Origin of the sequence: Marinobacter azerbaijanicus (genome assembly GCF_030250645.1) — a bacterium.
Classification (GTDB): Bacteria; Pseudomonadota; Gammaproteobacteria; order Pseudomonadales; family Oleiphilaceae; genus Marinobacter; species Marinobacter azerbaijanicus.
Genome location: NZ_JASSVS010000007.1, coordinates 57,672 through 114,772 on the forward strand (window position 1 = coordinate 57,672; position 57,101 = coordinate 114,772).

At 58.6% G+C, this 57,101-nt stretch carries 52 protein-coding genes and 1 tRNA gene (2 of these 53 cut by a window edge); 26 read left to right on the forward strand and 27 right to left on the reverse strand.

What is annotated here, in order from left to right:
• Positions 1–296 (forward strand): IS3 family transposase gene (locus tag QPM17_RS14440; protein WP_285391521.1); it begins 846 nt to the left of the window's first position. Within the gene, positions 1–296 belong to an annotated coding region that runs on past the window's edge; the region does not span the whole gene.
• Positions 297–527: 231 nt separating this feature from the next.
• On the opposite strand, the gene QPM17_RS14445 is transcribed toward QPM17_RS14440, so the two are convergent.
• From QPM17_RS14445 to QPM17_RS14470, 6 genes are all read right to left on the reverse strand, one after another.
• Positions 528–604: transfer RNA gene (locus tag QPM17_RS14445), tRNA-Arg, on the reverse strand.
• A gap of 208 nt (positions 605–812) precedes the next feature.
• A complete protein-coding gene (locus QPM17_RS14450) occupies positions 813–2,657 on the reverse strand; it encodes a protein kinase domain-containing protein (RefSeq protein WP_285391522.1) in 1,845 nt (614 codons plus the stop codon).
• Between the two features lie 9 nt (positions 2,658–2,666).
• Positions 2,667–4,271 carry a dihydrolipoyllysine-residue acetyltransferase gene (locus QPM17_RS14455; protein ID WP_285391523.1) on the reverse strand — a complete coding sequence of 535 codons (1,605 nt, stop codon included), beginning with the start codon at positions 4,269–4,271 and terminating at the stop codon, positions 2,667–2,669.
• 26 nt (positions 4,272–4,297) lie between these two features.
• Positions 4,298–5,275: an alpha-ketoacid dehydrogenase subunit beta gene (locus QPM17_RS14460; protein ID WP_285391524.1), complete on the reverse strand. Its 978-nt coding sequence runs from the start codon at positions 5,273–5,275 to the stop codon at positions 4,298–4,300.
• On the reverse strand, positions 5,272–6,474 hold the full coding sequence (locus tag QPM17_RS14465; protein WP_285391525.1) for a thiamine pyrophosphate-dependent dehydrogenase E1 component subunit alpha: 1,203 nt from the start codon (positions 6,472–6,474) through the stop codon (positions 5,272–5,274). The genes QPM17_RS14460 and QPM17_RS14465 overlap by 4 nt, the downstream gene beginning before the upstream one ends.
• A gap of 171 nt (positions 6,475–6,645) precedes the next feature.
• Positions 6,646–7,188 (reverse strand): YaeQ family protein, encoded by a 543-nt coding sequence (locus QPM17_RS14470; protein ID WP_285391526.1) that lies wholly within the window; start codon positions 7,186–7,188, stop codon positions 6,646–6,648.
• A 68-nt stretch (positions 7,189–7,256) separates the two neighbouring features.
• Here QPM17_RS14470 and QPM17_RS14475 point away from each other — a divergent pair, with 68 nt between their 5' ends.
• The 5 genes from QPM17_RS14475 to QPM17_RS14495 all read left to right on the forward strand — a co-directional run bounded on the left by QPM17_RS14475 (position 7,257) and on the right by QPM17_RS14495 (position 10,611).
• Entirely contained in the window at positions 7,257–7,616 is a 360-nt protein-coding gene (locus QPM17_RS14475) for a CidA/LrgA family protein (RefSeq protein ID WP_285391527.1), read from the forward strand.
• Positions 7,609–8,340: an LrgB family protein gene (locus QPM17_RS14480; protein ID WP_285391528.1), complete on the forward strand. Its 732-nt coding sequence runs from the start codon at positions 7,609–7,611 to the stop codon at positions 8,338–8,340. Before QPM17_RS14475 ends, QPM17_RS14480 begins: the two co-directional genes overlap by 8 nt.
• A gap of 107 nt (positions 8,341–8,447) precedes the next feature.
• Positions 8,448–8,654 (forward strand): bacterioferritin-associated ferredoxin, encoded by a 207-nt coding sequence (locus tag QPM17_RS14485; RefSeq protein WP_285391530.1) that lies wholly within the window; start codon positions 8,448–8,450, stop codon positions 8,652–8,654.
• A gap of 115 nt (positions 8,655–8,769) precedes the next feature.
• Positions 8,770–9,246: a bacterioferritin gene (gene bfr, locus QPM17_RS14490; RefSeq protein ID WP_285391531.1), complete on the forward strand. Its 477-nt coding sequence runs from the start codon at positions 8,770–8,772 to the stop codon at positions 9,244–9,246.
• Positions 9,247–9,258: 12 nt separating this feature from the next.
• Positions 9,259–10,611: a phosphohexomutase domain-containing protein gene (locus tag QPM17_RS14495; protein WP_285391693.1), complete on the forward strand. Its 1,353-nt coding sequence runs from the start codon at positions 9,259–9,261 to the stop codon at positions 10,609–10,611.
• 148 nt (positions 10,612–10,759) lie between these two features.
• Here QPM17_RS14495 and QPM17_RS14500 read toward each other — a convergent pair whose 3' ends face one another.
• A complete protein-coding gene (locus QPM17_RS14500; RefSeq protein ID WP_285391532.1) occupies positions 10,760–11,905 on the reverse strand; it encodes a phospholipase A in 1,146 nt (381 codons plus the stop codon).
• A 10-nt stretch (positions 11,906–11,915) separates the two neighbouring features.
• On the reverse strand, positions 11,916–12,254 hold the full coding sequence (locus tag QPM17_RS14505; protein WP_285391533.1) for a hypothetical protein: 339 nt from the start codon (positions 12,252–12,254) through the stop codon (positions 11,916–11,918).
• A 194-nt stretch (positions 12,255–12,448) separates the two neighbouring features.
• On the opposite strand from QPM17_RS14505, the gene QPM17_RS14510 reads away from it, so the two are divergent.
• Positions 12,449–12,862, forward strand: a complete 414-nt coding sequence (locus tag QPM17_RS14510) for a c-type cytochrome (protein WP_285391534.1) — start codon at positions 12,449–12,451, stop codon at positions 12,860–12,862.
• Between the two features lie 78 nt (positions 12,863–12,940).
• Here the strand turns inward: QPM17_RS14510 and QPM17_RS14515 are convergent, their stop codons facing one another.
• The 3 genes from QPM17_RS14515 to rep form a co-directional block, all read right to left on the reverse strand.
• Positions 12,941–13,498 carry a hypothetical protein gene (locus tag QPM17_RS14515; protein ID WP_285391535.1) on the reverse strand — a complete coding sequence of 186 codons (558 nt, stop codon included), beginning with the start codon at positions 13,496–13,498 and terminating at the stop codon, positions 12,941–12,943.
• Between the two features lie 21 nt (positions 13,499–13,519).
• Complete coding sequence (locus QPM17_RS14520) at positions 13,520–15,784, reverse strand: galactose oxidase early set domain-containing protein (protein ID WP_285391536.1); 2,265 nt, start codon at positions 15,782–15,784, stop codon at positions 13,520–13,522.
• Positions 15,785–15,889: 105 nt separating this feature from the next.
• Positions 15,890–17,908, reverse strand: coding sequence for a DNA helicase Rep (gene rep, locus QPM17_RS14525; RefSeq protein ID WP_285391537.1), 2,019 nt, complete (start codon positions 17,906–17,908; stop codon positions 15,890–15,892).
• A gap of 143 nt (positions 17,909–18,051) precedes the next feature.
• Between rep and QPM17_RS14530 the strand changes: the two genes are divergently transcribed.
• The 4 genes from QPM17_RS14530 to rmf all read left to right on the forward strand — a co-directional run bounded on the left by QPM17_RS14530 (position 18,052) and on the right by rmf (position 24,168).
• A complete protein-coding gene (locus QPM17_RS14530; protein WP_285391539.1) occupies positions 18,052–19,782 on the forward strand; it encodes a putative bifunctional diguanylate cyclase/phosphodiesterase in 1,731 nt (576 codons plus the stop codon).
• Positions 19,783–19,835: 53 nt separating this feature from the next.
• Positions 19,836–22,178, forward strand: coding sequence for a Tex family protein (locus QPM17_RS14535; RefSeq protein ID WP_285391540.1), 2,343 nt, complete (start codon positions 19,836–19,838; stop codon positions 22,176–22,178).
• A gap of 68 nt (positions 22,179–22,246) precedes the next feature.
• Positions 22,247–23,800 carry a glutamate--cysteine ligase gene (gene gshA / locus QPM17_RS14540; RefSeq protein WP_285391541.1) on the forward strand — a complete coding sequence of 518 codons (1,554 nt, stop codon included), beginning with the start codon at positions 22,247–22,249 and terminating at the stop codon, positions 23,798–23,800.
• A gap of 155 nt (positions 23,801–23,955) precedes the next feature.
• The gene (gene rmf / locus QPM17_RS14545) at positions 23,956–24,168 is read left to right on the forward strand and encodes a ribosome modulation factor (protein ID WP_285391542.1); all 213 of its coding nucleotides are present in this window, start codon (positions 23,956–23,958) and stop codon (positions 24,166–24,168) included.
• A gap of 21 nt (positions 24,169–24,189) precedes the next feature.
• Here the strand turns inward: rmf and QPM17_RS14550 are convergent, their stop codons facing one another.
• The gene (locus tag QPM17_RS14550) at positions 24,190–24,639 is read right to left on the reverse strand and encodes a flagellar basal body-associated FliL family protein (RefSeq protein ID WP_285391543.1); all 450 of its coding nucleotides are present in this window, start codon (positions 24,637–24,639) and stop codon (positions 24,190–24,192) included.
• 162 nt (positions 24,640–24,801) lie between these two features.
• Here QPM17_RS14550 and QPM17_RS14555 point away from each other — a divergent pair, with 162 nt between their 5' ends.
• A complete protein-coding gene (locus QPM17_RS14555) occupies positions 24,802–25,308 on the forward strand; it encodes a disulfide bond formation protein B (RefSeq protein WP_285391544.1) in 507 nt (168 codons plus the stop codon).
• A gap of 88 nt (positions 25,309–25,396) precedes the next feature.
• Entirely contained in the window at positions 25,397–25,879 is a 483-nt protein-coding gene (rsd, locus tag QPM17_RS14560) for a sigma D regulator (RefSeq protein WP_285391545.1), read from the forward strand.
• Between the two features lie 69 nt (positions 25,880–25,948).
• Here the strand turns inward: rsd and QPM17_RS14565 are convergent, their stop codons facing one another.
• The 3 genes from QPM17_RS14565 to QPM17_RS23800 form a co-directional block, all read right to left on the reverse strand.
• Positions 25,949–26,659, reverse strand: a complete 711-nt coding sequence (locus tag QPM17_RS14565) for a BamJ family beta-barrel-assembly machinery protein (RefSeq protein WP_285391546.1) — start codon at positions 26,657–26,659, stop codon at positions 25,949–25,951.
• A gap of 111 nt (positions 26,660–26,770) precedes the next feature.
• Positions 26,771–27,157, reverse strand: a complete 387-nt coding sequence (locus QPM17_RS14570; protein ID WP_285391548.1) for a DUF4124 domain-containing protein — start codon at positions 27,155–27,157, stop codon at positions 26,771–26,773.
• Entirely contained in the window at positions 27,151–27,681 is a 531-nt protein-coding gene (locus tag QPM17_RS23800) for a DUF2390 domain-containing protein (protein ID WP_422732771.1), read from the reverse strand. The genes QPM17_RS14570 and QPM17_RS23800 overlap by 7 nt, the downstream gene beginning before the upstream one ends.
• A 48-nt stretch (positions 27,682–27,729) precedes the next feature.
• On the opposite strand from QPM17_RS23800, the gene QPM17_RS14575 reads away from it, so the two are divergent.
• Complete coding sequence (locus QPM17_RS14575) at positions 27,730–29,694, forward strand: ATP-binding cassette domain-containing protein (RefSeq protein ID WP_285391549.1); 1,965 nt, start codon at positions 27,730–27,732, stop codon at positions 29,692–29,694.
• On the opposite strand, the gene ppx is transcribed toward QPM17_RS14575, so the two are convergent.
• On the reverse strand, positions 29,691–31,202 hold the full coding sequence (gene ppx, locus QPM17_RS14580; RefSeq protein ID WP_285391550.1) for an exopolyphosphatase: 1,512 nt from the start codon (positions 31,200–31,202) through the stop codon (positions 29,691–29,693). The genes QPM17_RS14575 and ppx overlap by 4 nt on opposite strands.
• Before the next feature lie 365 nt (positions 31,203–31,567).
• On the opposite strand from ppx, the gene trxA reads away from it, so the two are divergent.
• On the forward strand, positions 31,568–31,894 hold the full coding sequence (trxA, locus tag QPM17_RS14585; RefSeq protein WP_285391551.1) for a thioredoxin TrxA: 327 nt from the start codon (positions 31,568–31,570) through the stop codon (positions 31,892–31,894).
• A gap of 234 nt (positions 31,895–32,128) precedes the next feature.
• Here the strand turns inward: trxA and QPM17_RS14590 are convergent, their stop codons facing one another.
• The 4 genes from QPM17_RS14590 to moaB are packed head-to-tail and all read right to left on the reverse strand — an operon-like array spanning position 32,129 to position 34,633.
• Complete coding sequence (locus QPM17_RS14590; RefSeq protein WP_285391552.1) at positions 32,129–32,575, reverse strand: molybdenum cofactor biosynthesis protein MoaE; 447 nt, start codon at positions 32,573–32,575, stop codon at positions 32,129–32,131.
• A 1-nt stretch (position 32,576) separates the two neighbouring features.
• On the reverse strand, positions 32,577–32,840 hold the full coding sequence (gene moaD / locus QPM17_RS14595) for a molybdopterin converting factor subunit 1 (protein WP_285391553.1): 264 nt from the start codon (positions 32,838–32,840) through the stop codon (positions 32,577–32,579).
• Positions 32,841–32,842: 2 nt separating this feature from the next.
• Entirely contained in the window at positions 32,843–34,057 is a 1,215-nt protein-coding gene (locus tag QPM17_RS14600; protein ID WP_285391555.1) for a molybdopterin molybdotransferase MoeA, read from the reverse strand.
• 3 nt (positions 34,058–34,060) lie between these two features.
• Positions 34,061–34,633, reverse strand: coding sequence for a molybdenum cofactor biosynthesis protein B (gene moaB / locus QPM17_RS14605; protein WP_285391556.1), 573 nt, complete (start codon positions 34,631–34,633; stop codon positions 34,061–34,063).
• Positions 34,634–35,001: 368 nt separating this feature from the next.
• Here moaB and rho point away from each other — a divergent pair, with 368 nt between their 5' ends.
• The 3 genes from rho to QPM17_RS14620 all read left to right on the forward strand — a co-directional run bounded on the left by rho (position 35,002) and on the right by QPM17_RS14620 (position 39,017).
• Positions 35,002–36,264 carry a transcription termination factor Rho gene (rho, locus tag QPM17_RS14610; protein WP_285391557.1) on the forward strand — a complete coding sequence of 421 codons (1,263 nt, stop codon included), beginning with the start codon at positions 35,002–35,004 and terminating at the stop codon, positions 36,262–36,264.
• Positions 36,265–36,523: 259 nt separating this feature from the next.
• Complete coding sequence (gene ubiD / locus QPM17_RS14615; RefSeq protein WP_285391558.1) at positions 36,524–38,011, forward strand: 4-hydroxy-3-polyprenylbenzoate decarboxylase; 1,488 nt, start codon at positions 36,524–36,526, stop codon at positions 38,009–38,011.
• Position 38,012: 1 nt separating this feature from the next.
• Complete coding sequence (locus QPM17_RS14620; protein ID WP_285391694.1) at positions 38,013–39,017, forward strand: 2Fe-2S iron-sulfur cluster-binding protein; 1,005 nt, start codon at positions 38,013–38,015, stop codon at positions 39,015–39,017.
• A 281-nt stretch (positions 39,018–39,298) separates the two neighbouring features.
• Here the strand turns inward: QPM17_RS14620 and QPM17_RS14625 are convergent, their stop codons facing one another.
• The 6 genes from QPM17_RS14625 to QPM17_RS14650 form a co-directional block, all read right to left on the reverse strand.
• Positions 39,299–40,537: a heme biosynthesis HemY N-terminal domain-containing protein gene (locus QPM17_RS14625; protein ID WP_285391559.1), complete on the reverse strand. Its 1,239-nt coding sequence runs from the start codon at positions 40,535–40,537 to the stop codon at positions 39,299–39,301.
• Positions 40,534–41,658 carry a uroporphyrinogen-III C-methyltransferase gene (locus tag QPM17_RS14630; RefSeq protein ID WP_285391560.1) on the reverse strand — a complete coding sequence of 375 codons (1,125 nt, stop codon included), beginning with the start codon at positions 41,656–41,658 and terminating at the stop codon, positions 40,534–40,536. The genes QPM17_RS14625 and QPM17_RS14630 overlap by 4 nt, the downstream gene beginning before the upstream one ends.
• Before the next feature lie 2 nt (positions 41,659–41,660).
• Positions 41,661–42,473 (reverse strand): uroporphyrinogen-III synthase, encoded by an 813-nt coding sequence (locus tag QPM17_RS14635; RefSeq protein ID WP_285391561.1) that lies wholly within the window; start codon positions 42,471–42,473, stop codon positions 41,661–41,663.
• A complete protein-coding gene (gene hemC, locus QPM17_RS14640) occupies positions 42,454–43,395 on the reverse strand; it encodes a hydroxymethylbilane synthase (RefSeq protein ID WP_285391562.1) in 942 nt (313 codons plus the stop codon). Before hemC ends, QPM17_RS14635 begins: the two co-directional genes overlap by 20 nt.
• 94 nt (positions 43,396–43,489) lie before the next feature.
• On the reverse strand, positions 43,490–44,245 hold the full coding sequence (locus tag QPM17_RS14645; protein WP_285391563.1) for a LytR/AlgR family response regulator transcription factor: 756 nt from the start codon (positions 44,243–44,245) through the stop codon (positions 43,490–43,492).
• Between the two features lie 6 nt (positions 44,246–44,251).
• The gene (locus QPM17_RS14650; RefSeq protein WP_285391565.1) at positions 44,252–45,346 is read right to left on the reverse strand and encodes a sensor histidine kinase; all 1,095 of its coding nucleotides are present in this window, start codon (positions 45,344–45,346) and stop codon (positions 44,252–44,254) included.
• A 148-nt stretch (positions 45,347–45,494) separates the two neighbouring features.
• Here QPM17_RS14650 and argH point away from each other — a divergent pair, with 148 nt between their 5' ends.
• On the forward strand, positions 45,495–46,886 hold the full coding sequence (argH, locus tag QPM17_RS14655) for an argininosuccinate lyase (RefSeq protein WP_285391568.1): 1,392 nt from the start codon (positions 45,495–45,497) through the stop codon (positions 46,884–46,886).
• On the opposite strand, the gene QPM17_RS14660 is transcribed toward argH, so the two are convergent.
• On the reverse strand, positions 46,883–49,327 hold the full coding sequence (locus tag QPM17_RS14660; protein WP_285391570.1) for an EAL domain-containing protein: 2,445 nt from the start codon (positions 49,325–49,327) through the stop codon (positions 46,883–46,885). The two genes, argH and QPM17_RS14660, sit on opposite strands and share 4 nt — an antisense overlap.
• A 132-nt stretch (positions 49,328–49,459) precedes the next feature.
• Between QPM17_RS14660 and QPM17_RS14665 the strand changes: the two genes are divergently transcribed.
• From QPM17_RS14665 to QPM17_RS14695, 7 genes are all read left to right on the forward strand, one after another.
• Positions 49,460–52,312: a class I adenylate cyclase gene (locus QPM17_RS14665; protein ID WP_285391571.1), complete on the forward strand. Its 2,853-nt coding sequence runs from the start codon at positions 49,460–49,462 to the stop codon at positions 52,310–52,312.
• An 87-nt stretch (positions 52,313–52,399) separates the two neighbouring features.
• Entirely contained in the window at positions 52,400–52,567 is a 168-nt protein-coding gene (gene lptM / locus QPM17_RS14670) for an LPS translocon maturation chaperone LptM (RefSeq protein ID WP_285391572.1), read from the forward strand.
• Positions 52,568–52,603: 36 nt separating this feature from the next.
• Positions 52,604–53,854: a diaminopimelate decarboxylase gene (lysA, locus tag QPM17_RS14675; protein WP_285391573.1), complete on the forward strand. Its 1,251-nt coding sequence runs from the start codon at positions 52,604–52,606 to the stop codon at positions 53,852–53,854.
• 14 nt (positions 53,855–53,868) lie between these two features.
• Entirely contained in the window at positions 53,869–54,834 is a 966-nt protein-coding gene (gene dapF, locus QPM17_RS14680) for a diaminopimelate epimerase (RefSeq protein ID WP_285391574.1), read from the forward strand.
• 16 nt (positions 54,835–54,850) lie between these two features.
• Entirely contained in the window at positions 54,851–55,597 is a 747-nt protein-coding gene (locus QPM17_RS14685; protein WP_285391576.1) for a DUF484 family protein, read from the forward strand.
• A gap of 2 nt (positions 55,598–55,599) precedes the next feature.
• Positions 55,600–56,547, forward strand: a complete 948-nt coding sequence (gene xerC, locus QPM17_RS14690) for a tyrosine recombinase XerC (protein ID WP_285391578.1) — start codon at positions 55,600–55,602, stop codon at positions 56,545–56,547.
• Positions 56,548–57,101: the start of a diguanylate cyclase gene (locus QPM17_RS14695; RefSeq protein WP_285391579.1), read on the forward strand. The gene runs 1,126 nt beyond the window's last position; only the first 554 of its 1,680 coding nucleotides appear in the window; its start codon is at positions 56,548–56,550; its stop codon lies off the right edge, out of view.

Sequence of the window (57,101 nt, forward strand, 5' to 3'; positions counted from 1 at the left end):
GGGCCTATGAGAGACAGATAGAAATCGATTTCTCTCGGCCCGGCAAGCCCACGGACAATGCGACGGTGGAGTCATTCAACGGCAGACTCCGCCAGGAATGCCTGAACGAGAATTGGTTCCTGTCACTGGCTGATGCCGAGCAGAAGATTGAGACCTGGAGAACGTTCTATAATCAAGTCAGACCCCACTCCGCATTGGGGTGGTCGACACCCTCTGACTACGCCCGAAAACACGCTGTTTCAGGTCATCTGGAACCGCAATTAGAGCCGGATTTTTCTGACAATGAGCGGTACTGAAACGGGGTCAGGGTCAGTAACGGACATTACTAGGGAGCAGTTGGATTAAAGACTGGGGGCAGGTCACATGGACACAATTTGGACACAGGCTCGAATTCGTGTGCCAAACGGCACAATTTCAGACGCTGGGCAGCGGTCATCGCGTAGTTTGAAATTAGACTGGAAGAAATTTGCGAGAGTGTGGGGCTTTCAAAAGGCTGGAGCATCTAACTTGCTGAAATGCCGATGAAATGGCCCGCCCGAGAGGATTCGAACCTCTGACCTCCGCCTCCGGAGGGCGGCGCTCTATCCAGCTGAGCTACGGGCGGTTTTCAACAAAATTGGCATGTTTGACCGTTGCCTTCGGTTCCGGACTTTTTCAGTGACCCTTGCCTCCGGAGGGCAGCGCTCTATCCAGCTGAGCTACGGGCGGTTGTCGGAATCAATGCGATGACATCAATTTCGAGTGCGCAATCTTACGTGTGATGGGGTGTTCTGTCCAGTCCTCTTGGCGCCCGTTTAGCACAGTTAAAGGGTTCAGGCGGAATCGGCTTCGGCTCTGGGGTTCCGGGGGTAGTACCGTTCTGGCAGACGCTCGATGTGGGGGAAGAAACGGGTGTCCTTGTAGGGCATTTTCATGAAGCCGGAAACGCCCAGCCCGGTGATCTGATCGACCGAGGAGAGAATTTCGTCCAGCAGGCGGGAGAATTCGCCTTCCCGCGCGGGGTCCAGCAGTCGGTAGTGGCTGTGGATCTTGAGGTGGCGGGGCAGGGCTTCGAAGATGATCATGCCGGTGTGGTGGATGTCATTGAGGGACTCCAGTGCATTGATGATGGTCTGAGGCAGTACCAGGAACTCTTCCGGGTCGGGACCGTCTTCGAAGTAGGAATGCACCCGGGATTCGTCTTCCACCTCCGGCGCCGCGCTCACCTCATAACGCAATCGCATGTCGGGGTCCGGCACGAAGGGCTGGTCCGGTTCGTCGCGGTCGATGTGCAGGGTGTTGCGGGCGTTGAACAGGCAGCTCTTGAAGATGCCCTGGCGGTAGATGGCCTGGGCCAGGTAGACCATGTTGTTGACGGCCCTCACGAAGGCGGTCTTCAGGCTGGGATCATGCAGGTTCAGGGAGGTATCGATATAGACGCCGTCGGTCTCCCAGCGCACGGCCAGACCACCCTCGACGGGGTAGCGTCCCAGCCGGCTGACGCTGGCCAGGAAGGCTTTTTCCGTTTCCCCCATGCCCTGCATGAAGTTCTTGTAGTAACGGTCCAGCTGCACGTCGTTGACGTCGTTGAGGGTCTCCGGCGCTCCCTCCTGCCTCAGGAAGGATTTTCGTGAGCTGTATACAACGGTGTCGATCTCGTGGTCCGAGGCTCGTGTCCAGACCGGCACCAGAGGGTTCACCGGTGGCTCTGGCAGATCGATCATCACCGTGCGGGCCATTCTTGGCATTTCACTCAGATAGTAGTCGCCGGCCTTTTGGCGGGTTTCCGGGTCCGGTGCCAGCATGCCATCCAGCATTCGGGCGAACTCCATGGGCAGGCCCAGGGAAGTGGCCGGAATCGCCTGGTGCCCGAAGCGGCACGACTGGCCTGATGCCAGCGCGTAGAGAGTGCCTGCCGCGCCCTGTTCATCAAAGCGGGGAGACGACAGGCCGCCGTTCAGCTGTTCTTCGCCGATGAAGTACACATCGCCCAGTCTGGCGTTGGTCTGCTGAAGGTTGTCGGACATCAGTTCCATGACATTGCTGGTAATGAACTGCTGGTTGGCGTCGAGTTGCGCGAACACCGACGAACCCCAGTCGATCAGGGCAATGTTTTCGGTGCTGGCGTCGAACACCAGGTTGGAGGGTTTGATATCGCCGTGCACGATGGGGCGCCCGGCAGGGCCGTTCTCGCGGCGCAGATTACGCAGGATATCCGCAAGCTGGTCGGCGATTCGCATCACCACTCTTGGCTTCAGGCGGCCCTCACGCAGGGAGACTTCTTCCAGGTTGAGGCCGGCGGCCCGCTCCATCACCAGGATGGGCTGGTTGTGCGCCCGCTGATAGGCGATCAGCCGCGGTACCCTGGGGTGGCGGACCTGCTCGAGGATGTAGGCTTCGTCTTCCAGCCGGTCCTGCAGGTGTTGTGGAAGGTTGATGCGGGTGAACTTGAAGACGTGCTCGGGGCCGGTGTTGTCGGGGTTTGGAAGACGGCCTGCGAACACAAATCCGTAGGCGCCCTTGCCGATCAGTTCGATATCCAGGTAACCCAGTTGGCGGAGCTGGGCGGCGCAGAGCGCCACCCAGTCCTTGAGCTTCTTGGCATCATCATGGCTGAGCAGGTAGATTGACTGCTCTTCAGGAATGTAGAACTGCTGGAGCTGTGTCTTCTCCGCCATGATGCCCCGTCAGCCCAGATGCAGCAGCATCGATTGTGGCGATTCCAGATAGCCTTTCCAGCGATTGCAGAAACGCGCAATGGTACCGCCATCGATGATGCGATGATCTCCCGCCCAGCTTATGGTCATGATGGCCCGCTCCACAACCTGCCCATTGGCGTCAAAGCGCGGCAGTTTCTGGGTGCGGCCGAGGGCCACAATCGCCACTTCCGGTGCATTGATAATGGGTGCGGCATAGGTGCCACCCAGTGCGCCAATGTTGGAGATGGTGATGGTGCCGCCCTTGAGATCCTCCTGGCTTACCCGGCCGGAGCGGGCTGCCTCGGTGAGGCGCGCCACTTCGTCGGCAATGCCCAGCAGGGTCAGGTTCTCAACGCCCTTGACGTTGGGAACCATCAGCCCCGCTTTGCCGTCCACGGCCATGCCGATATTGCAGTTGGGCTGGTAATGAATCTCCGTGACATCGTCGTTGATGCGGCTGTTGAGTATCGGAAATTCCTGAACCGCCAGGGCCATGGCCTTCATGATGAATGGCATCAGTGTCAGCCGTGAGCCCCGTGCCTCCGCCTCTGGCTTGAGCTGCTCACGCAGACGCAGAAGCTCAGTGACGTCAATATCTTCGCTGTAATTGAAGTGAGGTATCGTGGTGGCTGACGTGACCATGCTGCGGGCCATTGCGGCTTTCATACCCCTGATCGGCTCAACCCTTACTTCCTGCTCACGCTCCGGCATTCTGCGTCCGCTGCCCTGACTTGCCTGCGGCGATTCGTCAGCGCGCTCCTGGCTTTGGGCTGACACAGTCGGCTTGTCGAGGTGAGCGAGCACATCGGCCTTCAGTACACGGCCGTCCTTGCCGGAACCGGCGATATCCGCCAGGTTCAGGTTGTGCTCCCGCACCAGGCGGCGCACGGCGGGACTGGCGGGAATCCGCTGCCGCTTTCCGGTTGCAACCGGTTTTGCGGTGGCAGGAGAGGGTTCCGAAGCCGGCTTTGATGTAGCTTTTGCCTCGGTGGGCTCGTCCCGGTCGCGGGGAACAAACGCAAACAGCGGGGAGTGTACCCGGGCCATCTCCTGCTGCTTGTGGTAAAGCTTCGTGACGCGACCAGCCTTGGGCGCGGTAATCTCCACCATGGCCTTGTCCGTCATTACATCGACTACTGGCTGGTCTTCCTCGATCTCGTCACCCTCGGCGACGCGCCATTCCACCACTTCACACTCAACGATGCCTTCGCCGATATCGGGGAGGATAAAGTCTTCGGTCTCATCGTCATTGGCTGTGGTGGTGCCAGAGGTTTCCTGTACAGGGGCTGCTTCCTTGGCGTCAGTCTCGGCTTCAGCGGGCTGAGCCTGCGGCTTCTCGTCTGGTTCGGCGTCGCCACCTTCCTCTACCAGTTCGAACAGCGGAGCGTGAACCTTCGCGATGTCGCCTTCCTTATGATAGAGGCGGGTCACCCGGCCCTTGTAGGGTGCTGGAATTTCCACCAGCGCCTTGTCGGTCATTACCTCGGCGACCGGCTGGTCTTCTTCGATGATGTCCCCTTCGCTGACCAGCCACTTGACCAGTTCGCACTCCACGATACCTTCGCCGATATCGGGCAGTATAAAATCACTCATGATTGCTCTCCTGTCCTGATATCAACCTAGAATTCCACGCTCGACCTGATGGCCTCATAGACCTTCAGGTGATTGGGCAGGTGCTCTTTTTCCAGCACCAGCGGGAAGGGAGTGTCCATCCCGGTCACCCGCGCGATCGGGGACTCCAGGTACAGGAAACAGCGCTCCTGTATCGTCGCCGCAATTTCACCGGCGAATCCGCCGGTCAGCGGGGCTTCGTGGGTAACCACCAGGCGCCCGGTCTTGAACACCGAGTTGGCCACGGTTTCCACATCCCACGGCAGGATGGTTCTCAGGTCGATGACTTCACAGGAAATGCCTTCTTTTTCCGCCATTTCGACGGCGTGTTCAATCACTTCCATTTGCGCACCCCAGCCCAGCACAGTGACATCCGTGCCTTCCTTGAGTACCTCGGCTTCGCCCAGTGGCAGCCGATAGTCTTCGTCCGGCACGTCGCCCACGGAGGCGCGGTACAGCCGTTTGGGCTCGAAGAACAGAGTCGGATTCTGGTCGTGGATGGCGGCCAGAAGCAGGCCCTTGGCCTGGTGCGGGTTACGTGGCACCACGATCTTGAGGCCCGGAGTGTGGGCAAAATAGGCTTCCGGTGACTGCGAGTGATAGAGCCCACCGGCAATGCCGCCACCATAAGGGGCGCGAATGGTGAGCCCGCCCACATTGAACAGGTTGCCGGAGCGGTAACGGAACTTGGCCGACTCGTTCACGATCTGGTCAAAGGCCGGGAAGATGTAATCGGCAAACTGTATCTCGGCGACCGGCACGGAACCCTGGGCCGCGAGGCCGTTGGCGAAGCCGATGATGCCCTGTTCCACCAGTGGCGTGTTGAAACAGCGGGCCTTGCCGTACTTTTGTTGCAGGTTGCTGGTGGCGCGGAATACGCCGCCGAAAACACCCACATCCTCACCGAAACACAGCACCCGCTCGTTGGCAGCCATGGCGGTATCGAGAGCATTGTTGATGGCCTGAAGCATGTTCATATGTGTCATCTCAGGCCTCCCTCTTTGCTTGTTTGCTTAGCATGTTCGGCACTCTTCGGGTACGCGTCCGGGTGCCGCCGGATATGCGCCTTGAGCTTGTCGAACTGCTCGGCCAGAGCCGGCGGCACTTCGTCATAGACGTCGCTCACCAGGGTATCAAGCGCAGGTGGTGGCCGTTTCTGCGCTCGTTTCATGGTCTCGAGAACCTCGCGGCGCATGTTTTCCTGCAACTGTTTCTCATCGTCTTCGGTCCACCACTTCTTGCGCTCGAGCCAGAGCCGCATCCGCAGGATCGGATCTTTCTCACGCCAAACGGCTTCCTCGTCCTTGCTGCGATAGCCGGACGGGTCGTCGGAGGAGGAGTGGGCTGCCAGGCGATAGCTCATGGCTTCAATCAATACCGGGCGATTGTGCTCCACTGCCAGGCTACGGGCCGCTTTGGTGGCCTCGTGCATGGCTAGGATGTCGTTACCATCGACACGGATCACGTCCATCTTGTAGCCGTAGGCCCGGGGCGCCACACCATCAGCGGCGAACTGCTCGGCGGCCGGCGTGGAAATGGCGTAGCCGTTGTTGCGGCATAGGAAAATGACCGGCACACGGTGGACGGCGGCCATGTTCAGGGCCGCGTGGAAGTCACCTTCCGAGGCAGCGCCTTCGCCGAAATAGGTGACGGTGCAGTGACCCTCGCCTGCCATTTTCTGGCCGTAGGCGTAGCCTGTGGCCTGGGGAATCTGCGTGGCCAGGGGCGATGAGATGGTCATGTAGTTCAGCTTGCTGGAACCATAGTGAACGGGCATCTGGCGCCCTTTGCCATAGTCCAGTTCGTTGCCGAACAGCTGGTTCATGAACTCATCGATGGTGAAGCCGCGGTAGACCAGGGAGCCCTGTTCCCGATACTGCGCCATGATCATGTCGCCGTCATCCAGTGCGGCGGTACTGCCGATAACGGCGGCTTCCTCACCGGTGCACTGCATGTAGAAGCTCAGGCGTCCCTGACGCTGGGCGGCGAGCATGCGTTCATCAAGAATCCGGGTGGTTACCATTGCCCGATAGATGCGCAGGGCTTTTTCTTTATCGAGCTCGGGGGCCTTGGCGCCCTTATAGAGCGAGCCGTCCTGCTTCAGTAACTTGAAGGTGGGAATACGGAATTCCGCACCGTCGGTAAAAACCGGAGAATAAACAACTTTGGCTTTTGTTGTTGTCATAATCCTCTTCCTGGGGTAGTGGCCTGAGGAACAAAACACCCCTTGTGAGGGTGTCGATGTTTTTTTGAGTATAGCCAATCTCACAGAACCTGGTGCGGCCCCGTTCAATATCGGCTAAAGTTTACCTTAACGTAAACTGTATCATTCTGGTAGACCTGAAAAGGTGATTTTTTATTCAGGGTAGAGCGGTTCCGGCGTCAGGGTGACGAGCGTTTGGTCGTTACCAATATTCACTGTCCCGTCCTGGATAGTGCATTGCAGGTTCATGCTGCGTTCTGCCAGGTTGGCAAGCGGCTCGGTGGCCTCCGGCGGCAGGTTAATGATGGTGAGGTTATTGAAGCGGGTCAGTTTGCCCTGGTGTTTTTCCCACCACAGCGGCACGGCGCGGCCGCCATAGGTATACAGAATCACCTGGTCCGCCCGGTTGCAGGCTTTACGCAGGCGGCTCTCGTCCGGCAGGCCCAGTTCGATCCACAGCTCAATTTCGTCGCTCAGGCTTTTCTGCCACAGGTCCGGTTCGTCGTCGGTGCTGATGCCCTTGGTGAATTCAAGGCTCTCACCGGCGTTCAGTATGAACGCCAGCAGGCGTATCATCATGCGCTCGTCAGTCTCCGACGGGTGGCGGGCGACGGTGAGGTGGTGGTCGGCATAATAATGCCGGTCCATGTCCGCTATGTTCAGCGTTGCCTTGAAGATGGTTGCCTTGAGAGCCATTGGGCGTCCTGCGTTGGTGTGGCCGGGATGCTAGTGTAGATCAAATACTCCGCAGAGAAACAATTCCCATGTCGATGTTGTACGGTTTTCTGGTGTTGACGGTGTTCTTTATCGCCGGTGAGGCTGTCCGGGTGCTACTGGCTTTGCCGGTGAGCGGCGGAGTTATCGGAATGATATTGCTTACCCTGTTGCTGATGGGGAAGGGGACCATCAGTGACAGCCTGGCGGGAGCCAGCCAGGCGCTGATTTCGGTACTGGTGCTGCTGATTATGCCGGGGGTGGTGGGGGTGTTTTTTGTTGTCGGGGAGTTTGCAGGGCAATGGTTGGCGATTGGTGTTGCCTTGGGCGTAGGCACCCTGCTGAGCGTGCTCACAACCCTATGGCTGATGAAGCGTTTCGGTGGCAGGGAGGTTGGTGGCCATGAGTGATCTGCCCGGCCGCTTCGAGGAACTGCTCGGCCTTCTTTCCACCAGCCCGGTGTTGGCGATTGTACTGACGTTGGGAGCATTTTTCGCCGGTAATCGCCTTTTCAGGATGTTGAAGCAACCGGTGTGGTTACCGCCGATCCTGATTTCAGCCATGCTGGTCAGCGGGATGATTGTGATTCTGACCATGGAATACGCAGAATATCGCGAAGGCTCGCAATGGCTCTCTGTGCTGCTGGGCCCGGCGACGGTGGCGCTGGGTGTGCCCCTGTACCAGCAGATGCATCATATCCGGGCGTTGTGGCGCCCCATCCTGTTCACCTTGCCGGTGGCGGCTACCCTGGCTGCAGTCTACGCCGTGGTGATCGCCGCCGCGCTGGGGGCTTCACCGGAAGTGCTGGCGTCGCTGGCGCCGAAGTCGGTGACGGCACCTATCGCCATCGGTATCACCGAGCAACTGGGCGGCTCCGTGTCCCTGATGATGGGCGGGCTGCTGATTACCGGCATGTTGGCTACGCTTTTTGTGGATCTGATCGCCCGCTGGTTCTCTATTACTGACCAGCGCATTCTCGGTTTTGCCCTGGGATTGAACGGCCATGCCCTGGGCACCGCCAGGGCATTTGAGCTGGGCCCCACTGCCGGGGCCTTTGCTTCCCTGGGAATGGGGCTGACGGGTATTTTTACCGCCCTGATACTGCCACTGGCGTTCCGCCTCACAGGCATCTGAAGGCTATGGAAACAATTAATTGCACAAAAAACGCTCGCAGGGGTTGCAAAGCCGCATGCAAATGACAATAATTATCAGTACCTTTCATTGGTCCGGTGAGAACCCGTATGTACGTATGTCTTTGCCATGGTGTAACCGACAGAGAAATCCGCGAAGCCGCTGACAGTGGCGTCAGTTCCATGCGCCAGCTTGGTAAGGAGCTCGGCGTGGGTACGCAATGTGGTCGCTGTGCCTGTACTGCGCGAGAAATACTGCGTGAGAGCCGTGCCCCGGATTATATGGCCATGGCAAACCTGCTTGCCCAGCCAGCCTGAGCGCCCTGCAATTCATCTGCTTTCCATTTGCGACCTTTTCACAGGTGTGATTTTTTATCGCGGATAAACCGTCTATCCTAGTGGGTTAAGGTAATCACTAAAAAGGATTCGGGTTATGAAAGGCGACAAAAAGGTCATCCAGTACCTCAACAAGGCTCTTGCAAGCGAGCTGACTGCCATCAACCAGTATTTCCTGCATGCCCGGATGTACAAGGACTGGGGCATCACCAAGCTGGCGGAAAAAGAGTACGAAGAGTCAATCGATGAGATGAAACACGCTGATCAGTTGATTGAGCGTATTCTGTTTCTCGAGGGATTGCCCAACCTGCAGGACCTGAACAAGCTACTGATTGGCGAAAACGTGGAGGAAATGCTCCAGTGCGACCTGAAGCTTGAACGGGCAGGTCACGCCGAATATGTGGAAGCCATTGCCTATTGTGACCAGATCAAGGACTACGGCTCACGGGAACTGTTCAGGCGTATTCTGGAAAGCGAAGAGGAGCACATTGACTGGCTGGAAACCCAGCTGGATATGATCTCCAGGATGGGCATCCAGAATTACATACAGCTTCAGTCTTCCGGAGGGGAGTAAACACCAGTGGCAATGGATTTGTCCTGCTTTAAAGCCTATGACCTTCGCGGCCGTGTGCCGGACCAGCTCAATCCTCAGCTGGCAGAGCGTATCGGCCGTGCCTACGCGGAGGTAACCGGGGCGAAGCGCGTGATTGTCGGCTACGATATCCGTCTTTCCAGCCCCGAAATTGCTGATGCGCTCAGTTCCGGCCTGATGGCCGCCGGGGCCGATGTATTCGATATCGGTCTGTGCGGCACCGAACTGGTCTATTTCGCCACCAGCCATTACAAGATGGATGGCGGCATCATGGTAACTGCCAGCCACAATCCCCGTGACCACAACGGCATGAAAATGGTGGGGCCGGACTCGCGCCCCATCAGCTCCGATAACGGCCTGAACGATATCCGCGACCGGGTGCCAGAGCCCTTTGGCGACGCGCCGAAGCAGGGGCGATATGAACCGCTGGAAGTCATGACCGCCTATATTGACCATCTGTTGGGCTATGTGGATTCAGGTTCACTCAAGCCAATGACCATCGTGGTCAATGCCGGTAACGGCGGGGCGGGGCTGATTATCGACGAGCTGGAACAGCACCTGCCGTTCGATTTTGCGAAAGTGCATCACGAGGCCGACGGCAACTTTCCTAACGGCGTTCCGAACCCCATTCTTGAAGAAAACCGCGCCGTAACAGCCGAAGCAGTCATCGAACACGGCGCCGCCATGGGCATCGCCTGGGATGGCGATTATGACCGTTGCTTCTTCTTTGACGAAAACGGCCGTTTCATTGAAGGCTACTATATTGTTGGCCTGCTGGCAGATCAGTTCCTCCGCAAAACCGGCGGCGGCAAAGTCATCCACGACCCAAGGCTGACCTGGAACACCATCGATCTGGTCAAGGCCGCTGGTGGTGAAGCCATCGAAAGCAAAACCGGCCACGCCTTCATCAAACAGCGCATGCGCGACGAAGACGCGGTGTATGGGGGCGAAATGAGCGCCCACCACTATTTCCGTGATTTCGCCTACTGCGACAGCGGCATGATCCCCTGGCTGCTGATTGCTGAACGCCTGTGCCAGTCCGGCCAGACGTTATCGTCCCTGATCGACGCCCGCATAGAAGCCTACCCGGCCAGCGGCGAAATCAACCGCACCATCGCCGACCCACCCAAGGTCATTACAGCCATCGAAGCCAAATACAGCGTGGGCGCCAAAAACGTCTCCCATGTGGATGGTGTAAGCATCGAATTTGACGACTGGCGCTTCAACCTCCGCATGTCCAACACCGAACCGGTGGTTCGCCTGAACGTGGAATCGAGGGGGGATATTCCGTTGATGAAAGAAAAAACTGCAGAACTGCTTGCAGAAATGGAGCGATTGAACAAGTAAGGCTGCCACAGAAATATGGGGTCAGTCAGGCGGATAGTGGTGCCAGAAACTGTGCGGAGCCAGGGATGGCGGAGCTCAAGCGTACAGGGACGTATTTACAGCGTGTTTCTGGCACCACTATCCGCCTGAGTGGCCTTGCACCAAAAGTTCAAAGCCAGTCGTTCAGCATAATCCCGATACCAATCCGCTCAATCCGCTGATTGTAGTCAATCAGACTCTCCCCATAGCCATTGTAATACTGAATATACCCCTTGATGGTATCCCCCATGGGAAAGCTATAACCCAGCTCAACAGACGTCCTGTTATCCTCGGTCCGTAAGTTATTCTGCAGTGTCAGTGACAGTGTCCTATTCTCGCTCCACTTGTAGATTGCCCTGTAATCGGCATGCCCCAGATACCGCTCGATATCCTCGTTGTCATCCTCACTGTCCGGTAACCGGTACCATGGCTGAACCATGAACAGCCAACGGTCATAACTATAGGCCACCGATGCCATAATCCGGTTCCAGCTACGGGAACGGGGTTCGGACTGTCCATTGGACTGATGGTTCAGACCCAGCGTGACACCGTTCAGGGTGCCCGGGCCGATATCGTGATCCATGGCATATCGCAGGAAGATTTCCGGCTCGAAGTTGGTTTCACGAAACGGCGCGGAATCATCCTTATTGTAAACCTGCCAGAACGACCTCTGGGTATATCCGAACCAGAGCGTTGTGCGGTCGTCGAGCCAGCCGGTGAGCAGAGGCACCTTGAAGCTGATCTGGTATTTGGCTTCCTGGTTGTCAATGCCATAATCATAACGGGTGGGGCCCAACCTCGGGCTGCTGGGGGTTCGGTTGGCATTTCTCATGTAGCTGACAGGCAGAATGTACATTGGCCGGTGACCGACAAAACTGCCGGAAAACGAGAAAATCGCCTTTTCCGCCTCTACGTAACGGTTAACAAGAGCAGACATCACCCCGGAGTTCTCGCCGCCCGCTTCCAGATTTTCAACGGCCGGATCGTCTTCTTCCGCATCAGCCAGCTCTTCATATGCCAGTGCATCGAGCGATTCAGAGCTTTCCTTGAGTTTGCCCTCCGACGCCTGCTCGCGGGCCGCTACCGGGTCGTTGATCGCGTCATAGCAAGCCAGGCGCTGGACCCCGTCCTCAATCAACGCACAATCTTCCAGTGACATATCCTCGAAGCTCGCTTCTGTTTCTGTTTGTTGTTGCGCCACACTGGCCGATGCTGCACAGAGGCAGAGCACGAAACTGGTGGATTGCACGGGCCTTAAGTTGAAAATGACTGGCATTGCCCTGTCCTTATGGGTTGGAGAGACTGATCCATGTATTGGCGATACCGTAAGCCCAGACGCCGAGCAGGGTCACCACCAGCAGTGAAAATACAATCTTGTGGCGGGTTCTGCGCTCCGCAGCGGCGGCAACCACCCAGCGTAGATACATAAGGCCGATAAAGCTGATAAACACTGCCAGGCTGGCTGCTGCAGGGATCAATAGCCAGGCAGGGCTGAGCTCGGCCCCACTTTCGGAGCGGCTGGAAAACCACCCCATGGACACCAGCAGGATGGCCAGCGCTGTGAACTCAGTGATCAGGAGTGGTTTGCGCCAGGGATGGGGGTGCGTTTGATTCGCATCAGACATAAATTGCGACCCTCGGGATGTGTTTTGTGTATGGTACCCGGAATAGGCGGGCAGGGCCTTCAGACTTACGAAATGGCAACGAAACCGATTGAAAGCGGGCGTTCATTTTGCACTTTGGTTTTTTTGCCCCGCCGCAGTCGCTATAATGCGTCCACTGATTATTATAACGCCCAATTGCGAGGTGCAATGTGAAGATGAAGAGAGTCCTGGCTGCCGTATTGCTTGGCTTCGGCCTGACAACAGGTGCCGTAATGGCCAATGTTGAAGATGAAATCCGCTCCCGTATTGCTCCGGTCGGCGATGTTTGTGTGCAGGGAGAAGACTGCGGACAAGAAGCAGCGCCTGCTGCATCGGCCAGCTCGGAGCCTCGTTCCGGCAATGAAGTCTACGACGCAGCCTGTGCTGCCTGCCACGCTTCCGGCGCCGCTGGTGCACCCATCGTGGGCGACTCGGATGCCTGGGGCGGTCGCATTGATAAGGGGCTTGAGACTCTGGTGAGCCACGCCATCAATGGCTTCAACGCCATGCCTGCCAAGGGCGGCTGTTCAAGCTGTTCAGACGAGGAAATTGAAGTGGCCGTCGAGTACATGGTTGAGCAGAGCGAGTAATCAAACGCTGTGCTACCGCAGAATCGAAAAGCCCCGCATTGCGGGGCTTTTGTGTAATAAGTGGAACACTTTCAGGTTTTATTGAAGCGGAGTGAAGGTCAGTCTGCCCCCAATACGATCGGTGCCGCCGTCTGCAGTTCCGATTGTAATGGACCAGGTTTGAGTGCTGTCCCCGCTGTGTGCATCCTGCAAGGCGTTGAGGCGGGGGTCCATCCAGCCAAAGCTGCCGGATCGGGACAGCGTCATCCAGGTGGTCTGTTCTGACTCCTGCCCATCACTCGACCCGGATTCGGGCATTTCTGACCGGCCCGGCAGTGCCTCCCAGCTCGGGCTGTGGATATTCACCGCCACTTCCGTTCCTGTGAATCGCAAGAACGCCTCTCCGTCCATACCCAGCACGGTCAGAGGGTTTTCACCCTTGTAGCGAAACATGATGCCGGGCCGCGGCGCGTCCAGAATCATGGCGCTGAGTCCCTGAATGTCAGGGTGGTCGGTGATGCGGGCCTTAACGATACCCTCCGGCACACCCTCTACATCAGGTGCACCGTGGGCCCCAGCAAGCCCGGGGGCTGACAGGGACGCCAGGCCGAACAACACCAGACCCGCTACGCCGGTTCCGGTTTGTCCGATGGTCATAATGCAACTCCCCTTGAAGACCTACAGAATCTCGAGCGTTGACTCGATGATGCCATCTTCAGTGGTGGTGTCGCTGGCCACCTCGGCGGGTGCCATGCACTCGAGGCTTTCATTGACCACGGTAATGGGTGCGGATACTGACGGAACCCGACCCTCGGGCGTGTCCTTGCTCACAAACAGCATGTATTCACCTGCCGGGACGACGTTGTGGTTATCTGGCATGGTCAGGGTCACTCTGTTGCCCGGACGCTTCTCAATCATCAACTCAATGGCACGCTGATCGCCGTCAATCACGTGGGTCATCACGGTGCGCCGAATCAACAGTGCCTTGTCGATCTCGTCTGCCTGGTCAACCTTGATGTTGAAGCGGTCGCCTATGGTCAGATTGCTCGGAGCGCTTTTGATCTCCGGGCGATCGTTGCGCATGGCGTAAGGTGGCGTGTAGATCTCGAAGCTCGGATCGCGGCCGTCATAAGGGGCCAGTCCGAAGTCTTCCAGATTGACGAAAGTCAGGTATGCGGTATTGATGGGTGAATGCCCGGCGATCATCACCCGGCCATCTTCCATCAATACCGCGGTATTGTGGTAGGTGCGGGCGCGATGGCCAGTGGCCATCTCGGTCCAGGTGCCGGTTTCCGGATCAAAGCGCTCGGCTGTCCTGATGGGGCCTTCCAGCCCTGGTGCGACTACACCGTCGCGGTTGCCGCCACTGAAGACCATCACGCTGCCGTCCGGCATGACCACGTTGGTTCCGTACCAGCGTGGCTGGTTCAGAGAGCCGGTCAGGCGTGACTCGTAGCCAATCTCATCGCCATTGGTAGAGATTCGGTCGATCCGGCTCTGGTCCGTTGGCAGATATCCCCCCGGATTGGTAAGCAGAGCGTAGCTGGGTACACCGCCCGCGGTCAGCAGTTCAACATCTGTATATTCACCGCTGGCATTCGGTCTCAGTGGCAGCATGGTGGAGGAAGTAGAGCCGCGCATGCCACCGGCAATAGCCATCTTCAGTTGCTCTTCGGAAACACCGAGATCGGCACCGCTGTTGAGCAGATCCGTCGGTGACTCAAGAATATCCCCAAGCAGGGATGAAGCCTGTTCAAGGGAGGCATTGGTGATGTTCAGGGTGCTGCTGAGCTCAGCCAGCCCCGCTTCATCCAGGCGCAGGGGCAGGCCGGCATAGCCGATGTCTGTCCAGCTCTGTGTGTCCGGATTGTAGCTGGCGGTGATGTTCCACAGCGCCTGATCGTAACCCTGACCGAACGGATTGAACGCCTGGCCGCCGGCATTGTAGAAGACATGGCCGTTGGGCAGCAGGTGCATCCGCGGATAAAGGGGAAGTGACCGATCCGCCGTTGAGGGGTTTTGCGTCCAGGTGCCGGCACAGGGGTTGTAGGTCTCGGTCTGCACTACGTTGCGACCACTGTTGAGGGGATCTTCCGGATATACCGGTTTCAGCAACTTGGTGACACCGCTGGCAACAAAGATATCACCGTTGCCCATGGTAACGAGCGAGGGATACCAGCGGCCGTAGGTCATGTCACCGCTCTGGCGCCAGGTGTTGGTTTCCTCATCGAATATCCGGGAGTTCTTGATGCCTTCCAGCTCGGCGACGCCCAGCGGGAGACCATCGACGCCTGGCTCGGAGTAATAATCAGTGCCGCCAACGGCCATGACATCGCCATTGGCCAGGCCGATAACGTCGGAGCAGAACAGGGCGCCATCGTTCTTACTGGTATTGTCCGCGGTATCAAGCGCGCCATCCAGCTCTGTGCCGCTCAAAAGGGTTTCGCTGTCATTGCCGTCCGGGTTGGCGCCTGCATCCAGCGGCGAGGGTTTGAGCCAGGAGGGGTTGTCATTCTTGTCCAGTGACAGTACCCGGGTCTGGTCGTTGACGGACACCTCTCCGAACTCGGCGACGATTGACAGCTCAACGTTTTCAGTGCCTTCCAGAGCATTCAGGTAGAGCAGTCGCCCATCCTTGAGCAGAGCCAAAGTGCCCGCCGCCGGCTTGCACTCATCCATGCCATCGGCGCGGGTGATGCATTTTTCGTCGGTATCCACGGCCTGGCCATCGACAATGATGGTTGGTTCGGCGAATGGCGCGCTAAAGCGACCCTTTGGACTGTAGCTGTCCGGAAGGGTGGGTTCGCTGGATTCAACAGTGGTATCGTCTGACGATCCGTCCAGCAGGCCCCCAAGAAGCCCTGCGCTCACTGTGGCCGGCCCGGCCGTGAGCAGCAGTAAAGAGCCGGTTGCGGTCAAGAAACGATTGGGTAGTCGGAACATTATGTTCTCCTGATCTTGTTGTTGTACAGGTGGAAACCGCAGTTCCCGTTACCAAGACGGATCAGGATTCGATAAAGATGCAGTGAATGTGAAAAAAAGTGAAATTCAGTTTCCGAGATCTCCAAGCAGGGCGCTCAAGGTTGCCTTGCCCCGCTGCTGGTTGGCTTCCACATCCAGATCACCGGTACCTTCCCAGCGCAGGTCATCCTCGGGTAGCTCATCCAGAAACCGGCTGGGGATGGTCTCCAGCTTCTCTCCGTACTGTTTGCGCTGGGCAGCGAAAGTCAGGGTAAGGGTTTCCCTGGCGCGGGTAATGCCTACATACATCAGCCGCCGTTCTTCCTCGATATTGCCCTCTTCAATGCTGGAGCGGTGTGGCAGGATCTCTTCTTCCAGGCCCATGATAAAGACATGTGGGAACTCCAGGCCCTTGGAGGCGTGCAGGGTCAGCAACTGGACCTTGTCGCTGTCGTCTTCCTCTTCCCGCTGCTCCATCATGTCCCGGAGGATCAAACGGCTGATGGCGTCTTCGATGCCCATCTCGTCGGCGGTGCCCTTGCCATCATCCAGCATGCGCTGGATGGATTCCACCAGGTACCAGATGTTCTCCATGCGCCGCTCCGCCTGTTTCGGTGAGCCGGAGTGCAGATGCAGCCATTCTTCGTATTCGATGTCGGTGAACAGTTGCTTGATCACCGGGATCGGGTCTTCCCGGAGCAGGCGTTCACAGGTGTTGTCCACCCAGTGGGCGAAGCGGCGCAGGCGGTCCAGGCCCTTTTCCGTGACATGGGTTTCGGCGCCCATGTCGCCGAGCGCGCGGAACAGGCTCACGTCGCGGGAGCGGGCGTAATGGCTGAGCTGCTCCAGGGTGCGGGGACCGATTTCCCTGCGAGGCACGTTCACAACCCGCAGGAACGCTGCATTGTCATCCGGGTTTACCATTAGCCGGAGGTAGGACATGGCGTCCTTGATCTCGTTCTTGGAAAAAAACGACTGGCCGCCGGAGATACGGTAGGGAATCTGGTAAGCCTGCAGCTTCATTTCCAGCAGTCGGGCCTGGTGATTACCGCGGTAAAGCACGGCGAAATCCCGGAATGCCTGGCCCTTCCTGAGTTTCTGATCGAGGATTTCCGTTGCCACGCGTTCTGCTTCCGCATCCTCGTTGCGGCAGCGGACAATGCGCAACTCATCCCCGATGGTGTGGTCACTCCACAGGGCCTTTTCGAACACGTGGGGATTGTTGGCGATCACCGTATTGGCACAGCGAAGGATGCGCACAGTGGAACGGTAGTTCTGTTCCAGCTTGACGATTTTAAGGCTGGGGAAGTCTTCCTTCAGTTGGGCAAGATTCTCCGGCCGAGCGCCACGCCATGCGTAGATGGACTGGTCATCGTCGCCCACCACCGTGAACGCGGCGCGCTCTGCGACCAACAGCTTCACCAGTTCGTACTGGCACACATTGGTGTCCTGGTACTCGTCCACCAGCATGTAGCGGATCTTGCGCCGCCATTTCTGCAGTACTTCCGGATTGTTGCGGAACAGCTGCACCGGCAGCAGGATCAGGTCGTCGAAATCAACGGCGTTGTAGGCTTTCAGGTATTCATTGTAGTACCGGTAGATAATGGCGATGCGTTGTTCCCGCTCGTCCGCAGCGCGACTCCAGGCATCCTGGGGGCTGCGCATGGCGTTCTTCCAGGATGAGATGGTCATCTGTACGTCGGAGAGCTCATCACCGGCGTCCGCGCTGGCCTCGCGCATCATCAGGTCCTGCAGCAGGGCCTTGGCATCTTCGGCGTCGAAGATGGAAAAGCCTGGGTGGTAGCCCAGGTGCTGGTGTTCTTCACGGATCATGTTCAGGCCCAGATTGTGGAATGTGGACACAATCAGGCCCCGGGTCAGCTTGCGGTCCACCAGCCGTCCGACCCGTTCTTTCATTTCCCGTGCGGCCTTGTTGGTGAAGGTAACTGCAGCAATGTGTCGCCCCGGAATACCCAGGTGCTCAATCAGATACGCCACCTTGCGTGTGATTACACTGGTCTTGCCGCTGCCGGCACCAGCCAGCACCAGCATGGGGCCGTCCGCGTATCGAACGGCTTCACTCTGTCGGGGGTTGAGCATGTTCACAATAAGGGCGCCAGATAGGAATTTCGTGAGTGAACTCTGAAAGTCTATATTCTACACCAGCGGGACTTGCTGTACCTTGGGCATCTATCAGCTATTCTTGAGGGAACGGAGATGATTGACCACCAGGAACGGGATGCTTTTTGATGACCCTGGCAGTAACCTCGCTTAATTCCGGCCGTATACGCCTTCTGGTACTGACTCCTGAGTACGCGGATTTTTTGTGGCTGGGTGCATTGCTGGCAGGCGACAGGGAAATGGAACCAGACCTTATCTGGTGTCCGGACCTGATTGACTGTGACGATCTGATTCGCAATACCCAAGTCGATGTCATCCTCTGGGACTGTGTGTTTCACGGTGGCTCCGAAGATGCCTTTCTGCAATACCTGTCGGTATCCAGCAATGAGAAACCGGTGCTGGCGATGAGTGCGGAGCCGGCTGCCGAACGGGCGCCGGCATTGCTTGCCAATGGTGCGGCGGATTATCTGTCGCGGCAGGTGCTGGACGAATGGAGTCTGTGCCGGGCCGTCCGGTGCCTCTGGTACCGTCAGCAGCTGGCTGAGTCCGCCCACGGCCAGTTAGGGAGGGAGGTGGCCAGCGGTTTTATCAACCGCGATCTGTTTTTCGACCGCCTGCAGCAGGCGCTGTTAAGAGCAGAACGGGCCAATCAGCGCCTGGCGCTGCTGCATATCAACCTGGACGATTTTCGTAGCTTCAATGAATCCTTTGGCTACCAGAAAAGCGACCAGATCATGCTCAGGCTGGCAGAACGTCTGCGCATGAATCTGCGGCGGGTGGATTCACTGATGCGTATCGGTGGTGATGAATTCGCCATTATCGTTGAGAAGGTGGAAGACTCGCTGGATATCACCCAGATTATACGCAAGGTCGTGAATGCCATCGGCGAACCGTTGAGTATTGATGGCCAGAATGTGGTCGTCAGTGCAAGCCTTGGGGTTGCCACCTACCCGGAAGCCGGTGACAGCCCGGAAAACCTGCTGCGACGAGCCAATCGCGCCATGTTCGAGGCCAAGCGCGATCCGGGAACCAGTTACCGGTTCTATGATCGACAGTTGCACATCACGGCCGGCTACCAGTTACGGCTTGAAGCGGATCTTCGCAACGCCCTGCGGGGTAATGAACTGGAAGTGTATTACCAGCCGCGTATTGACCTGGCATCCGGGGAAGTCCGCGGCGTGGAATGCCTGCTTCGATGGAATCACCCGGAACGGGGGCTGGTGGGCCCCGATGAATTCATCCCCGTGGCCGAGCGCAGCGGGCTGATCGTGCCGATCGGTTACTGGGTCATCGAACAGGCCTGCAAGCGTCTGCAGGACTCGTCGGAACTGGGGCATCCGGGACTGGTATTTGCGGTCAATCTCTCTTTCCGTCAGTTTCACGACCGCAAGATGACCGAAACCATATTCCGCATTATCTTCAACGCCAATGTGGACACCAGCCTGCTGGAACTCGAGCTTACCGAAAGTGCCATGATGCATGACCCGGAATACGCCCAACGCTGCCTGCGTGAGCTCAATCAGTTGGGCATCAGTTTTGCCCTGGACGACTTCGGTACCGGGTTCTCTTCCCTCAGCAATCTCCAGCACCTACCCATCTCTCTCGTGAAAATCGACAAGTCCTTCGTTCAGGAGCTGGGGCAGTCAGCGGATGCGGAGCACATTATCCGCGCTATCATCAGCCTGGCCCACAGTCTTCAGATCAGTGTTGTTGCAGAGGGCGTGGAAACCGAAGGCCAACTGGAATTCCTGCGCCAGCACCACTGTGATGAAATTCAGGGTTATTACTACGCCCGCCCCATGCCCTGGAACGATCTTGTGCAATTCCTGGACAACCGTAGTCGCTCTGCTTGCCTGTAGCAATAAGCCGCTGTACCTTTGCGCTTTGACTCGTAAGCATCAGATGAGGTTGCATGAACAGTATCATCAGGCGCATTGCTGACGAACTGGGCGTTCGTGAACAGCAGGTTAATGCCACCGTGGAAATGCTGGACGGTGGCGCCACCGTTCCCTTTATTGCCCGTTACCGCAAGGAAGTCACCGGCTCGCTGGACGACAGCCAGTTGCGTAACCTGGAGGATCGCCTGCGCTATCTGCGGGATCTGGAAGACCGCCGATCCACCATCCTCAAAAGCATCGAGGACCAGGGCAAACTCACCGATGAGCTGCGCGCCAGCATCGATGCAGCGGACACCAAGAACCGCCTTGAAGACCTTTACCTGCCGTACAAGCCCAAGCGCCGTACCAAGGCCCAGATAGCCCGCGAGGCAGGGCTGGAGCCTCTGGCAGATGCGCTGTATGACGCCCCGACGCTGGAGCCGGAAGCAACAGCGGAAGGCTACCTGAATACAGATGCCGGTATAACAGATACCAAAGCTGCCCTGGATGGCGCCCGTTACATCCTTATGGAGCGGTTTGCCGAGGACGCCGAGCTGCTGGGTGAGCTGCGTGATTTCATCTGGCAACAGGGCCAGCTCAAGGTCACCGTGGTGGAAGGTAAGGAGAATGAGGGCGCCAAGTTCCGTGATTACTTTGACCACGTGGAGCCGCTGAAGAAAGTGCCGTCTCACCGTGCCCTGGCCATCCTTCGCGGTCGCAACGAAGGTGTGCTGACCTATTCCATTGTGGTGGGTGACGGCGAAGACGACCGGCGCCAGCCGCACCCTGCAGAACACCGTATTGCCGCGCGCTGGCACATTCGCGACAACGGCCGTGCAGCTGATCGCTGGTTGGCGGAAGTGGTGCGTTGGACCTGGCGGGTAAAGCTGTCTACTCAGATTGAAACCGACCTTATGGGTCAGGTGCGGGAAGCGGCGGAAACCGAAGCCATTAACGTGTTTGCCGCCAATCTCAAGGACCTGCTTCTGTTGGCGCCGGCTGGCCCGCGCCCGACGCTGGGGCTGGACCCCGGGCTGCGTACCGGTGTGAAAGTGGCCATCATTGATGGTACCGGTCAGGTGGTGGGCCACGGCGGAATTTTCCCCCATGCGCCCCGCAACCAGTGGGACCAGTCCATCGAGCAATTGGCCCACTGGTGCAGGCAATTCAGTATAGAACTGATCGCCATTGGTAATGGTACCGCTTCCCGCGAGACAGAAAAGCTGGTGGCGGACCTGTGCAAGCGGTATCCGGAACTGAAGCTGGCGCGGATTGTGGTCAGTGAGTCCGGTGCTTCCATCTACTCCGCCTCTGAGTTCGCATCCCGCGAGCTGCCCGATCTGGACGTCACCATCCGGGGCGCTGTGTCCATCGCTCGCCGTCTTCAGGACCCGCTGGCGGAAATGGTCAAGATAGAGCCCAAATCCATCGGTGTGGGCCAGTACCAGCACGATGTTTCACAGGTGCAACTGGCCCGCAGCCTGGATGCGGTGGTGGAAGACTGTGTGAACGGCGTCGGTGTGGACCTCAACACCGCCTCCATCCCGTTGCTGGCGCGTGTTTCTGGTCTGAACCAGAGCATCGCCCAGAATATTGTCGACTTCCGTAACCAGAATGGGGTATTCCGCGATCGCAGGCAGTTGCTTAAAGTGTCGCGGCTGGGGGAACGTACGTTCGAGCAGGCGGCCGGTTTCCTGCGGATCGCCAGTGGTGATAACCCGCTGGACCGTTCTTCGGTGCACCCGGAAGCCTACGGTGTGGTTGAGGCCATTGCCCGTAAAAATGACCGCAAGGTTGAGGGGATCATTGGTGATGCTGCCTTCCTTCGTTCACTGAACCCGCAGGACTACGTCACCGAGCAGTTTGGTCTGCCGACCATTAAAGATATTATTACGGAACTGGAGAAGCCGGGCAGGGATCCTCGGCCGGAATTCCGTTTTGCCAGCTTCGAGGAAGGTGTGGAAACCCTCAACGACCTGAAGCCGGGCATGGTACTGGAAGGTTCCGTCACCAATGTCACAAATTTCGGGGCATTCGTGGATATTGGTGTTCACCAGGACGGGCTGGTTCACATATCGGCCTTGTCCAATACCTTCGTGAAAGACCCGAGGGAAGTGGTCAAGGCCGGGGATATCGTCAAGGTGAAAGTGATGGATGTGGATATACCGAGAAAGCGAATTGCCCTGTCCATGCGTATGGATGACCAGCCGGGCGAAAAGGCCGACAATCGTGCCGGAGCCGGAGGCAATCGAAAGGCTGGTGGCGGCAGGCCTGCCGGCGGGAATGATCGTCCGAAGGCTGCGGGCAGCCCGCAGAAGGGGGCCATGGCCGGAGCATTGGCCCAGGCGCTGGCGTCGGCCCGCAAAGACGGTCGTTAACCCGCGCTCTCACACAATATACTCAGGATGGCCGGTTGGTCCGGCCTTCAGCCAAGCAGGAGTCATTCATGGGTGAATCCCGCCATCAGCTCTTTCAGCAGTTCACCGCCAGCCAGTGGAGCGGGTTCAGAAAGGGCGTGGAAAAAGAGGGCCTGCGGGTCGACCGTAATGGTTTTATTGCGCAGACCCCGCACCCGCGTTCCCTGGGCTCAGCGCTGACTCATCCACGCATCACCACTGACTACTCTGAAGCTTTGCTGGAGCTGATTACGCCGGTATTCGATACTACCCGTGGCATGCTTGATTCGCTCAGGGACATTCACCGGTTTGTGCAGATCAATCTGGGTGACGAGGTATTCTGGGCTGCCAGCATGCCCTGTGAACTGGATGGTGACGAAAGCATTCCCATTGCTGAATACGGCACGGCCAATATCGGGCGCCTCAAGCATGTTTACCGTCAGGGGCTGGCCGTCCGTTACGGTCGAATGATGCAGAGCATCGCCGGCGCCCATTACAACCTGTCGCTGCCGGACAGTTTCTGGAACCTCTGGCAGCAGGCGCTGGGAAACCAGCAGAGCCTGAAAGACTTCAAGTCGGACCAGTACTTCTGGCTGATCCGCAACTTCCGCCGCCGCAGCTGGTTGCTGATGTTGCTGTTCGGAGCCTCCCCGGCTCTCGATGCCAGCTTTGTGGCAGGCGTGCGCCACGACCTCTCCAGGTTCAACGATGACACCTGGTACGGCCGCACGGCCACATCTCTGCGCATGGGCGACCTGGGTTACCACAACAATGCCCAGGCCTCCCTGAACATCTGCTTCAACGAGCTCAAGACCTACACAGACACCCTGTTCCGGGCCATCCATACCCCGTGGCCGCCCTATGAAGAGATCGGCACCCGGCGCGATGGTGAGTTCATCCAGATCAACACCAGTGTGCTGCAGATCGAAAACGAGTACTACAGCGCCGTGAGGCCCAAACGCACCACCGAACGAGAGGAAAAGCCGATACAGGCGCTGGAATCCCGTGGTGTGGAATACATCGAGGTGCGCTGCCTGGATCTCGACCCGTTTTCGCCGGTTGGCGTCAATGAAAGCCAGGTCGACTTTCTCGATCTGTTTCTGCTGGACTGCCTGCTGACGGACAGTCCGCGCATTGACGATGACGAGTGCGACCGACTGGATGACAACTATCAGGATGTTGTGGCCCGTGGCAGGGATCCGGAACTGACTCTTTGCCGCGCCGGCGAGCCTGTTGCCGTGGGTGAGGCTGCCAATGCCTTGCTGGACAGGCTGGAGCCGCTGGCGGAGCAGTTGGATGGATGGAACGGCGACCGGACCTATCAGCGCGCCCTGGATGACCAGAGAGCCAAGCTGAAGGATCCGCTTCAGGTTCCTTCGGCAAGGGTGCTGGACGAGATGGAGCGTTCCGGAATGGGCCATCGCGAGTGGGGCATGGAGATCTCCCAGCGCCACCAGCAGACATTGCGGGATGAGGGGCTGCCAGACGAGGTGATGGTTGCGTTCCGCAAAATGAGCAGTGACTCACTTGCAGAGCAGGCTGTCATGGAGCAGAACGACACCCAGCCTTTCAGCGAGTTTCTCGAGCAATACCAGCAATCGTAGGCCGGTATTGAGAGCATCCTCCCGGTTTCACATTTGCTGCGGACCTGTCGCACAGAAACGTAACAAAAGTTTGTCAGGTTCTACCTGCACTGTTAATTTCTGTAAACAGAAAGGCACCGTTTGGTGGTGGCTGCACAGGTAAATGGAGAACCGACATGGCCAGAGACATCAAGCTGGGATGGGATGTGGAATCCCTGAACAAAGCCTACCGCCAGGGCTACATGGCTGCTTCCATGGGGATGGAGCGCAGCCGTTGTCCGTACCGTGGTGATGTGGTGATCGCGGCCTGGGAGGCAGGCTGGGAAGACGCCGAACAGGTGGCCGGGGAGGCGCAGCCCTCGAATGACCTGTTCTCCAGAATTGCCTGATCAAAGCCGCTTTGCCGGCAGCTATTTCTGAACAACAAACTCGGTAAATAACACCCCGGTGATGCTTTCACCGGTCTGTTGTTCCTCCAACACTGCATTGATCCTGCTTGCAGCCGCTTCCCGCAATGCCTGTTGCCCTTCGTTGCTCGACAGTCTGTCGGTGTCGGTCTGCTCACCGAAAAGCATGACCAGTTCATGGCGTAGTCTTGGCATATGGGCTTCCACTGCCGGGCGGGTGGTTTCTCTGGAGGCCCGTATCGTGACGGCTGCCTTGAGGTAGGTCAGCTTGGTGTCGGGTTCTCCGACATGAGTCACGAATGGGGGCTCCATTTCGATGTAGTCAGTTATGCCCGGTTCCTGCTGTTGTTCCTGCTCCTGGTCCGCTTCTCCATCCTCCTGGGCAAAGGTCGTGGAGGCCAGCGGCAGGGCCATCATCAGAGCCAGCAAGAGGTGCTTTGGCTTAAGTGTCATAGGCTTGAAGTTCATATTGGTTTAAGGTTAAGTGGCTGGGCGCCTGCAGGCACCACCGATGCTGGGAGAATAGCAGGGTCAATGCGGGGTTGCAGCATCTGGTGGTTCCACCGCCATGGTGGAATGAACTATCTGGCCCGACTGTTTCTCAGAGGTGTGCATTTGAATTCCAGAGCCGTTTTTTTCCTGATATTCCTGATTTGTGCCGGGTTGCTTGGCGTGGCCTTTTACATGGAGCATTTCATGGGGCTGGAGCCCTGCCCGCTATGCTGGTTGCAGCGGTTTGGCTTTATGGGTGCCGGCCTGGTCAGCCTGCTGGCAGCTCTGCATGGCCCCCAGGGTTTTGGGGTCAGGGTCTATGGTTTCTTCCTTGTGGTAACGGCCGGAGCAGGACTGGGTGTGGCAGGACGACAGCTCTGGCTGCAGAATCTGCCGGCCGATCAGGTTCCGGCCTGCGGGCCATCTGTGGAGTATATGCTGGATGTACTGCCCTGGATGGAGGTGCTTGCCACGGCTCTTCGGGGAACTGGTGACTGCGCCGAAGTGGTCTGGCGTTTCCTTGGGCTCAGTATTCCCGGGTGGACCGCTGTGTTTTTCACTGTGCTGGTGATTACCGGGCTGGTCATGCTGTTCCGGCCCCGCAAAAAGTCTGACTGGATACAGGGCTGAAACGGTTGCGACAGACTGCCGGCATGGGGTAACTTGAGTCTCGACATAAAAAAATCAAACCAGAAGCCGGTAACCGGAGATAGGCGTCATGTTGGAGAATTGCCGTAATGCCAGGGAGCGTTGGGGTGGTGTCAGCGAACTGATTGACCGCTGGCTTAAGGAAAGGCAGGAACTGCTGGTGCACTACTGTGAACTGTCGGGTGCCACGGACTATTCGCAAACAGATGCACTTCGCACAAAGTTCGTGAAGCTCTGCGAGGTGCTGGTGGACTATGTGTCGGCCGGGCATTTCGAGATTTACGAACAGTTGGTGCAGGAGGCCAGGGAATTCAATGACGGCGGCCTGGAACTGGTGGCAAAGCTGTATCCGAAGATTGAGCAAACCACGGAAACGGCACTGAACTTCAATGACCGCCTTGACGGCCAGTCACTGACTGAAGGCGAAATTCGGGAGTTGTTCGAGCAGCTTTCTGAGCTGGGGGAAACCCTCGAGAGCCGTTTTGAGATGGAAGACTTCCTGATTGAACATCTTCACAATGCCCACGCCGAGAAGGTCATGTCTTCGGCCTGATCGGGGATGGCTGGATACTTCCCCCGGCCTCACCGGATGAGGTGGGGGGAAGCGAGTGCTCCGGAGTGATTATTCCGGGTTGATTTCCAGCAATTCCACGTCAAACACCAGCGTTTCATTAGGCCCGATTCTCTGGTTTCCACCCGGGCCATAAGCCAGCTCTGCGGGAATGTAGAGTTTTGCCCTGCTGCCTTCAGACATCAGCTGCAGGCCCTCTGTCCAGCCCGGGATCACCTGGTTCAGGCCGAAGGTGACCGGCTCGCCGCGTTCGCGGGAGCTGTCGAATACCTCACCAGAGATCAGTTCGCCGGTGTAATGAACCCGGACACGGTCTTCGGCAGTCGGTTTCTCTCCGTTGCCTTCCTCAAGTATTTCGTACTGCAGGCCGGATTCGGTGGTTTCAACCCCTTCACGTTCGGCGTTCTCGGCCAGGAACTGTTCTCCGGCTTCGAGATTCTTCTGGGCCAGCTCTTCGGTCTGGGCTGACTCCTGCTCCTGGAGCTGGGTCTGGTAGGCCATCAGGGCTTCCTGAATTTCCTCCCGGCTCATGCGAGTCTGTTCTTCGTCTCCGGCATGGCCGTGCTGGATGCCTTGGAGAAACTGTTCCATTTTCAGATCCGGCAGATCGTTGCCCATCCGCTCACCCATGACCAGACCCATGCCATAGCTGACCTTTTCATCAGTGGATTCCAGTGACGGATTTTCCGGGGCGGCATCCTGCTGGGAAGAGCAGCCTACCAGTGCGCCGGCAACTGCCAGTGCGATCAGGGTTTTGTTCATTGCCTGTTCCTTAAGTGTGGTTACTGTTGAATGATTATGGACGCCCAGAAGGTAACGGGTTCTGTTGCCAGATGCCACTGAACATGTGTTAAGGGAGGAATAGTGGCAGCATTAGCTGCCGTTGTTTGCGGTATCCGGAGACAGCGAGAACGGTGCCCGGTAGGGCGATTGCCAGTCGGTTTCCGGGTCAGCCACCGGCGGGCGCACGGTTTCGCTGTCACTGCGTTCAATGGCAAGCGCATTCCACGGTCCCTGGGGGGGCGGGGAGTCGGCGTAATGCCAACTGCCGTCGCTGTCCTGCCACTTGAAGACGATGTCAGGGCCCTCAGTGGGCACAGGGGAAGGTACCAGCCCCTCAAAAGAGGGAATGTCCGCGTTTGCTTCTGTTCCGGTGGGCTCGGTGGTCGTATCCGTAGGATCGTTGAGGCCAAATATCATCAGCGCAACAAGAACGCCCAGTGCAGGAAAGGCCAGCCGGATCAGCCATTTCATCAACATGGCCTGTTATCTCCCTTTACGAGTGTCGACAGCTCTCTGGCAAGTGTGTCCAGCAATCTGCCGGTCCCGTTATTCATTATCGTCTCCGGTGCCGCAGCGAGAAGGTTATTCCGGGCCAAGCTGGCCAATGTCTTCCCGCCGGTGCCTGTTTGTGTTTCCGAGGTCAGGGCCTGGTAAGCCAGGGCCAGCTCAATCCGCTCAGCCTCAAGTTCGCTTCGGGCAATACACTCCCTCACAGTAACAGTGCAGGGATTGTTTTTCGTAATGTATTTTCTTGCCGACCTGATTGGCTCTGTAACCTGGCATCGCCATTCGGTTACCCTGTCGTTCTCCGTGCCGGAAAAGCTGTGTCCTGATGAAGCAAGCCAGGCCGCACAAAGGATCCTGGTAACACTCCAGCCTCGGTCCTGTAGCTCCAGGCATGCGTCCCGTGACTGTGGAGACTCCCAGAATCGGCAGGCAAAACGCCATAACGGGTTTTCCGGATCAATGTCCTCAGGTATCTTGCTCCCGCTACACGACATAGGGCCCCTGCCGGTTCCATATTAAACGTTCCCTGATACCATTACGCTATGCTAACGATAACCGATCTCAGTTTACAACGTGGTGGCGTCTGGTTGCTAGAAGCCGTCAACCTGACCATCCAGCCCGGCCAGCGGGTGGCAATAGTTGGTGCCAATGGTGCCGGCAAGTCCAGTCTGTTCCAGTTATTGCTGGGGCAATTGTCACCAGAGCAGGGCAGCGTGTCCTTACCCGGCGGCTGCCGGATTGCCCACATGGCCCAGGAAGTGGCGGCTTCGTCCCGCAGTGCCCGGGATTTCGTACTGGATGGTGATCACGACTTGCGCAGAATGGAGGCGGAACTGGCTGCGGCTGAGCAAGCCGGGGACGACCACACGGTTGCCCGGATTCATGGCGAGCTGGACGTCCACGAAGCCTGGTCCGCGCCACGTAGGGCCGAAATCCTGCTGCGCGGGCTCGGGTTTTCGGATGCTGATGCCGACCGACCGGTATCTTCGTTTTCCGGCGGCTGGCGAATACGCCTGAACCTGGCCCAGGCGCTGATGCGTCCCTCGGACCTGTTGTTGCTGGACGAGCCCACCAACCACCTGGATCTGGACGCCTGCCTCTGGCTGGAGAACTGGCTGCGGCGGTACGAAGGCACCCTGTTGTTCATCTCTCACGATCGGGATTTCATGGATCGTGTCGCGACGCACCTGGTGCATTTTGATCAGCGCCGGCTGGAACTCTATACGGGTAATTACTCATCATTCGAAACGCAGCGCAGTGAACGCCTGGCCCAGCAGCAGGCGGGTTATGAGCGCCAGCAGGCCAGGATCGCCGAAATCCAGCGCTTTATCGACCGGTTCAAAGCCAAAGCAACCAAGGCACGGCAGGCACAGAGCCGAGTCAAAGCGCTGGAGCGCATGGAAAAAATCGCTCCCGCCCACGTAGACTCGCCATTCAGCTTCGAGTTTCCCGTGGCCGACAAGGTTTCCAACCCGTTGCTTTCTATCCGCAACGGCGCAGCCGGCTACGGCGAGACAGTTGTCCTCGAGGGTATCAATCTCTCCCTGCTGCCGGGCAGTCGTATCGGTTTACTGGGCCCGAATGGCGCCGGCAAATCGACCCTGATGGATGCCCTTCGCGGTGAGAGCACGCTGCTTCGCGGTGAGCGGACAACCGGGGAACACCTGGCCATCGGCTATTTTGCCCAGCACCAGTTGGAGTCCCTTGATCTGGACGCCAGCCCCTTCCTGCACCTGCAACGGCTTTCTCCCAGAGCATCGGAGCAGAGCATCCGTAACTTTCTGGGTGGCTTCGATTTCCACGGAGATGGCGCCCTCAGTGCCATACGCTCGTTCTCCGGCGGGGAGAAGGCCCGGGTGGCCCTGGCCGTCATTGCCTGGCAAAAGCCCAATCTGCTGTTGCTGGACGAGCCTACCAACCACCTGGACCTTGAAATGCGCCAGGCCCTGACCATGGCGCTGCAGAACTTTGACGGCGCCATTGTGGTGGTCTCACACGATCGCCACCTGCTGCGTAATACCGTGGACAATTTCTGGCTGGTAAACGACGGTCGGGTGGCCGAATACGATGGCGATCTGGAAGACTACGAACGCTGGCTGGCAGACCGGCGCAAGGATGAAACGGAAGCGCCCCGGCGCGAGTCTGCCGGTACTCCGGGGGGCAGTGACCAGTCCTCAGTTGCGGGCAATCCGGCCAGCGGCACAGGTGAGAATGCGGATGATCGGAAGTCCCGTAAGCGGGCCGAAGCGGCGATTCGCCAGAAACTCAGCCCCTATCGCAAGCAGCAGGCGGCTCTGGAGAAGGAAATGGACAGGCTTCAGTCAACGCTGGCAACATTGGAGCAGGACCTCTCGGATCCTGACCTCTATGCGGACCAGGGCAAGCAGAAGCTGAAGGAGCTGCTGGGGCAGCAGGCGACTGCCAAAAGCCGGCTCGCGGAGGTGGAGGCGGAATGGCTCGAGATCAGCGAAACCGTAGAAGATCTGGAAGCGGAGCTGGCGACCTAGACCTTTACCTCAAGCCTGAAATCCTGTTTGTCCAGGTACTCGCGCTCGTTTTCGAGGTCGGCGAGTGTGAGAGGGCGGTCATCAAGCCAGCCAGAGGTGAATTCCACGGCCAGACCATTGCTTGACGGGTACAGGTGGAACTCTGGTGGTTGCTCATGGTTTCGGGGATGTTGCAGCAGCACGGCCAGCCGAACGAGCACGCAGAGGTAACGCAAGCGGGGAATGTCTTCCGGGTCCAGCCCTTCAAAAATGGCGGAAGAGAATTTTCGCCGGTGGCCGCGGACCAGCGTCGCCAGATCGCGTTGGAACTGCTGGCTGAAGCCGGGCAGGTCAGAATAGCGCAACAGGTAAGCGCCATGTTTGTGGTACTGGCTGTGGGAAATGGTCAGGCCGATTTCGTGCAGCCGGCAGGCCCAGCGCAGGACCTCCTCATCAGCCGCCGTGTTCAGTCCCCAGGCATCAGCGACCTGCCGCCAGGCAGCGATAGCGGTTTCCTCCACGGCACTGCCATGTTCCTGGTCTACGTGGTAACGCTCCTGCAGGGCTTGAATGGTCCGCTCCCGCACGTCTTCATGCTGAATGCGCCCGGCAATATCATAGAGCAGGCCCTCCCGCAGGGCGCCATCCGCAAAGGCCATTTCCGTGATCTGTAACGACTGGAAAGCCCCCATCAGGATCGCGAATCCGGCCGGGAAAATGCTCTGGCGGTCGGCGCGCACGCCAAGGTCACCAAGCTTCTCCACCTTGCCCATATCCACCAGCCGTTTCCTGAGCTCGGTCATTGCGTCGGCGGTGATGGTGCCATCAGTAATTTTCAGGCTGGCCAGCACACTGGCAATAGCCTTGATTGAGCCGGACGAACCCACGGCACTTTGCCAACCCTTGTTGCGGAAGTGCTGGCGGATGTTGAGCAGCTCCTGCTCAGCGTGGGTAACGGCCCTGTCCATCTGCTTGCGGGTAATTCTGCCATCCGGGAAGTAACGGTTGCGGAACGACACGCAGCCCATGTGCAGACTTTCCAGATCCTGGGGCTCGAAACGCTCCCCGATGATGAACTCGGTGCTGCCGCCGCCGATATCAATGACCAGGCGCCGGCCGCTGTCATCCGACAGGGTGTGGGAGACGCCCAGGTAGATCAGGCGGGCTTCTTCCCGGCCGGCAATGATCTCCACCGGATATCCCAGCACTTCTTCTGCCCGGGCCATGAATTCCTGGGTGTTGCGCGCCACCCGAAGGGCATTGGTGCCCACCACCTGAACGGCTTCCGGTGGCATGCCCCGCAGTCTTTGGGCAAACCGGCTCAGGCAGGCAAGGCCCCGCTCCTGGGCTTCCTCGGTCAGACGGTTGTATCTGTCCAGGCCGGCACCAAGCTGGACCTTCTCGCCCATCTTTTCCAGGGTTCGTATTTCTCCGTGAACAAGGCGTGCGACCACCATGTGGAAGCTGTTGGAGCCCATATCAATTGCTGCGAGCAGTTCTGGCGATGTGGCGGGGGAGTTGGCCGTCACGTGTATTGAATTCCTTATGCCAGGCCCTGAATAGAGGGAAGGGAGCTTGATAAGTCGTGCGGGGAAAACCCCGACAACTGTTGCGTTATAATCAGTGCCAACGGGATGGCGGGGGGGAAACCGCCAAACCTGGTGATTACTATAAGCGATATGCCGTGTAACGCAATGGTGCACCACTGGTCAGTGTAATCCGAAGTGTCCGGCAGGCAGGAAGCGCTTCACATCCGCCTGACCAATCGCGTAAAGTATTGCGTACAATGATCACGGTGAACGGTTACCATGCACCTGCGCGGTAACCGCCAACGACAGTCAACAACATCAGCCGGGCGGTTAACGCCGGCAGATGCACGAATCGGGAAAATGAAATGAGCGGAAATATTGTAAACGTTACAGATGCCTCCTTTGAGAAGGAAGTGCTGCAGTCAGACGTGCCGGTACTGGTTGATTACTGGGCCGAGTGGTGCGGCCCATGCAAGATGATTGCACCGGTGCTGGAAGAAATGGCTGAAGAGTACGAAGGCAAACTGAAGGTCTGCAAACTGAACATCGACGAAAACGAGCAGACACCGCCCAAGTTCAATATCCGCGGTATTCCCACGCTGATGCTGTTCAAGAACGGCAACGTGGACGCCACGAAAGTGGGCGCACTGTCCAAGTCGCAACTGGCTGCTTTCCTGGACAGCAATCTCTGATAGCTGCCAACGGCCAGAACCGCCCCTGAGCAAACGCTCACGGGCGGTTTTTTATTGCCGCAAATTACTAAGAACGATCTGGAAGGCAACTCTGGATCAGGCAGGCAATGCCACCCTTCTTCCGAAAATGTGCGGAGCCATGGATGGCGGAGCCCAAGCGTACAAGGATGTATTTACAGCGTTTTTCGGAAGAAGGGTGGCATTGCTTGCCGTCTGGTCAAAAGGTTCCGAGGACTACTCCCAGCTCTGACTGCGATCCAGGTCAGCAGCCTTCTGCTCAACCCAGTGCTCGCTGTCGCTGGTAATTTCCTTCTTCCAGAAAGGTGCAGACGTCTTCAGAGCGTCCATGATGAACTCACAGGCCGCAAAGGCATCCCCGCGGTGGGCACTGCATACCCCGACAAACACAATCTGCTCCGCCAGTGCCAGCAACCCCACGCGGTGAATAACCCGGGCTTCACGCACGTCCCAGCGCTGTGACGCCTCATTGACCAGCCCCTCGATAACCTGCTCTGTCATTCCCGGATAGTGCTCAAGAAACAGCCCGGTCACGCCTTTCATGTCGCCGCTGTCACGGACCAGACCGGTAAAGGTCGCAATTGCTCCGGTACCGGAGCCGCTATCGCGAAGTGCACGGTATTCCTCGGCAGGATCAAAATCCTGTTGCTGGACACGAATCACATCAGCCCCCTGTTACCGGCGGGAAAAAAGCCACCTCGTCACCGGGTTGCAGCTCTCTGTCCGGTTTTGTCATTACCTGGTTCACCGCAATCATCACTGGTTGCGCGCCATCAAGTTGTGTCCAGTTTCCGCCCCTGGCGGCCAGTTCATGCAGTAGCTGACCGGCCGTAAGCCCGGGCCTGGCATCCACATTCAGCGTGGCAGTGTCCAGCTCTTCCCGCAGGCGGGCAAAAAATTTCACGGTAATGGTGTTGTCCCCGGCCATGTTCACTCCAGCAGTTCTGCAAACGAGTAGTAGGTCACCGAATCTCCCAGACCAATGATCTCATTTTCCGGTACCACGGCCAGCCCGTCGGCCCAGCATGCGGAGCTCAGCACGCCGGAGCTCTGGTTGGAATAGGCGGTGACCACCGGTCCATGATCGCCCATGCTCTTGCGGGCACGAATATACTGCCGACGAACCGATGTGCTCTCTGTTGAGAAGCCGGCAGGTAAGCGTTCGCCAAGGCCTGTAATGACGCCCCGGCCCTGACAGGCACGAATAAACGGCATGCCCACCACCAGAAAGGTGACCAGCACGGCCGCCGGGTTACCTGGCAGGCCCAGCACCGGGGTCCCGCCGATCGAACCGAAAGCCATGGGTTTGCCGGGTTTGCTGGCCATGAGCCACAGAGACAGCTGGCCAGATTCCTCCAGTACGGCTCTTACGTGGTCTTCCTCACCCACCGATACGCCGCCGCTGGTGATGATCAGGTCGGCTTCGGCCGCGGCCCGCTCGAGTGTGCTGCGAGTCGCTTCGCGTGTGTCCCTCAGAGTTTCACAGAGGGACACCTCGCAGCCTGCTTTTGCCAGTAGCCCAAGCATTGTAAAACGGTTGGAGTTGTAAATCTGTCCGGGCCCCAGTGGCTGCCCGGGATCCACCAGCTCGTCACCGGTAGTGAGAATGGCAACTTTCAGCTTTTCGTAAACGGAAACCTCTGCCACACCGATGGAGCCCAGCAGGCCCATCTCCTGGGCGCGGATCTTTGTGCCCTTCGCCAGCGCCAGTTCGCCCCGGGTCAGATCCTGACCCTGACGACGGATGTTCTGGCCTTCGCTCACGGGAGCATTGACGGTAATACCATCATCGGACAGGGTGATGCGCTCCTGCATGATGACCGAATCCGCGCCCGAGGGAATTTCCGAGCCGGTAAAAATACGCACCGCTGTACCGGGCTTGAGGTCGCCGGGGGCTTCGCCGGCAGCGACCCGTCCGGACACCGGTAACGGACCCTCGCCGGAAAGATCGCCGGCACGCACAGCGTAGCCATCCACAGCGCTGTTATCTGCCGGCGGCACATCTGCCGGCACCATATAGTCTCTCGCCAGAACCCGGTCCAGGCTGTCCGCCAGCGCCACCGTTTCCGTACGTGCAATCGGGCGGGCCTGTCCAACGAGATGGTCAATGGCATCATCAACGGGTGTCAGGTCTGAACTTACCATGGATTATCGCTCCGAACGCTCGCCAATGACGTCGTTAATCCGGCTGAAAGGAAGCTCCGGCTTTCTCAGCGCCAGGGCCGAGAAATTGCAGGGGCCGTGGCGGCTGTCCAGCTGCGAGCTCAGAATTCCGTTCCAGCCCGTGCGGCAGGCGCCGGTGGAGCCAGGCAGACAGAAAATAACAGTGTGATTGGCCATCCCACCGAAGGCCCGGGACTGAATGGTTGAGGAGCCGATTTCGCTGGCGGACAGGCGGCGGAATTCCTCGCCAAATCCCTCGATGACCTTGTCCAGCAATGGGGTAACGGCTTCCGGTGTACTGTCCCGCTCGTGGAAGCCGGTGCCGCCGGTAATGAGCACGGCGTTGATGCCCGGGTCTGCAACCCAGCTGGATATCAGTGCCCGCACCAGGTAAACATCGTCCGGCAGGATGCGGCGCGCAACCAGTTTGTGGCCTGCTTCAATCAGGCTGTTCTCCAGAAACTGTCCCGATGTATCCTCCGCCACTCCACGGGTATCAGACACGGTTAACAGGCCAATATTCAGGGGTTTCAGCTCACTTGTGGTGTCGCTACTCATGGATGGTCTCCGGCGTCTTATAAAGTCACCATACTAGTATCGGGAACTGTGCTGCGTAATGGAAGGGGAGTAACCCTTCAGGGGGAGGGGAACCTGCGTCCGGGGCCGCGGAGAAGGCCTGAAATACGCAAATCGTTTCAAAAGTGGCCGACATCACTTGACATTGGTACGCAAGGTGACTGATGATCCGTCTTGCCCGGCGAACGGTTGTTCTTCCTGTCTCTGGCTTCAGTTTTTTCCGGACTTCATCTACACCGGTTGCTCCATCTGGCCAGCACCAAGTTCAACGTGTACCCGATCAATCCGTTCAGGGGCATCCCTGTCATTCCAATATCCGTTTACTTCCATTCCTGACAATCTAATAAACTATGAATCTTACTGAACTCAAGCAGAATTCCATGCCCGAATTGCTCGAAATTGCGCAAGAGATGGGCCTCGATAACCTGGCTCGTTCGCGCAAGCAGGATGTGATCTTCACCATCCTGAAGAAGCATGCCAAAAGCGGCGAAGACATTCACGGCGACGGCGTACTGGAAATTCTGCAGGATGGCTTCGGCTTTCTGCGTTCCGCAGACGCATCCTATCTGGCCGGACCGGACGACATTTATGTGTCGCCCAGCCAGATCCGCCGTTTCAACCTTCGTACCGGTGACACGGTTGCGGGCAAGATCCGGCCGCCGAAAGACGGCGAGCGTTATTTCGCTCTGCTGAAAGTCAGCGAAATCAACTTCGACAAACCGGATAACGCCCGTAACAAGATCCTGTTTGAGAACCTGACCCCTCTGTTCCCTGACGAGCGTCTGATGCTCGAGGCGGGCAATGGCAGCACCGAGGATCTCTCCTCACGGGTGCTCGACCTGGTTTCTCCAATTGGTAAAGGCCAGCGTGGACTGATTGTATCGCCACCCAAGGCCGGTAAAACATTGCTGATGCAGAGCATCGCCCAGTCCATTACCCGCAACAATCCGGAGTGCCACGTGATGGTGCTGCTGATTGACGAACGCCCGGAAGAAGTGACCGAGATGCAGCGCACCGTGCGCGGCGAAGTCATCGCTTCCACCTTTGACGAGCCACCGGCCCGTCACGTCCAGGTGGCGGAAATGGTCATCGAGAAAGCCAAGCGTCTGGTAGAGCACAAGAAGGACGTGGTGATCCTGCTGGATTCCATTACCCGCCTGGCCCGGGCCTACAACACCGTTATCCCTTCTTCCGGAAAAGTATTGACCGGCGGTGTTGATGCCCACGCTCTGGAGAAGCCCAAGCGTTTCTTTGGCGCGGCCCGTAACGTGGAAGAAGGCGGAAGCCTGACGATCCTGGCGACGGCGCTGGTCAGCACCGGTTCCAAGATGGACGAGGTGATCTACGAGGAATTCAAAGGCACCGGCAATATGGAGATCCACCTGGATCGCAAAATTGCCGAGAAGCGTGTCTATCCGGCGATCAATATCCGCAGCTCCGGCACGCGCCGTGAGGATCTGCTGATGAGCGAAGCGGATATCCAGCGGGTCTGGATTCTGCGCAAGCTTCTCCACTCCATGGACGACGACACCGCTGCCATCGAGTTCCTGTTGGACAAGCTCAAGGAAACCAAGACCAACGCCGAGTTCTTCGACTCGATGAAGCGTCGGTAAGTGCTGGCTCTGGCCCCCTTTGCGCACTGGCCTGGGGGGCTTGCAACGCCGGGGATCTTCTCCCCGGACACGCCGTGAACCCATCCATGGGGGCTCGGCATTGCCATCCCTGGCAATGCACGGTCCGGGGAGAAGATCCCCGGCGTTGCCGATCCGGCTCTTTGCGCGCCCGTACTGATTACCCCGCCCTGTTCCTGCGCCCAAGCCGAACCAAAACCACAGAATTCGCGTACAATGCCGGAATCAACCGGAGCAGCCGATGAAATACAACGACCTGAGAGACTTCATAGACCAGCTTGAAAAGCTCGGTGAGCTGAAGCGGGTTTCAGTAGAAGTGGACCCCCACCTGGAAATGACCGAAATCTGCGACCGCACGTTGCGGGCAGGTGGCCCTGCGCTGTTGTTCGAGAACCCCAAAGGTTATGACATGCCCGTGCTGGCCAACCTGTTTGGTACGCCAAAGCGCGTGGCCATGGGAATGGGGCAGGACAGTGTTACCGCACTGCGGGATATCGGCAAACTGCTGGCCTTTCTGAAAGAACCGGATCCCCCCAAAGGCTTCAGGGACGCCATCGAAAAGCTGCCTATGTTCCGGCAGGTGATGCGCATGAGCCCCAAGGTGCTTCGCTCGGCGCCCTGCCAGGATGTCGTCATTGAAAAAGACCAGGTGGATCTGTACCAGATACCGGTGCAGCATTGCTGGCCCGGGGATGCCGGGCCTCTGGTGACCTGGCCGCTGGTGATTACCCGCGGGCCGAACAAGGAGCGCCAGAATCTGGGCATTTACCGGCAGCAGGTAATCGGTCGTAATCGTTTGATCATGCGCTGGCTCAGTCACCGTGGCGGCGCACTCGACTTCCAGGAGTTCCAGAAAGCCAATCCTGGTAAACCCTATCCTGTGGCGGTAGCCCTGGGCGCAGATCCTGCGACGATTCTGGGGGCTGTGACGCCGGTGCCCGACACGCTCTCCGAGTATGCCTTTGCAGGCCTGCTGCGGGGTGGTCGAACGGAGCTGGTGCAATGTGGCCTCAGCGATCTGCAGGTGCCGGCCAGCGCCGAGATTGTGCTGGAGGGCTTTATATACCCGGATGACATGGCGCTTGAAGGGCCGTTCGGGGACCACACCGGCTACTACAACGAAGTGGATCAGTTCCCGGTGTTTACCGTGGAGCGGATGACTCACCGCAAGAACCCGATCTACCACAGCACCTATACCGGTCGTCCGCCCGATGAACCGGCAATTCTCGGGGTGGCACTGAATGAAGTGTTTATTCCCATCCTGCAGAAGCAGTTTCCCGAGATCGTGGATTTTTACCTGCCGCCAGAGGGTTGCTCGTACCGTCTTGCAGTGGTGACCATCAAGAAACAGTACCCCGGCCATGCAAAGCGGGTGATGATGGGGGTATGGTCGTTCCTGAGGCAGTTCATGTACACCAAGTTTGTGATTGTCACCGACGACGACGTAAACGCGCGGGACTGGAAGGATGTGATCTGGGCGATGACAACGCGCATGGACCCGACCCGGGATACAACCCTGGTGGAGAACACCCCCATTGATTATCTGGATTTCGCCTCGCCGGTGTCAGGGCTGGGGTCGAAGATGGGTATGGACGCCACCAACAAATGGCCGGGTGAAACCGACCGGGAGTGGGGCACACCCATTACCATGTCAGACGATGTGAAGAAGCGTGTTGACGACATCTGGGACAGCCTGGGGATTGAAGTTTCGCCCGAACGCCCCGACTGATATGGCCAGCGATGTGTTTCGTATTCAATTGGCGCCGGCGGCCTTATCGTATACCGCCGCTGCCGGTGAAACACTTCTTGCGGCGGCTGGCGGCGCAGGTATCGCCGTCCCAGCGGCGTGCCGAAATGGTGTGTGTGAACTCTGTGAGGCACGCCTGCTAAGCGGCAAAGCCCTGAACACCCGCAATCAACATACAATTCCGGTCACCGGGCGCCTGATGATGTGTCGAACCCTTGCGCTCAGTGACCTAGAACTGGAGATAGAAGCCGTTATGGCCCCCGGAGACAACAAGCCCCGCAAGTTCCAGGCAAAGGTGGTGGACGTTCGCTCCATCAACCACGACGTATATTGTGTGGAACTGCAACTGCCCCGTCGCCGGGAGCTGTCGTTCCACGCCGGACAGTACCTTTCTGTGAACCTGCCGGATGCTGATCCCTGCTACTTCTCCATTGCCAGCAGCCCCACGGCAGAGTTGATCGAGCTGCACATCCAGGCCACGCCGGAATGGGTCTCAGCCCAGAAGGTGATTGATGCGCTCACGTCCGGCGGCGAAGTCACCGTTGAATTACCCCATGGCCGTGCCTGCCTGGCCTCGGCTCCCGACAAACCTTTGTTGCTGGTAGCGGCCGGAACCGGTTTTGCCCAGGTAAAAAGCCTGGTGGATTATCTGCGGGAAACTTCCTACGACAAGCCGGTAAAGTTCTACTGGGGCGTTCGTCGCCACGAAGATATGTATCTGCGATCTCTCGCCCAGACGTGGGAGGAAGAATGGCCACCGTTTACCTTCCTGCCAGTGGTAGGGGATGACGAGGATAACGAGTGGAGCGGACACCATGATCAGTTGGTGCGCACGGTGCTGGCTTCAGGCCTGGACTGGAATAACGTGGAAGTCCACGCCAGTGGTTCGCCGACGATGGTTTATACATTGATGGATGCGTTGCTTGAAGCCGGGTTGCCGCCGGAGGCGTTTTTTTCTGATGTGTTGGAATACGCGCCCAGGGGGTGAGTAGGTGTAAGCCTGAGTTCAGGTAGCCTGCTGAGTAGGGGGCGGGTCCCGAGGTGGGGTACCTTTTCTTATGGGAAAAGAACTCGCTTCGCTCAGACACCTTTTCCCGCCAGAAAAGGCACCCCACCCCGTGCCCGATCTGATACCGCCGTTATCGGATTTTGCGACGAACCTACGTAGGTCGGATTAGGCGAAGCCGTAATCCGACAAATGGCGGCAATATCCGAATATGGTGTCGGATTACGCTTCGCTAATCCGACCTACGGGTGTTCCCGGTGACTTCAAGCCTTGGGCATCGGCAAGTCCGGCAACCCACTGTCCTTGACCAGCCCCTGCATCAACAGCTTCACACTGTTCTCACCTTCCCCCATGTGGGCATTCAGACGACTCAGCTCGGCCATGGTTTCACGGCTGCGGCGTAGTTTCAGGCTGGTTTCAAAGTATTCCCGGGCCTTGCCCCAGAGCTCATTGCGCAGGCTCAGTCGCCCAAGGGCCAGCAGTAGTTCCGGATTATTGGGGCGGTCTTTCAGCCACTGTTCAGCAACCAGCAGTTGTTCGTCGGGTTTCAGCCCTTTCACGCGACCGTACAGGTTGATCAGGTCGTCACCCCAGTGATTGCGCAACACCTTCCGCAAAAGCGTTTCTGCCTGGGCTTCGTCGCCCAGTTCCGCCAGAAGGCGTGCGTATTCGCGGATAGTGTGCTCGTCGCGGCGGAGAAAGCCGGGCAGTTCGTCCCATAACCGGGTCAGTGGCTCCAGGGACGCAGTCGGCTCACCGGAATGCCGTCGGCACTCCTCGGCTGCACTCTGCAGCAGGTTGTGCCAGACCCGTCGTTCCAGATCGCCCAGCTCTTCGCTCTCCATCAGGTTGCGCTTGCGGATTTCCGGGAGAAGGCGGGAAAGTTCACGCCAGTCTTCCAGGCGCACGTAGGTATTTTTCAGCAGCTTGAGCACGAACGGGTGATGGGGGGCCTGCTTGCGCAGTCTCAACAGTGTCGCCAGGGCCTGCTCCAGCCGGTTGCCGGCCAGTTGCAGCTGGGCCTGGGTAATGCCCACGGCCATGTCGGAGCCGGGAGTGCTCTCGAAAGCTTTACGCAACAGTTCGTCAACGGCTTCGTGATCCCCTGACTCGAACGAGGCCTGGGCGGCGGCCAGGTAGTTGATCAGTGGGGTGTCCGCGTGTTCCGCGGATGAGGTCAGTAATTTGCGCGCTCGGGGCCAGTTGCCTTCTGCCAGGGCCAGCAGGCCCTGGGTGGTGCGGCGGCGGGCACGGCGCTCGTTACTGCGGGCCAGCCAGTTGGCGACCATGCCAGTGCCGTGGCGTAGGCGGCGAAACATGTTGATGACCAGCACCGAACCCACAACGAGCAGCACCAGCAGTGCCAGGCCAATCCAGAAGTTGGTTTCCACCAGGTAGTTGCCCAGACTGATGCGGATATAGCCCAGGTCGTACTGCAGCCCCATGGCAAGGGCGGTGCCCAGCAACAGGGCAACCAGGATGATCAGCAGGATGCGGATCATGAGGCATCTCCCTGTTCATCGCTGCTGTTGTTGTCCCGGGTCTCTTCATCGCCATTGTCGAGCCGTCCGGCCAGCCGGGCCTTGAGCAATTGCAGCGACTGGCTGATGTCTGGCAGTTCCGGGTCAACATTCTTTTCGGACAGTTCTTCCAGGGTCCTGGAAAGGGCGATGATGCGGGGGTTGCTGCTGTCGTACCAGTTGTTGATGGCGTTGCTGGCCTTGGTGAGGGCCCGGCTATACAGCTCCTGATGGCCGCGCAGCACCGCCAGCTCCGCCTCTTCGAGCATCAGCTGGATATTGAGCCGGGCATAGGCACTCTGTTCCGGGGAAAGAAGGGGTTTGACCGGCTCATCCATCCTGCGGACCACAACCACCTGTGACAGGGTTTGCTTGACCTCATGCCATGCTTCAGCGACCAGCCCCGGCTGGGTGTTTGCGCTTTCCTGGCTGTCGCTGCCGCCAGTAAAACCGGGAGCACGGTCATGGACAAGGGCGTTGTCGGTTAGCTGGTGGATGCTGTCGATAGCCGCCTCCAGCTTCAGGTAGAGCCCGGTGCGGTCGACATCGGCAAGGCCCTTGAGAGCGAGTATTTCTTTGGCCAGCTGTTGGCGAACGGGATAAACGCCGATATCGTCAGATTCTGTCAGCACTTCGTCAGCGGACTCCAGTGCTGCCAGCGCACCGCGGATGTCTTTCTCAATCATCAGGCGCTGGTTGGCGATCCGCAGCAGGTATTCTGCTTCCGCCAGCAGCCAGTCGGTGCGGGTGCGGTTGCCGGCTTCCAGCAGTTCGCGGGCATTGTGGTCAATCTGGCGCTGTTGGGTGGCGATCAGTTCACGCTGTTCCGAGAGTTTTTCTTCCAGGGTCTGCAGGCGCTGGCTCTGCTCGTTGCCGGACTGGCCGTACATGCGGTCCAGTTGCTCGGTCTCGCTTTCCAGGCTGGTGATGGATTGCTGAAGTGACTGGTAGTTGTTCCACTGCTGCCAGCTCCATAGCGCCAGTGCTATTGCCAGGGCAAGGGCCAGCAGGGTGATAATCCAGAGGGGCCACAGCCGTTGCCGTGTTTGCTGGGGCTTTGCGATCGGGGCGGGCAGTTGAGCTTTTGATTCTGTCACGGGCATCCTTACTTGGTGTTTCCGGAGCCACCGTCCACGCTGGCAAGTTGTCTGGCAACTGCAGCCACAATTGTGCTATCGGCAAGGCTTCCTGGTATGCACGTTCGCCGCAGGCCGGCCTGACGTGCTTGTTCGGCAATCCGCTCGACGGGGACAACCAGCAAAGTATCTTCAAGATTATGGCCGGTATTTTCACTTAGTGCGATGAGATTGTTCAATGTTTCTCCCGACAGTGTGACGATGGCCTCGGGGGAAAAATCGTTCAGCATCGCTTTCAGCGTGTCTTTATCATAGTTGGGGCAGTACCGGCGATAAAGTGGCAGCATGGTCACTCTCGCCCCCCTGTTTTCCAGAGTCTGCGGGATTAGCTCGCGACCTTCCTCGCCCCGCACTACCAGAACCTTCTCATGGTCCAGCGTGGCCAGCTCCGGCAACTGTAGCAAATCTTCGCTGGTATGGCCGGTTTCCGGCTGCAGGGGGTTCAGTCCATGGCTGGCCAGCACCGCAGCGGTCCCTGCTCCGACCCCATACCAGTGAATGCCTGCAGGCGTCTGTGGCCACCAGGTATCCAGCCACTCCAGCAGCAGGTTGGCAGCATAGGGGCTGACGGCAATCACATGGCTGAACTCATCCAGGTTCAGGATGAGTGTGCGGGTGGCGGGGTCTTCCGGAAGAGGTTCCCGGGTAATAAGCGGAAGCGCCCGTGCGTCTGCACCGGCATCACGAAACGCTGTGGCCAGTCGGTCCGCCTCGGGCTGTGGCCGACAGATCAGGATCCGCCGGCCTTCAAGGGGCAGGGCGTCAGGTTGGCGTGTGGCCATATATTTCAGCCAGCACCTTGTCTGCACCCAGGGCAAGCAGGTCTTCTGCCAGCTCGCGGCCAAGGCGTTCGCCTTCGCTGCGCGGAGCCCGTCCTTCCACCCGGAACACCTGGGTGCCGTCCACGGCTCCTACCAGGCCCCGCAGCCAGAGGGTGTCATCGTCTTCCAGCAGCGCGTACGCGGCAATGGGTACCTGGCAGCCACCCTGCAGGCGACGGTTCAAAGCCCGTTCGGCCTTGACCCGATCCGAGGTGTCCAGGTGATCGAGGGGTTCCAGCATGCTGATCAGTTCGGCGTCGTTCAGTCGGCATTCGATGCCCAGTGCGCCCTGGCCCACGGCGGGCAGGGATACGCTGTCCGGCAGGCTGTAGCGGATACGATCGTGGAAGCCGAGGCGCTTGAGTCCGGAGCTGGCCAATACAATGGCGTTGTAGTCACCGGCGTCGAGCTTCGCCAGACGGGTGTTGACGTTACCGCGCAGGGTGCGGATTTCCAGGTCTGGCCGGTAGGCACGGAGCTGGGCCTCCCGGCGCAGGCTGGCAGTGCCTACAACGGCGCCATGGGGGAGCGCATCCACGTTTTCGTAGTCATTGCTGACGAAGGCGTCAGTGGGATCTTCCCGCTCACAGATGGCTACCAGCCCAAGCCCTTCCGGAAACTCCATGGGGACATCCTTCATGGAGTGCACGGCCAGGTCGGCCTGGCCGGCCAGCATGGCCTCTTCCAGCTCTTTGACGAACAGGCCCTTGCCACCGATCTTGGCCAGCGGTACATCCAGGATCTTGTCGCCCTGGGTTTTGATCTTGACCAGCTCAACCTCCACGTTGTCGTGGAGCCGCTCCAGTTCAGACTTTATGAATTCCGCCTGCCACAGCGCCAGGGCGCTGCTGCGGGTTGCAATACGAAGGGTTCGTTTTGACATGGTACTCATTGCCGGATGATAAATGGTTTGCCAAGGGTAACCTTTGTGGGGGCAATTGTGGAGCCAAATGTCCCCTTCAGCGAGGCTGGAAGGACTACCCCGGGCGGTGTTCCTTCAGCCACTGCCGGACAGAGGAGGCGTGCCTTCTGCTCACCGGCAGCTGACCGTAATTTTCCGTCAGACTGATTACATTCTGACCGTCACGGCTCCTGAGCAATGCCTGGATATACCTGACTCCCACCAGGGTGTGGCGGTGAACCCTCAGGAGGTGCTCGGGATAGGTGCTTTCCAGCTCCTTCAGGGTGTAATCGGTAACTGTCTCGCCACGGACATGGTGGATGGTGACGTATTTCTGGTCGGCCTCGCAGTACAGGATTCCCCCGATATCGATCAGCTCGGTGCCCCGGTGAGTGCGGATGGCGAGCTGTTCATCCGCGCCCGACTCCTTTCCCGCCAGCGCCTGTAATTGCACACGATTGATATGGCCTGCGCGCTTCAGGGCATCAGCCAGCGCTTCCCGGCGAACCGGCTTGAGCAGGTATGCAACCGCATGAACGTCGAAGGCCTGGATGGCGTAGTGGTCGTAAGCCGTACAGAAGATAACGGCCGGGGGCGCCTCCAACGTCGTGATTCGCTGAGCCGCTTCCATACCGTCCATTCCCGGCATGCGGATATCCAGCAGGAGTATGTCCGGAGCCATTTGGGCTATTTTTGCCAGTACCTCCTCGCCGTCGCCGGCTTCACCGGATACCTCGTAACCTGGCAGGGCTTCCACCAGCCTGCGGATGCGTTCACGGGCCAGAGGCTCGTCGTCGGCAATCAGTACGCTGCGGCTGTTTGCGTCGGCCATGTGTGCCTATTCACTCCTTGCTGGGGGTTTACCGTTGCCACTCGCCTTTTGCCAGGGCAGCCGGAGAGTGACGGTATATATATCATTCTGGTGGCTGTGTTTCAGCACGGCGGGTTCTCCAAACAGGGCGTGAAGGCGTGACTGAATGTTGGCCAGCGCCATGCGGTTGCCATCATGGCCGCCATGGTCCGGAGCCGGTCGCGGATTCTGCACCATCAGGTAAACTGACTGCCCCCTGCGATAGGCCTCGATCTTCACCGTGCCGCCGTTCGGACGGGGCTGTATGCCGTGATAGATGGCATTTTCCACCAGCGGCTGCAGCGTCAGGGGTGGAATGGCCTGCTGGTCGAGGCCGTCTTCAACCTGCCAGTCCAGTGTCAGCCGGTCTTCCAGGCGCAGTTTTTCGATGGCCAGGTAGCGCCGGCACAGGTCAAGCTCCGCCGATAGGGGGATCAGACGATCACCGGTGCGAAGACTGGCGCGGAAGAGTTCCGACAGATCGAGCACGGCATCCTCTGCCCGTTCCGGGTTTACCGATATCAGGCTGGCAATGGTGTTCATGCTGTTGAACAGGAAGTGGGGGTGGATCCTGGCCTGCAAGGCTGTCAGTCGCGCCTGCATTTCCGATTCCCGTTGTTGTTGCCACTGGAATTGCAGATAAAAGTAGCGCAGCACCATAAGTGTGATCAGCAATGCCAGTAACAGTTTCTTGGCTACACCCTGCCAGGCCACGACGCCGGGCCGGGGATGCAGGACACTGTCGGCGAACAGGCTGAAGGCCAGTACGTCCAGCAGCACGATGGCAACAATCACTGTGGTGGCGCGGGGGATGGTCAGGCGCGAGAGCCAGCGTCGCAACAGGCAGATCAGGGCGGCACTGGTCAGCACCGTCCATTGCACGAAAAGGGACAGCAATCCAAAGTAGTTCCAGTCAATCCAGTGATTTTGTGCCTGGACGATGGACAGCACCAGAACCAGCAGTTCACTGGTCACTACCAGCATGAAGACCGCCCGTACCCGGCACAGGTCCGGGACATAGAAATCGGCGTCATTCATTGTGGATACCTGCACCGGGCGTTCCCTGTTTTGTCTTGCTGCCATTGGACCTGTTCCTGGAACCCTTCTTCTGAATCCCATTTTCCTGAATCAGAGAAGGGCAACTGTGCGCTGCAGAATGCTATAATCCTGCGACATTTCATTTACCCATTCCCGCAGAATGATGCCGGGCTGTCAGCAGGAAAGATAGACCATGACGGATCAGAACAAGAGCGCCGAAAAACCCTGGGGCGGTCGTTTCACTGAACCCACCGATGCGTTTGTGGAGCGTTTCACCGCGTCCGTGGGCTTTGATCAGCGCCTTTACCATCACGATATTACCGGTTCCATTGCCCACGCGACCATGCTGGCGGAAGTTGGCGTGCTGACCGGGGACGAGCGCGACACCATTATTGAAGGCCTCAAAGCGGTCAAGGCAGATATTGAAGCGGGCACCTTCGAATGGTCTGTCAGTCTTGAAGATGTGCACATGAATATTGAGGCGCGCCTGACGGATCGTATCGGTATTACCGGCAAGAAGCTGCACACCGGACGCAGCCGCAACGATCAGGTGGCCACCGATATCCGTCTTTATCTTCGTGACGAAATCGATGTTATTGCCGAAGAGCTCCGGCGCCTGCAAGCTGGTCTGCTGGACCTCGCCGAACGTGAGGCTGAAACCATCATGCCGGGGTTCACTCACCTTCAGACCGCACAGCCGGTCACATTCGGCCATCACCTGCTGGCCTGGTACGAAATGCTTGTCCGGGACGCCGAGCGCCTGCAGGACTGCCGCAAGCGGGTGAACGTGATGCCCCTGGGCGCGGCAGCACTGGCGGGTACCACCTACCCGATTGATCGAAACATTACGGCAAAGCTGCTGGGCTTTGACCGTCCCAGCGAGAATTCCCTGGACTCCGTCAGCGACCGGGATTTTGCCATCGAGTTCTGCAGTTTTGCGGCCCTGTTGATGACTCACCTGTCGCGGTTCAGTGAAGAGCTGGTGCTGTGGACCTCCGCCCAGTTTGATTTCATCGACCTGCCTGACCGGTTCTGCACCGGGTCTTCCATCATGCCCCAGAAGAAGAATCCGGATGTACCGGAGCTTGTGCGTGGCAAGACCGGCCGGGTAAACGGTCACCTGATCAGCCTGCTGACCCTGATGAAGAGCCAGCCGCTGGCCTATAACAAGGACAATCAGGAAGACAAGGAGCCGCTGTTTGATACCGTGGACACCGTCAAGGGATGCCTGAAGGCGTACGCTGACATGGTTCCCGCCATCGAAGCCAGGGCCGACAACATGCGGGTGGCTGCCAAACGGGGTTTCTCGACCGCCACCGATCTGGCGGACTATCTGGTGAAAAAAGGGGTGGCTTTCCGTGATGCCCACGAGATTGTCGGCAAAGCCGTGGCCTTTGGCGTGGCCGAGGGGCGTGATCTCTCAGAAATGACAACGGAGGAGTTGACTCGCTTCTCGGACGTTATCGGTGAGGACGTGTTTGATGTGCTGACGCTGGAAGGCTCGGTGCAGGCCCGGAATCACCTGGGCGGCACGGCGCCGGAACAGGTCCGCGCCGCCGTGGCCCGTGCCCGGAAGGTGCTCTAGCCACCGATCTTTCCCGTGGTCAGGGCGACCTCTGCCGGCGCCAGTTCCTCCAGGGGGCGGGGTCGGTAGAGTCGGAATCCCTGGCCATAGTGAATGCCCAGGGTTCGTACCTTGCGCAAGGTGTCATCATTCTCGATGAAGGTGGCCACGGTCACCTTGCCCGCAGCCGCTGCGATCTTGTGCAGTGCCTCCACCATTACCTGCTGCACCGGATCATCGTTCAGGTGCTGCATGATCTTGTGGTCGAGTTTGATGATGTCCACCGGCAGCTTTGCCGCGAGGCTGTAGCTTTCCACCGATGCCCCCGCGCCATCCAGTGCCACCCGACAGCCAACCCGATGGAGGGTGTCGCAGAGTACCGCTACGTCATCCGGGTATTGGGTTGCGTGGGCTTCCCGGATCTCCAGGCAGAAACATCCGGGCGCAAATGGCGAGTCCTTCAGTATGTCTTCCATAAAGTCGGCGAAGGTGTCGTCCAGCACGCTGGCCAGGGACAGGTTAAAGCCACAGTATTTGAGGCGTGGTTCCAGCAGCCGATGTTGTCCCATCCAGGCCAGGGTCTGGCGAATCACCTGGCGGTCCAGGCGTTTGGCGAGGTCGAACCGCTCCGCCACAGGCAGGAAGGCATCCGGTGTCAGGGGCGGGCTGTCCGGCGTCTCTCCGGGGATCCGTGCGAGTATCTCAATATGGTCACCCCAGGTGACACTTGCCACCGGTCGCATTGACTGGAACTCAAGGCGGACCTGGCCATTATCGAGAGCCTGCCGGATCTTTTCCAGGACCTCGTTGGTGGATCCTTCGTCCATTGACCGGGACATGGCCGGGCCCGCATGGATACGGTTGCGCCCCGACGTTTTCGCGGTATGGCACAGGTCCGCTGCCTGGGCCAGCAGTTGTTCGGGGTTGGCGGGTGAATCGCCGTCGAGGAAGAGTAGGCCGCCACTGGCCGTCGTCTGTAGATTTCTCTCCTTCCAGTGAAATACAAACCCCTCTATCAACTCAAGGATGCTTTCGGCAATCTTTCGGGCTCGCGCTTCGGGGCAGTTCTCGATCAGCAGGGCAAAGGTGTCGCCGGCAAGCCGGGCCAGGGCATCCCTCTGCCGGACCTTGACTCCCAGGTTGCCGGCCAGCTCGCGCAGATAACGGTCGCAAGTGCCACTGCCGGCGATCTCATTGAAGTGATCGAATCCGTCAAGGTCCAGGTACAGGAGGCTGTCGCCACCCTCACGTCTGGGTTTGTGTTCCAGGGTTCGCTGCAGGCGTGCCAGAAAAGCCTTCCGGTTCATCAGGCCGGTCACCGGGTCATGCTGGATCCGGTATTCGCTGTTGGAGGCGTTCTGCAGCCGCTCGCTGATGTCACGGGCGACATGCACGGCGCCAATGACCTCGCCCGTTTCGTTGGTGAGCCGCTGATAATGAATCTCGTACAGGGGGAGCTCGCGGTTTTGCTGGGCCAATGGCATTTCCACCACAAAGCTCTCCCGCTCAAAGGCCCGGGTCCAGAGCCGTTCAATCAGTCGCCGTTCATTCGGGTAGTCCTGTAACAGGGTGTTCAGATTATTGCCGTGTTGCGGCTTCTGGCCAAAGGTGAGCTCGAACTGGTTGCAAAATGCCTGGTTGAAATGCATGAGGTTAAGGGCGCGGTCTACAGCGACCACAAGGTCGCTGGTGGCGCTGGTGGTTGCGCCCAGCAACTGTTCTGTGCGCCGTATGGCCAGTTGCTGGCGTTGTTCCTGGGTCTGGTCGATCAGGGTTCCACCAAGGCGTTGAATCCGTTCGCCGGTTTTCAGGGCACGGCCGGTCAGTTTGACCCGGCGTATGTTCTGTCGGGCCGTCAACAGGTCCAGTGTCAGGGAAAAAGGCTGGCCGCTGCGGATGCAGCGCCGGAACCGCGCACGGATCCGACCCTGGCTGGACTGGCAATAGAACAGCGCCTGCTCCGGAGTGATCTCGCTGCCAGGCCGTAACTCCAGCAGGTGATACATGCCATCTGTCCATGTCAGTTCATTGTTGTTGACGTCCAGTTCCCAGAGCCCCAGATTCGCAGAGGTCTCCATCATTCGGATCAGGCGCTGGTCCACTGGAGAGTGGTCTCGCTGACTGATGCGGGCACTGGCGGCCTGATCAGAATCGCGGATGTCCATGCGCAGGCTGAGATCGGCAGTGAAGAAAAAACCTTCCTTGTGACGGAAGGTAATCAGGATCGACTCACCATTTTCAATGCGATGGCGGTGGGACGGTGCAAACGGATCGTCCTGGCGGGCGGCAAGAATACATTGCACCTTACGCCCTTCCAGTTCGCTGGCATCATAGCCCAGCACCGCCTCTGAATGGTGGTCAGCAAAGACAATGACGCCCTCATCGTCAATGCGGATAAGGGTTCGGCGCTCGCTGCCCGGGGGTGCGTCGGAGCGGTCTCGACGGATAAAAAACTCTTTCACGAGAGAATAACCTCAACCAGATTTGGCGGGGTGTTATAAAGTAGTCCCGCTTTTATTTTTTTGCCGGTTTTGCCACGATGCGTCCATCATACTGATAATGATATCGGAAAGAACCTCTCCCTCGGAGTCACCTTGACCATTCATACCGCTCCCATTGCCCTGGACTTTGATGAGGGTATCGACCGAAAAACGCTGCGTCAGCTGCGGGACCGGTTCATGGCTGTCAATCAGCAGCGCTGGGAGCGCGCCCGTTCCGCCCTGACCTATCGTCAGCAGGCGGTCCTGGAGGTGTTGCCGCTGGTATTCCACCTTAATCACCCGTCGCTGCCCGGCTACCTCGACAGTGACTGCCCTTACGGATTGAGCCATTACCGGCCCACGGAGCCCACCCTGAATGCGGCCAGGCGCCTGGCCAGAACCTTTTCGCTCAAGGATGAGGGGCGCCGGAAGCCTGATCTGGAAGCCCTGTTCCTGATGGGAAGTCCCGGTACCCTCGGCCATTCAGTGGCCAGCGATCTGGACATCTGGTTGTGCCACCGTCCGAATCTGTCCGAACGCGGTGTCCGTTGTCTTGAACGCAAGGCGGAGAATCTTTCGGCCTGGGCGTCGACTCTGGGTGTCGAGCTTCATGTATTTGTTTTCTCGGCCGCAGACTGGCGGGCAGGGCGTCAGCGTGCGGAAGTCACCGGTGAGAACTGCGGTAGCGCGCAGCATTATCTCCTGCTGGATGAGTTCTACCGCACCAGCATTCATCTGGGTGGCTGCTATCCCCTGTGGTGGCTGGTTCCTGTGGAAGACGAGGGGCGTTACGACGAGTGCGCGCGGCAACTGATTGACTGTCGTTTCATTCGTGGCGATGAGTACATCGATTTCGGGCCGGCGCTGTCGATACCGGAAGAGGAGTTTCTCGGCGCCGGCGTATGGCAGCTGTACAAAGGCATTGATGCCCCCTGGAAATCTATTCTCAAGCTGCTGCTGATTGAGTGTTATGCCCGGGGCAACACCCAGCCACTGCTGTCCCGGGTCTTCAAGGCTGCGGTCTATGCCGGGGCTACAGATCCCGATCGGCTTGACCCTTATGTGTTGCTTTACGAACGGCTGGAGCAGTGGCTGCTTGAGGAAGATGCTCCCGAGCGTCTGGCACTGGTTCGCCAGAGCCTTTATCTGAAAGCCGGCCTTCCCCTGACCCGTTCCGGACAGGTGATTTCCGGCTGGCGCACCGATCTGCTACGGACACTGGTTGAAGGCTGGGGCTGGTCTGCCGCAGAGGTCGAGAATCTGGATAACCGGAGCCGCTGGCGTGCGGAAGATGTCGTGACTCTGCGCCGGGCCGTAGTGGCGGAACTTACCCACAGCTATCGTCTGCTGTCGCGGCTGGCCCGTGATCATGGTACCCGTGCCGCTATCAGTAGTAACGATATGAACCTGCTGGGGCGTAAGCTCTACGCCGCTTTCCAGCGCAAGGCCGGCAAGATCGAACAGATCAATCCCGGGCTGGCACCCTCTCTTGTGGAAGAGAATCTTGCATTTCATCACCAGTCGGAGCAGGGCGGAGCTGTCGGGGCTGAGGGCTGGTTGTTGTACCGGGACCTTGAAGACCCATCCGATGCGTTCTGGCAACCGGTCATTCGCCGCTCCGGAAACCTGACAGAGCTGATGGTGTGGTGCTACTGCAATGGCCTGCTGAGCCGGTCTACCCGCTTGAATGTGCGGGCCGGCAGTAGCACTGCGTCAGTAGCAGAGCTGCGGGAAATGCTGGACGCACTTGGCTCCTTTCTGTCCATCCCGGTGGAGCCCGCCAGTCGGGAGGCCCTGTCCAGGGGCGTGCATCCACTGCGGAATCTGCTGTTCGTGAATGTGGGGCTGGACCCACAGGCCCATCTGACCGAGCGTGGCCTGCACAAACTCAGCGCACGGCATGATTCTCTGGGGTTCAGCGGCGGTCGGGAAAACCTGGTAAGCACCATTGATCAGGTTACCTTCAACAGCTGGCATGAAGTCAGTCTGCAGCACTATGCGGCCGGCGACACCCTAATCCAGTGTCTGAAAAATGTGCTGGCTTCGGTCGCCGGCACGCCGGACCGATTGCCCGACATTATGGTCCACAGCCACAATAAGGGGCATGGTGCCACCATTGCGCGTCGGGTGCGTGAGCTCTTTGCCGATGTCATGCGCCACTTTTTTGCGGGGGGGGCGGGCCCTCATCCGCTCCGCTATGTCATTGAAATGGATCGGCGCTTTTTCGTCTTGCGCTTTAATGGCAACGAGCCGGGGTTTGTCGCCCTGGATAGCAGTGAATCGCTCATGGATTATCTGGCCAAGCCCCAGGAGTCCTATGTACCGGTGGTGTTTGACCGTCATGCGCTGCTGGATGACCTGCCGTTGCGAGCGGTCTGCCACGCCAGTGAGCCGGGGAATATACAGGTGTTCTACAGGGTCACCGGTGACAGAGCCCGTGTTTGGGTAGTGGATGAACTGGGATCGGTATTCTCCTGGCAGCAGGGGTATGTCAATCGTCGCTATCTGTTGGTGCCCTTGCTGCGATTCCTGGAAAACCTGACTGAGCGACGCCAGTTGCGGCAACTGGATGCGGTGGCGGATATTGCCGGGACCCGGTGTTATGAGGTGCTGCTCCGTGGCGGCCAGTGGCTGACAGAGCGCCGCCCGGATGCCGACAGTCATGTTCCTCTACCGGGGCTTGAAGTGCAGGCGATTGGCATTCAGGAAGGAGGTGCCCGGGTCCGCTTCGACATTTTCTGTGGTGATCAGGAATTTACTGTGCAGGAATATGGAAACCAGCTGATTCCGGCGGTGGCGCATTACATCCGTTCCCAGCGTAATAGTCCGGAGCGGTATCCGGTATACCTGACCGATGTTCATTTGCCCCACGATCTGGATCCCCAGGTTTACCAGCAGGATATTCAGACGATCCAGTACCTGTATTATCGCTCTGAACTTGAAAATGCCCTGAATCAGCACCTCTGACCTGCGGAATCGTTGCCTGAGGCATCTCGCCGCGCATGGGCTCACTCAGGTATACTTTGCTCATACAGGTAACAGGGGCAGGTAACCATGAAGCCAGGACAGATAATCATGTTCCTGCTGGTGATAGCCGGGTTTATTGCAGGCTGTGGTCAGAAAGGACCGTTGTATCGTGAGATACCTTCTGATAACAACGCGGCCGCCGAACAGGCCGGCGACAGCGAGCAGAGCCGGGACGAAGACACCGGTGACCGCTAGACCCGGTTAGCTGCCCCCAACAGACTCAGGATTTACATGGATCACTTTAACTACCGTAACGGCGAGTTGTACGCCGAGGACGTACCGGTTTCGGCTATTGCCGAGCGGTTCGGCACGCCAGCCTATGTGTACTCCCGCGCCACCCTGGAGCGGCATTACCATGCCTATGATGATGCCCTGGCCGGTCGTCCCCATCTGGTCTGTTATGCCGTCAAGGCCAACAGCAATATTGCGGTATTGAACGTGCTGGCACGGCTCGGTGCGGGTTTCGACATTGTCTCTGCCGGGGAACTGGAGCGAGTGATCCGTGCCGGTGGCGATCCTGCAAAAACCGTGTTTTCCGGTGTGGGGAAGCAGCGTTGGGAAATGCGCCGGGCGCTGGAAGCCGGTGTTCGCTGTTTTAACGTGGAATCCGATACTGAACTGGACCGGCTCAACGAAGTGGCGGGCGAACTGGGTACCAAGGCACCGGTTTCCCTGCGGGTGAACCCTGATGTTGACGCCGGAACCCATCCGTATATCTCCACCGGACTGAAAGAAAACAAGTTCGGGATCGACATCGCTGAAGCACCTGCGGTCTATGAGAGCGCCGCCGCCATGCCCAACCTGGATATACAGGGCGTGGATTGCCATATCGGTTCCCAACTGACATCGGTAACACCGTTCCTGGACGCCCTGGACCGGGTACTGGTGCTGATCGACACCCTGGCGCAAAAGAACATCATTATCCGCCACCTGGATATGGGCGGCGGCCTGGGTGTTACCTACGACCGGGAGCAGCCACCACAGCCGTCGGACTATGTCACGGCGCTGGCTGAACGCCTGGGTGACCGTAAACTGGAGCTGATTATGGAACCGGGCCGGTCCATTGCGGCCAATGCCGGTATCCTGCTGACGCGGGTGGAATTCCTCAAGTGCACGGAACATCGTAATTTCGCCATCATTGATGCGGCGATGAATGACCTGATCCGTCCGGCGCTCTACAGCGCCTGGCAGTCGATCATACCGGTAACACCCCGTAATGAGGGTGAGGAAAAAGCCTGGGACCTGGTGGGCCCGGTGTGTGAAACCGGCGATTTTCTGGGCAAGGACCGCAAACTGCGGCTTCAGGCGGGCGACCTGCTGGCAGTTCGCTCCGCTGGCGCCTATGGTTTTGTCATGAGCTCCAACTACAACACCCGTAATCGTCCGCCGGAACTGATGGTGGATGGCGACCAGGTCCACGTGGTTCGTCGTCGGGAAACCCTGGAAGAGCAGCTTGGCCCTGAAAGCTGTTTGCCGGAATGAGTGGGGATGATGCTATGAGTCAGCCTCGACGCGGGCAGGGGCCCATGCTCAGTTTCACCAAAATGCACGGTCTGGGCAACGACTTCATGGTGGTGGACGCCATCAGTCAGCCGTTCCGCCTGCGCCCTGATATGATCCGTGAGCTTGCCGACCGGCACTTTGGCATCGGCTTCGATCAGTTGCTGGTTGTTGAGCCCCCGGGGCTGCCGGACGTGGATTTCCGTTACCGGATTTTTAACAGCGACGGTTCGGAAGTAGAACAGTGCGGTAATGGTGCCCGCTGTTTTGCGCGCTTTGTCCGTGACCAGCGCCTGACCAACAAGAAAGTGATCCGGGTGCAGACTGCCAAGGGCGTGATCGAACTGAGGGTTGGCCGTGGTGGTATGGTGACGGTGGACATGGGTGTGCCCGAACTGAACCCCCCGGCCATTCCTTTCGCAGCCGATCGCCGCAAGGATGTTTACACGGTAGAGGTGGGTGATGAAACCGTGGAACTCAGCGCCATATCCATGGGCAACCCCCACGGAGTGCTGGTGGTGGATGATGTGGACGCTGCGCCGGTGGGCGAGCTTGGTCCCCGGCTGGAAAGTCATCCGCGATTCCCGGCGCGGGCCAACATCGGGTTTTTGCAGATTATTGACCGCTCGCATGCGCGGCTGAGGGTGTTCGAACGCGGCTCCGGTGAAACCATGGCCTGTGGCAGTGGCGCCTGTGCAGCAGTCGTCGCGGGTTGTCTTCGAGGACTGTTGGACAGCCGGGTGGATGTAGAGCTCAAGGGCGGCCATCTGGTCATTGAATGGCAGGGTGAAGGGGCCCCTGTTATGATGGAAGGCCCGACCGCCAGCGTCTTTGAGGGTCAGCTTCGCCTGCCGGGAGACCAGTCCCCACGACGTCGGAAAAGTACACGGCAGGGCGATACCAGACCGGGCCATAACCGGCAGCAGAATCGCCATCGCCAGCCAGCAACATCAAAGCCCTGACCATCAGGAGAGCAACATGACAGATCAAACGGCCCACAAGAAGGCCGGAGAGCTCACCCCGGAAGCTGTTGCGGACTATCTGCGCGACAACCCCGATTTCTTTGTTGATCAGGACGAACTCCTGCGTAGCCTGACACTGCCCCATGACAGCGGCCGTGCAATATCGCTGGTGGAGCGTCAGGTACATCTGTTCCGTGAGCAGCGTGATACCCTGCGTCGCGAGCTGGTGGAGCTGGTTTCCATTGCCCGGCATAACGACCGCCTGTTTGAGAAAAGCAAACGGTTGTTGATGCAGGTGATCGAAGCTCGCAACCTGAATGATATGGCGGCCGCCATAGATGACAGTATCCGTGGTGACTTCGGCCTGGATGCAGCTTCGGTCATTCTGTTCACTGACTCCGAATTGCCGGCGGCTGCCCAGGGTGCTTTGCATGTGGTGTCACCGGAGGCGGCAAAAGCGCGCCTTGGCGGTTTGCTGGAAGGAGACCGTGCCGTCTGTGGCCAGTTCCGTGAAAGTGAACGAAGCTTCCTGTTCCCTGACCGGGAAGAGCCGATAGCCTCTGTCGCACTGGTGCCGCTGCGCCATGATGAGCTGGTAGGCGTGTTCGCCGTAGGTAGCTGTGAACCCGGGTATTTCGACCAGAGCATGGGCTCGCTTTTCCTGACCTATATCAGCGATACCCTGAGCAGGCTACTGCCCCCCATACTGCAGCGCCATACGGCCGCAGTGCCGGTCACCGACGTGGTGGCGGAGTCTCGCTGAGCATGAGTCAGGCCATTGATGAAACAGGCCTGATTGCTGCGCTCTATGAGCCATTGGAAGGCTTTTTGCGTTACCTGGCATCGGAAAAGCGGCATTCGCCGCGCACCTGCAGCAGTTATCGCGACGACCTCAAGCGCTTTCTCGCCTGGACGCGGGAGCAGCAGGCTCCGGACTGGCGGGCCCTGACCAACCATGATCTTCGGCGGTATGTTGCCCTGCTGAGCCGGGAGGGGCTTGGCGGGCGCAGCATTGCCCGGCACCTTTCTGCAATTCGTCGGTTCTACGAATACCTGCTGCGGGAACATCTGGCCACGGATAACCCCGCCCTGGATATCCGGGCTCCCAAGGCCGGTAAGCGCCTGCCCAGGGTGGCGGACGTCGACCAGCTTAATCACCTGCTTGATGCGACTCCTGACGATCCACTGGAAATTCGTGATCTGAGCATGTTTGAACTGATGTATTCATCAGGTCTGCGGTTGTCGGAACTGGCCGGCCTGAATCTGCATTCCGTGGACCAGCGTGGCGGAGAGGTTCGAGTGCTTGGTAAGGGCAGCAAGGAGCGAATTCTGCCGGTCGGGCGTAAGGCGCTTGATGCGCTTGCCTGTTGGCTCGAGGTTCGCGGGGTAATGGCGCCGGAGGCCGAGAGCGCATTGTATGTGAGCCGTCGCGGAGACAGGCTCAGCACACGCAGCATCCAGTCACGGCTCAGCCGTTGGGGGCTGACAAAAGGGGCCGATCAACGATTGCATCCGCATTTGTTGCGACACTCGTTTGCCAGTCACATGCTGGAATCCAGTGGCGACTTGCGGGCGGTTCAGGAGCTGCTGGGCCATGCGGACATAGCAACAACACAGGTCTATACTCATCTCGATTTCCAGCATCTGGCAAAGGTTTACGACCAGAGCCATCCCCGTGCCCGTCGTGGCCAAAAACAAGGCAGGGAGAGCTAAATGCCATCGGATTCATCCTGGAAAGCCAAGTACCTGAAGGCGCTTGAATCATCGGAAGAACGCGAGTCCCAATGGAACACCGAGAAAAACCAGCTCCAACGCATGCTGGTTCGAACGAGCCTGGCCTCTGAAGGGCAGAACCGGGAGCTGGATCGTCTGCTCGCCCATTTGCGCAGCGAGTTACGGAAGGAATCTCCCGACTCCGAAAGCTGGCGCAAGTTGCAGGATCGCATTGATCGCCAGGTGTCGGTACTTGATGAACAGAAAATGGAATCCGCGCGTCGCATCAGTCTCACGTTTGAACAGCTTTTGTCCGAATTGCGTGCCCACCCTCTGTTTGCCAACGGCAAGGACCGCCTTCGTGATCTGGAAAAACGGCTTCGTAAACCGGAAACGCATCAGTTGCACTTTACTGAGTGGCTGTCTGATCTTGCGGGGGTTCTGGAAACCGGACTGATGGGAACCGGGGAGCAGGGACCAAAGCCCGGAATATTTGGCCGGCTGTTCGGTGCCCGTGATTCGCTGCCGGAAAAGACGGAGGCCGACACCTCGGA

What these genes read in the sequence shown, in the direction of transcription:
- QPM17_RS14450 (WP_285391522.1), bottom strand. Translation starts at nt 2,657, where the DNA reads ATGGCGGAGAAGACACAGCTCCAGCAGTTCTACATTCCTGAAGAGCAG.
- QPM17_RS14455 (WP_285391523.1), bottom strand. Translation starts at nt 4,271, where the DNA reads ATGAGTGATTTTATACTGCCCGATATCGGCGAAGGTATCGTGGAGTGC.
- QPM17_RS14460 (WP_285391524.1), bottom strand. Translation starts at nt 5,275, where the DNA reads ATGACACATATGAACATGCTTCAGGCCATCAACAATGCTCTCGATACC.
- QPM17_RS14465 (WP_285391525.1), bottom strand. Translation starts at nt 6,474, where the DNA reads ATGACAACAACAAAAGCCAAAGTTGTTTATTCTCCGGTTTTTACCGAC.
- QPM17_RS14470 (WP_285391526.1), bottom strand. Translation starts at nt 7,188, where the DNA reads ATGGCTCTCAAGGCAACCATCTTCAAGGCAACGCTGAACATAGCGGAC.
- QPM17_RS14475 (WP_285391527.1), top strand. Translation starts at nt 7,257, where the DNA reads ATGTCGATGTTGTACGGTTTTCTGGTGTTGACGGTGTTCTTTATCGCC.
- QPM17_RS14480 (WP_285391528.1), top strand. Translation starts at nt 7,609, where the DNA reads ATGAGTGATCTGCCCGGCCGCTTCGAGGAACTGCTCGGCCTTCTTTCC.
- QPM17_RS14485 (WP_285391530.1), top strand. Translation starts at nt 8,448, where the DNA reads ATGTACGTATGTCTTTGCCATGGTGTAACCGACAGAGAAATCCGCGAA.
- bfr (WP_285391531.1), top strand. Translation starts at nt 8,770, where the DNA reads ATGAAAGGCGACAAAAAGGTCATCCAGTACCTCAACAAGGCTCTTGCA.
- QPM17_RS14495 (WP_285391693.1), top strand. Translation starts at nt 9,259, where the DNA reads ATGGATTTGTCCTGCTTTAAAGCCTATGACCTTCGCGGCCGTGTGCCG.
- QPM17_RS14500 (WP_285391532.1), bottom strand. Translation starts at nt 11,905, where the DNA reads ATGCCAGTCATTTTCAACTTAAGGCCCGTGCAATCCACCAGTTTCGTG.
- QPM17_RS14505 (WP_285391533.1), bottom strand. Translation starts at nt 12,254, where the DNA reads ATGTCTGATGCGAATCAAACGCACCCCCATCCCTGGCGCAAACCACTC.
- QPM17_RS14510 (WP_285391534.1), top strand. Translation starts at nt 12,449, where the DNA reads ATGAAGAGAGTCCTGGCTGCCGTATTGCTTGGCTTCGGCCTGACAACA.
- QPM17_RS14515 (WP_285391535.1), bottom strand. Translation starts at nt 13,498, where the DNA reads ATGACCATCGGACAAACCGGAACCGGCGTAGCGGGTCTGGTGTTGTTC.
- QPM17_RS14520 (WP_285391536.1), bottom strand. Translation starts at nt 15,784, where the DNA reads ATGTTCCGACTACCCAATCGTTTCTTGACCGCAACCGGCTCTTTACTG.
- QPM17_RS14530 (WP_285391539.1), top strand. Translation starts at nt 18,052, where the DNA reads ATGACCCTGGCAGTAACCTCGCTTAATTCCGGCCGTATACGCCTTCTG.
- QPM17_RS14535 (WP_285391540.1), top strand. Translation starts at nt 19,836, where the DNA reads ATGAACAGTATCATCAGGCGCATTGCTGACGAACTGGGCGTTCGTGAA.
- gshA (WP_285391541.1), top strand. Translation starts at nt 22,247, where the DNA reads ATGGGTGAATCCCGCCATCAGCTCTTTCAGCAGTTCACCGCCAGCCAG.
- rmf (WP_285391542.1), top strand. Translation starts at nt 23,956, where the DNA reads ATGGCCAGAGACATCAAGCTGGGATGGGATGTGGAATCCCTGAACAAA.
- QPM17_RS14550 (WP_285391543.1), bottom strand. Translation starts at nt 24,639, where the DNA reads ATGACACTTAAGCCAAAGCACCTCTTGCTGGCTCTGATGATGGCCCTG.
- rsd (WP_285391545.1), top strand. Translation starts at nt 25,397, where the DNA reads ATGTTGGAGAATTGCCGTAATGCCAGGGAGCGTTGGGGTGGTGTCAGC.
- QPM17_RS14565 (WP_285391546.1), bottom strand. Translation starts at nt 26,659, where the DNA reads ATGAACAAAACCCTGATCGCACTGGCAGTTGCCGGCGCACTGGTAGGC.
- QPM17_RS14570 (WP_285391548.1), bottom strand. Translation starts at nt 27,157, where the DNA reads ATGTTGATGAAATGGCTGATCCGGCTGGCCTTTCCTGCACTGGGCGTT.
- QPM17_RS23800 (WP_422732771.1), bottom strand. Translation starts at nt 27,681, where the DNA reads ATGTCGTGTAGCGGGAGCAAGATACCTGAGGACATTGATCCGGAAAAC.
- QPM17_RS14575 (WP_285391549.1), top strand. Translation starts at nt 27,730, where the DNA reads ATGCTAACGATAACCGATCTCAGTTTACAACGTGGTGGCGTCTGGTTG.
- trxA (WP_285391551.1), top strand. Translation starts at nt 31,568, where the DNA reads ATGAGCGGAAATATTGTAAACGTTACAGATGCCTCCTTTGAGAAGGAA.
- moaD (WP_285391553.1), bottom strand. Translation starts at nt 32,840, where the DNA reads ATGGCCGGGGACAACACCATTACCGTGAAATTTTTTGCCCGCCTGCGG.
- QPM17_RS14600 (WP_285391555.1), bottom strand. Translation starts at nt 34,057, where the DNA reads ATGGTAAGTTCAGACCTGACACCCGTTGATGATGCCATTGACCATCTC.
- moaB (WP_285391556.1), bottom strand. Translation starts at nt 34,633, where the DNA reads ATGAGTAGCGACACCACAAGTGAGCTGAAACCCCTGAATATTGGCCTG.
- rho (WP_285391557.1), top strand. Translation starts at nt 35,002, where the DNA reads ATGAATCTTACTGAACTCAAGCAGAATTCCATGCCCGAATTGCTCGAA.
- ubiD (WP_285391558.1), top strand. Translation starts at nt 36,524, where the DNA reads ATGAAATACAACGACCTGAGAGACTTCATAGACCAGCTTGAAAAGCTC.
- QPM17_RS14620 (WP_285391694.1), top strand. Translation starts at nt 38,013, where the DNA reads ATGGCCAGCGATGTGTTTCGTATTCAATTGGCGCCGGCGGCCTTATCG.
- QPM17_RS14625 (WP_285391559.1), bottom strand. Translation starts at nt 40,537, where the DNA reads ATGATCCGCATCCTGCTGATCATCCTGGTTGCCCTGTTGCTGGGCACC.
- QPM17_RS14630 (WP_285391560.1), bottom strand. Translation starts at nt 41,658, where the DNA reads ATGCCCGTGACAGAATCAAAAGCTCAACTGCCCGCCCCGATCGCAAAG.
- QPM17_RS14635 (WP_285391561.1), bottom strand. Translation starts at nt 42,473, where the DNA reads ATGGCCACACGCCAACCTGACGCCCTGCCCCTTGAAGGCCGGCGGATC.
- hemC (WP_285391562.1), bottom strand. Translation starts at nt 43,395, where the DNA reads ATGTCAAAACGAACCCTTCGTATTGCAACCCGCAGCAGCGCCCTGGCG.
- QPM17_RS14645 (WP_285391563.1), bottom strand. Translation starts at nt 44,245, where the DNA reads ATGGCCGACGCAAACAGCCGCAGCGTACTGATTGCCGACGACGAGCCT.
- QPM17_RS14650 (WP_285391565.1), bottom strand. Translation starts at nt 45,346, where the DNA reads ATGGCAGCAAGACAAAACAGGGAACGCCCGGTGCAGGTATCCACAATG.
- argH (WP_285391568.1), top strand. Translation starts at nt 45,495, where the DNA reads ATGACGGATCAGAACAAGAGCGCCGAAAAACCCTGGGGCGGTCGTTTC.
- lptM (WP_285391572.1), top strand. Translation starts at nt 52,400, where the DNA reads ATGAAGCCAGGACAGATAATCATGTTCCTGCTGGTGATAGCCGGGTTT.
- lysA (WP_285391573.1), top strand. Translation starts at nt 52,604, where the DNA reads ATGGATCACTTTAACTACCGTAACGGCGAGTTGTACGCCGAGGACGTA.
- dapF (WP_285391574.1), top strand. Translation starts at nt 53,869, where the DNA reads ATGAGTCAGCCTCGACGCGGGCAGGGGCCCATGCTCAGTTTCACCAAA.
- QPM17_RS14685 (WP_285391576.1), top strand. Translation starts at nt 54,851, where the DNA reads ATGACAGATCAAACGGCCCACAAGAAGGCCGGAGAGCTCACCCCGGAA.
- xerC (WP_285391578.1), top strand. Translation starts at nt 55,600, where the DNA reads ATGAGTCAGGCCATTGATGAAACAGGCCTGATTGCTGCGCTCTATGAG.